At 64.7% G+C, this 55,530-nt stretch carries 52 protein-coding genes (2 of these 52 running past the window's edge); 26 read left to right on the top strand and 26 right to left on the bottom strand.

Annotated features, from left to right (window positions below):
* The 3 genes from WH367_RS17915 to WH367_RS17905 all read right to left on the bottom strand — a co-directional run.
* Positions 1–33, bottom strand: partial view of a hypothetical protein gene (locus WH367_RS17915; protein WP_021025064.1) — the beginning only. 267 nt of this gene lie to the left of the window's left edge; the window shows 33 of its 300 coding nt (coding positions 1–33); the start codon lies at positions 31–33; its stop codon lies off the left edge, out of view.
* Positions 34–150: 117 nt separating this feature from the next.
* On the bottom strand, positions 151–564 hold the full coding sequence (locus WH367_RS17910) for a hypothetical protein (RefSeq protein ID WP_148293011.1): 414 nt from the start codon (positions 562–564) through the stop codon (positions 151–153).
* Between the two features lie 432 nt (positions 565–996).
* Positions 997–3,189 (bottom strand): malate synthase G, encoded by a 2,193-nt coding sequence (locus WH367_RS17905; protein ID WP_339537088.1) that lies wholly within the window; start codon positions 3,187–3,189, stop codon positions 997–999.
* Positions 3,190–3,585: 396 nt separating this feature from the next.
* On the opposite strand from WH367_RS17905, the gene WH367_RS17900 reads away from it, so the two are divergent.
* Complete coding sequence (locus tag WH367_RS17900) at positions 3,586–3,945, top strand: hypothetical protein (protein ID WP_021025061.1); 360 nt, start codon at positions 3,586–3,588, stop codon at positions 3,943–3,945.
* Between the two features lie 330 nt (positions 3,946–4,275).
* Positions 4,276–4,635 (top strand): hypothetical protein, encoded by a 360-nt coding sequence (locus WH367_RS17895; protein ID WP_339537087.1) that lies wholly within the window; start codon positions 4,276–4,278, stop codon positions 4,633–4,635.
* An 83-nt stretch (positions 4,636–4,718) separates the two neighbouring features.
* On the opposite strand, the gene WH367_RS17890 is transcribed toward WH367_RS17895, so the two are convergent.
* On the bottom strand, positions 4,719–5,405 hold the full coding sequence (locus WH367_RS17890; protein WP_312990243.1) for a response regulator transcription factor: 687 nt from the start codon (positions 5,403–5,405) through the stop codon (positions 4,719–4,721).
* A gap of 96 nt (positions 5,406–5,501) precedes the next feature.
* Positions 5,502–6,752: a sensor histidine kinase gene (locus WH367_RS17885; RefSeq protein ID WP_021025058.1), complete on the bottom strand. Its 1,251-nt coding sequence runs from the start codon at positions 6,750–6,752 to the stop codon at positions 5,502–5,504.
* 168 nt (positions 6,753–6,920) lie between these two features.
* On the opposite strand from WH367_RS17885, the gene WH367_RS17880 reads away from it, so the two are divergent.
* From WH367_RS17880 to WH367_RS17845, 8 genes are all read left to right on the top strand, one after another.
* Positions 6,921–7,847, top strand: coding sequence for a LysR family transcriptional regulator (locus WH367_RS17880; protein ID WP_021025057.1), 927 nt, complete (start codon positions 6,921–6,923; stop codon positions 7,845–7,847).
* 4 nt (positions 7,848–7,851) lie between these two features.
* Entirely contained in the window at positions 7,852–8,298 is a 447-nt protein-coding gene (locus tag WH367_RS17875) for a DUF2214 family protein (RefSeq protein ID WP_021025056.1), read from the top strand.
* A 41-nt stretch (positions 8,299–8,339) separates the two neighbouring features.
* Positions 8,340–10,049, top strand: a complete 1,710-nt coding sequence (argS, locus tag WH367_RS17870) for an arginine--tRNA ligase (protein WP_339537086.1) — start codon at positions 8,340–8,342, stop codon at positions 10,047–10,049.
* Between the two features lie 26 nt (positions 10,050–10,075).
* Positions 10,076–10,780 (top strand): SPOR domain-containing protein, encoded by a 705-nt coding sequence (locus WH367_RS17865; RefSeq protein WP_021025054.1) that lies wholly within the window; start codon positions 10,076–10,078, stop codon positions 10,778–10,780.
* 56 nt (positions 10,781–10,836) lie between these two features.
* Positions 10,837–11,481, top strand: a complete 645-nt coding sequence (locus WH367_RS17860; RefSeq protein ID WP_021025053.1) for a thiol:disulfide interchange protein DsbA/DsbL — start codon at positions 10,837–10,839, stop codon at positions 11,479–11,481.
* 110 nt (positions 11,482–11,591) lie between these two features.
* Positions 11,592–12,260 (top strand): lipopolysaccharide transport periplasmic protein LptA, encoded by a 669-nt coding sequence (gene lptA / locus WH367_RS17855; RefSeq protein WP_021025052.1) that lies wholly within the window; start codon positions 11,592–11,594, stop codon positions 12,258–12,260.
* 23 nt (positions 12,261–12,283) lie between these two features.
* Complete coding sequence (gene lptB / locus WH367_RS17850; RefSeq protein ID WP_116926389.1) at positions 12,284–13,060, top strand: LPS export ABC transporter ATP-binding protein; 777 nt, start codon at positions 12,284–12,286, stop codon at positions 13,058–13,060.
* Positions 13,061–13,165: 105 nt separating this feature from the next.
* Positions 13,166–14,773, top strand: a complete 1,608-nt coding sequence (locus WH367_RS17845) for an RNA polymerase factor sigma-54 (RefSeq protein WP_339537085.1) — start codon at positions 13,166–13,168, stop codon at positions 14,771–14,773.
* 73 nt (positions 14,774–14,846) lie between these two features.
* On the opposite strand, the gene WH367_RS17840 is transcribed toward WH367_RS17845, so the two are convergent.
* Both WH367_RS17840 and WH367_RS17835 read right to left on the bottom strand, forming a co-directional pair.
* Positions 14,847–15,770 carry an aspartyl/asparaginyl beta-hydroxylase domain-containing protein gene (locus WH367_RS17840; RefSeq protein WP_339537084.1) on the bottom strand — a complete coding sequence of 308 codons (924 nt, stop codon included), beginning with the start codon at positions 15,768–15,770 and terminating at the stop codon, positions 14,847–14,849.
* 131 nt (positions 15,771–15,901) lie between these two features.
* A complete protein-coding gene (locus WH367_RS17835; protein ID WP_339537083.1) occupies positions 15,902–16,654 on the bottom strand; it encodes a hypothetical protein in 753 nt (250 codons plus the stop codon).
* Between the two features lie 197 nt (positions 16,655–16,851).
* Between WH367_RS17835 and WH367_RS17830 the strand changes: the two genes are divergently transcribed.
* The 4 genes from WH367_RS17830 to WH367_RS17815 all read left to right on the top strand — a co-directional run bounded on the left by WH367_RS17830 (position 16,852) and on the right by WH367_RS17815 (position 20,362).
* Positions 16,852–18,129: a THUMP domain-containing class I SAM-dependent RNA methyltransferase gene (locus WH367_RS17830; protein ID WP_312986201.1), complete on the top strand. Its 1,278-nt coding sequence runs from the start codon at positions 16,852–16,854 to the stop codon at positions 18,127–18,129.
* Positions 18,126–18,620, top strand: coding sequence for a putative toxin-antitoxin system toxin component, PIN family (locus WH367_RS17825; protein ID WP_339521111.1), 495 nt, complete (start codon positions 18,126–18,128; stop codon positions 18,618–18,620). Before WH367_RS17830 ends, WH367_RS17825 begins: the two co-directional genes overlap by 4 nt.
* Positions 18,621–18,840: 220 nt before the next feature.
* Positions 18,841–19,158 carry a DMT family transporter gene (locus tag WH367_RS17820; protein WP_027010449.1) on the top strand — a complete coding sequence of 106 codons (318 nt, stop codon included), beginning with the start codon at positions 18,841–18,843 and terminating at the stop codon, positions 19,156–19,158.
* A 73-nt stretch (positions 19,159–19,231) separates the two neighbouring features.
* Positions 19,232–20,362 carry a 3-deoxy-7-phosphoheptulonate synthase gene (locus tag WH367_RS17815; RefSeq protein ID WP_339537082.1) on the top strand — a complete coding sequence of 377 codons (1,131 nt, stop codon included), beginning with the start codon at positions 19,232–19,234 and terminating at the stop codon, positions 20,360–20,362.
* Between the two features lie 17 nt (positions 20,363–20,379).
* On the opposite strand, the gene WH367_RS17810 is transcribed toward WH367_RS17815, so the two are convergent.
* Both WH367_RS17810 and WH367_RS17805 read right to left on the bottom strand, forming a co-directional pair.
* Positions 20,380–20,712: a YnfA family protein gene (locus WH367_RS17810; protein WP_021025043.1), complete on the bottom strand. Its 333-nt coding sequence runs from the start codon at positions 20,710–20,712 to the stop codon at positions 20,380–20,382.
* Positions 20,712–21,110: a hypothetical protein gene (locus WH367_RS17805; protein WP_339537081.1), complete on the bottom strand. Its 399-nt coding sequence runs from the start codon at positions 21,108–21,110 to the stop codon at positions 20,712–20,714. Before WH367_RS17805 ends, WH367_RS17810 begins: the two co-directional genes overlap by 1 nt.
* 143 nt (positions 21,111–21,253) lie before the next feature.
* Here WH367_RS17805 and WH367_RS17800 point away from each other — a divergent pair, with 143 nt between their 5' ends.
* The 3 genes from WH367_RS17800 to WH367_RS17790 all read left to right on the top strand — a co-directional run bounded on the left by WH367_RS17800 (position 21,254) and on the right by WH367_RS17790 (position 23,601).
* Positions 21,254–22,036 carry an IclR family transcriptional regulator gene (locus tag WH367_RS17800; protein ID WP_116926261.1) on the top strand — a complete coding sequence of 261 codons (783 nt, stop codon included), beginning with the start codon at positions 21,254–21,256 and terminating at the stop codon, positions 22,034–22,036.
* 45 nt (positions 22,037–22,081) lie between these two features.
* A complete protein-coding gene (locus WH367_RS17795) occupies positions 22,082–23,197 on the top strand; it encodes a CaiB/BaiF CoA transferase family protein (RefSeq protein ID WP_339537080.1) in 1,116 nt (371 codons plus the stop codon).
* A 71-nt stretch (positions 23,198–23,268) separates the two neighbouring features.
* Positions 23,269–23,601 carry a hypothetical protein gene (locus WH367_RS17790; RefSeq protein ID WP_339537079.1) on the top strand — a complete coding sequence of 111 codons (333 nt, stop codon included), beginning with the start codon at positions 23,269–23,271 and terminating at the stop codon, positions 23,599–23,601.
* A gap of 10 nt (positions 23,602–23,611) precedes the next feature.
* On the opposite strand, the gene WH367_RS17785 is transcribed toward WH367_RS17790, so the two are convergent.
* The 7 genes from WH367_RS17785 to WH367_RS17755 all read right to left on the bottom strand — a co-directional run bounded on the left by WH367_RS17785 (position 23,612) and on the right by WH367_RS17755 (position 30,820).
* Positions 23,612–24,409 carry an enoyl-CoA hydratase/isomerase family protein gene (locus WH367_RS17785; RefSeq protein WP_339537078.1) on the bottom strand — a complete coding sequence of 266 codons (798 nt, stop codon included), beginning with the start codon at positions 24,407–24,409 and terminating at the stop codon, positions 23,612–23,614.
* Complete coding sequence (locus WH367_RS17780; RefSeq protein WP_339537077.1) at positions 24,406–25,209, bottom strand: SDR family oxidoreductase; 804 nt, start codon at positions 25,207–25,209, stop codon at positions 24,406–24,408. Before WH367_RS17780 ends, WH367_RS17785 begins: the two co-directional genes overlap by 4 nt.
* Complete coding sequence (locus tag WH367_RS17775) at positions 25,206–26,924, bottom strand: long-chain-fatty-acid--CoA ligase (protein ID WP_339537076.1); 1,719 nt, start codon at positions 26,922–26,924, stop codon at positions 25,206–25,208. The genes WH367_RS17780 and WH367_RS17775 overlap by 4 nt, the downstream gene beginning before the upstream one ends.
* Before the next feature lie 12 nt (positions 26,925–26,936).
* Positions 26,937–27,923 carry a Bug family tripartite tricarboxylate transporter substrate binding protein gene (locus WH367_RS17770; RefSeq protein WP_339537075.1) on the bottom strand — a complete coding sequence of 329 codons (987 nt, stop codon included), beginning with the start codon at positions 27,921–27,923 and terminating at the stop codon, positions 26,937–26,939.
* A 74-nt stretch (positions 27,924–27,997) separates the two neighbouring features.
* On the bottom strand, positions 27,998–28,774 hold the full coding sequence (locus WH367_RS17765) for a crotonase/enoyl-CoA hydratase family protein (RefSeq protein WP_339537074.1): 777 nt from the start codon (positions 28,772–28,774) through the stop codon (positions 27,998–28,000).
* Between the two features lie 35 nt (positions 28,775–28,809).
* Positions 28,810–29,577 carry an SDR family NAD(P)-dependent oxidoreductase gene (locus tag WH367_RS17760; protein ID WP_116926269.1) on the bottom strand — a complete coding sequence of 256 codons (768 nt, stop codon included), beginning with the start codon at positions 29,575–29,577 and terminating at the stop codon, positions 28,810–28,812.
* Between the two features lie 61 nt (positions 29,578–29,638).
* Positions 29,639–30,820: a thiolase family protein gene (locus WH367_RS17755; RefSeq protein ID WP_339537117.1), complete on the bottom strand. Its 1,182-nt coding sequence runs from the start codon at positions 30,818–30,820 to the stop codon at positions 29,639–29,641.
* 210 nt (positions 30,821–31,030) lie between these two features.
* On the opposite strand from WH367_RS17755, the gene WH367_RS17750 reads away from it, so the two are divergent.
* From WH367_RS17750 to WH367_RS17735, 4 genes are all read left to right on the top strand, one after another.
* Positions 31,031–32,608, top strand: a complete 1,578-nt coding sequence (locus tag WH367_RS17750) for an AMP-binding protein (RefSeq protein WP_339537073.1) — start codon at positions 31,031–31,033, stop codon at positions 32,606–32,608.
* A 41-nt stretch (positions 32,609–32,649) separates the two neighbouring features.
* Positions 32,650–33,792 carry an acyl-CoA dehydrogenase family protein gene (locus WH367_RS17745; protein WP_339537072.1) on the top strand — a complete coding sequence of 381 codons (1,143 nt, stop codon included), beginning with the start codon at positions 32,650–32,652 and terminating at the stop codon, positions 33,790–33,792.
* A gap of 68 nt (positions 33,793–33,860) precedes the next feature.
* On the top strand, positions 33,861–34,847 hold the full coding sequence (locus tag WH367_RS17740; protein WP_339521123.1) for a Bug family tripartite tricarboxylate transporter substrate binding protein: 987 nt from the start codon (positions 33,861–33,863) through the stop codon (positions 34,845–34,847).
* 80 nt (positions 34,848–34,927) lie between these two features.
* The gene (locus tag WH367_RS17735; protein WP_260718283.1) at positions 34,928–35,590 is read left to right on the top strand and encodes a response regulator; all 663 of its coding nucleotides are present in this window, start codon (positions 34,928–34,930) and stop codon (positions 35,588–35,590) included.
* Here WH367_RS17735 and WH367_RS17730 read toward each other — a convergent pair.
* The gene (locus tag WH367_RS17730; protein ID WP_339537071.1) at positions 35,576–38,236 is read right to left on the bottom strand and encodes a PAS-domain containing protein; all 2,661 of its coding nucleotides are present in this window, start codon (positions 38,234–38,236) and stop codon (positions 35,576–35,578) included. The two genes, WH367_RS17735 and WH367_RS17730, sit on opposite strands and share 15 nt — an antisense overlap.
* Before the next feature lie 316 nt (positions 38,237–38,552).
* On the opposite strand from WH367_RS17730, the gene WH367_RS17725 reads away from it, so the two are divergent.
* Complete coding sequence (locus WH367_RS17725) at positions 38,553–39,896, top strand: dicarboxylate/amino acid:cation symporter (protein ID WP_021025447.1); 1,344 nt, start codon at positions 38,553–38,555, stop codon at positions 39,894–39,896.
* A gap of 77 nt (positions 39,897–39,973) precedes the next feature.
* On the opposite strand, the gene WH367_RS17720 is transcribed toward WH367_RS17725, so the two are convergent.
* A complete protein-coding gene (locus WH367_RS17720) occupies positions 39,974–40,840 on the bottom strand; it encodes a hypothetical protein (RefSeq protein ID WP_339537070.1) in 867 nt (288 codons plus the stop codon).
* A gap of 69 nt (positions 40,841–40,909) precedes the next feature.
* Positions 40,910–42,631 (bottom strand): FMN-binding glutamate synthase family protein, encoded by a 1,722-nt coding sequence (locus tag WH367_RS17715; protein WP_339537069.1) that lies wholly within the window; start codon positions 42,629–42,631, stop codon positions 40,910–40,912.
* A gap of 216 nt (positions 42,632–42,847) precedes the next feature.
* On the opposite strand from WH367_RS17715, the gene WH367_RS17710 reads away from it, so the two are divergent.
* From WH367_RS17710 to WH367_RS17700, 3 genes are all read left to right on the top strand, one after another.
* A complete protein-coding gene (locus WH367_RS17710; protein WP_339521127.1) occupies positions 42,848–43,657 on the top strand; it encodes a UPF0149 family protein in 810 nt (269 codons plus the stop codon).
* A gap of 139 nt (positions 43,658–43,796) precedes the next feature.
* Positions 43,797–44,900 carry an SPFH and helix-turn-helix domain-containing protein gene (locus WH367_RS17705; RefSeq protein WP_339537068.1) on the top strand — a complete coding sequence of 368 codons (1,104 nt, stop codon included), beginning with the start codon at positions 43,797–43,799 and terminating at the stop codon, positions 44,898–44,900.
* A 164-nt stretch (positions 44,901–45,064) separates the two neighbouring features.
* Positions 45,065–46,150, top strand: a complete 1,086-nt coding sequence (locus WH367_RS17700) for a TFIIB-type zinc ribbon-containing protein (protein WP_339537116.1) — start codon at positions 45,065–45,067, stop codon at positions 46,148–46,150.
* Between the two features lie 46 nt (positions 46,151–46,196).
* On the opposite strand, the gene WH367_RS17695 is transcribed toward WH367_RS17700, so the two are convergent.
* From WH367_RS17695 to apaG, 6 genes are all read right to left on the bottom strand, one after another.
* On the bottom strand, positions 46,197–46,433 hold the full coding sequence (locus WH367_RS17695) for a glycine zipper domain-containing protein (RefSeq protein WP_027010612.1): 237 nt from the start codon (positions 46,431–46,433) through the stop codon (positions 46,197–46,199).
* A 132-nt stretch (positions 46,434–46,565) separates the two neighbouring features.
* The gene (locus WH367_RS17690) at positions 46,566–47,093 is read right to left on the bottom strand and encodes a CinA family protein (protein WP_312986221.1); all 528 of its coding nucleotides are present in this window, start codon (positions 47,091–47,093) and stop codon (positions 46,566–46,568) included.
* Positions 47,090–47,653, bottom strand: a complete 564-nt coding sequence (locus WH367_RS17685) for a phosphatidylglycerophosphatase A family protein (protein WP_445228128.1) — start codon at positions 47,651–47,653, stop codon at positions 47,090–47,092. The genes WH367_RS17690 and WH367_RS17685 overlap by 4 nt, the downstream gene beginning before the upstream one ends.
* Positions 47,654–47,710: 57 nt before the next feature.
* Complete coding sequence (gene thiL / locus WH367_RS17680; RefSeq protein ID WP_339537067.1) at positions 47,711–48,694, bottom strand: thiamine-phosphate kinase; 984 nt, start codon at positions 48,692–48,694, stop codon at positions 47,711–47,713.
* A 1-nt stretch (position 48,695) separates the two neighbouring features.
* Entirely contained in the window at positions 48,696–50,789 is a 2,094-nt protein-coding gene (locus tag WH367_RS17675; RefSeq protein WP_339537066.1) for a site-specific recombinase, read from the bottom strand.
* On the bottom strand, positions 50,789–51,199 hold the full coding sequence (gene apaG, locus WH367_RS17670; RefSeq protein WP_021025695.1) for a Co2+/Mg2+ efflux protein ApaG: 411 nt from the start codon (positions 51,197–51,199) through the stop codon (positions 50,789–50,791). The genes WH367_RS17675 and apaG overlap by 1 nt, the downstream gene beginning before the upstream one ends.
* A gap of 50 nt (positions 51,200–51,249) precedes the next feature.
* Between apaG and rpe the strand changes: the two genes are divergently transcribed.
* Positions 51,250–51,930, top strand: coding sequence for a ribulose-phosphate 3-epimerase (rpe, locus tag WH367_RS17665; protein WP_339537065.1), 681 nt, complete (start codon positions 51,250–51,252; stop codon positions 51,928–51,930).
* A gap of 92 nt (positions 51,931–52,022) precedes the next feature.
* Here the strand turns inward: rpe and WH367_RS17660 are convergent, their stop codons facing one another.
* Positions 52,023–55,530, bottom strand: partial view of a pilus assembly protein gene (locus WH367_RS17660; protein ID WP_339537064.1) — the 3' portion only. The gene runs 257 nt beyond the window's last position; 3,508 of the gene's 3,765 nt are visible here — the last part of the coding sequence; the start codon falls outside the window, past its right edge — the gene reads right to left on this strand; it ends in the stop codon at positions 52,023–52,025.

Here is a 55,530-nt window from a genome sequence, read left to right as displayed (position 1 = left end):
AACCGACACCAGAATTGCGAAAAACTTCTTCATAAAAATCTCCTCGTTACTGAAAGAATATGGTGCACATCCTTGTGATGCACCTCTGCAGTCAGCTCCCCTGTCGGAGAAACCGAACCGTTCATCGGCGTGCGGCCGCAGGGCGCCCTGCTACCGTCCGCCAATGTTCACTACGCTGCGCATGCCGGTGCCGGTGGCCTGGTTGACCACGGGGCCACCGACGGAAACCACCTGGCTGCCACTGCCAACACCGCCATTGCGCGACGCAATATTCAATTCGCTATAGGCCCCGAAACTGGCCATGTTCGCGACCACGCCATTGACCGAGGTCACCTGGTTGTTGCCGCGGATCTGGCGAATGTTCTTGTTTGACGAGATATTCATCACCGCCTGGGCCGCTGGGCCGGAGATATTGACGATGCCGCCATTGACCACCACCTGCTGGTTGTTTTGGGCGAATACCGAGGCGCTCAGCCCCAGGCCTGCGCACAGCAGCAGATGCCGCTGTTTTGCCAGTGCCTGGATGAATGCCTGCTTGGCGCCTGTAATGGATTGATGGCCCATGGTCAATAGCTCCTTGCCGATAGACGAAAACTTGCTAAGGCGTGTTTTTAACTGCAGTCCGGCACGGAGAAATGACGAGTTGAAACCGGGTGATTCATGAATATTTCATGACATAAGAAATATCTAGTAGCAATCAGATTTTGTTTTTTGAAACTGCCTATAGAAAACAAATATGCAGGTAACAAGTGGATTACATATGAGGCTATAAACTGAATCGATGCGTAGGCAATTTCTTTACAAAGATCTGCAAATTGGCAACTCGCTTTACTTTTGAGCTTTGTTTTTACGAATACGTAAAAAAGCCTGCTCCAACTGGGCAGGCTTAGAAGAGGATTAGCTGAGTTGCTATAAAAAAAGCAGCCACAGGGGCTGCTCTTGGTGTTTACCCTGGGGTACACCTTGGGCGCTGGCGCTGAGCGCCACAAGCTCTATTCAGGCACCGGCCTTGACCTTCAGGCGCCAGGCGTGCAGCAATGGCTCGGTGTAACCCGAGGGCTGTTCCTTGCCCTTGAACACCAGGTCCAGCGCGGCCTGGAAGGCGGCGCCCTGGGGGTTGGCCACCAGGCTCTTGTAAGCCGCATCGCCAGCATTCTGGCCATCGACCACCTTGGCCATGCGGGCGAAGCTGTCGCGCACCATCGCCTCGGTCACGATGCCGTGCTGCAGCCAGTTGGCGATGTGCTGGCTGGAGATGCGCAGGGTGGCGCGGTCTTCCATCAGGCCCACGTTGTGGATGTCGGGCACCTTGGAGCAGCCCACGCCCTGGTCGATCCAGCGCACCACATAGCCGAGGATGCCCTGGACGTTGTTGTCCACTTCCTGCTGCTTGTCGGCGTCGCTCCAGTTCGGGTTGGCGGCCACGGGCACCTGCAAGATGGCATTGAGCAGGTTGTCGCGCTCGGCATCGGCGCTGGTCTTTTCCAGCTCCTTTTGCACCTCGGCCACATTGACCTGGTGGTAATGCAGCGCATGCAGGGTGGCGCCGGTGGGCGAGGGCACCCAGGCGGTGTTGGCGCCGGCCTTGGGCTGGGCAATCTTCTGCTCGAGCATGGCCTTCATCAGGTCGGGCATGGCCCACATGCCCTTGCCGATCTGGGCGCGGCCGCGCAGGCCCATGGTCAGGCCCACCAGCACATTGCTCTTCTCATAGGCGGGCAGCCAGGCGCAGGTCTTCATGTCGGCCTTGCGCACCATGGGGCCGGCGTACATGGCGGTGTGCATTTCATCGCCGGTGCGGTCCAGGAAGCCGGTGTTGATGAAGGCCACGCGCGCAGGCGCTGCGGCAATCGCGGCCTTCAGGTTCACCGTGGTGCGGCGCTCCTCGTCCATGATGCCGAGCTTGACGGTGTTGGCGGGCAGCCCCAGCATCTGCTCGACGCGGCCAAACAGCTCGTTGGCAAAGGCCGCTTCGGCCGGGCCGTGCATCTTGGGCTTGACGATATAGACACTGCCGGTGCGGCTGTTGCGGATGCCCTGGGCGCCCTTGCCCTGCAGGTCGTGCATGGCAATCGCCGTGGTCACCACCGCGTCCATGATGCCTTCGGGGATCTCTTTCTGGTCCGCGCCCCAGAGGATGGCCGGGTTGGTCATCAGGTGGCCGACATTGCGCAGGAACATCAGCGAGCGGCCATGGAGCTTGAGGCGGTCGCCATTGGCGCCCGTGTACTCGCGGTCGGCGTTCAGACCCCGGGTCACCGTCTTGCCGCCCTTGTCGAAGGACTCGGTCAGGCTGCCCTTGAGAATGCCCAGCCAGTTGGCATAGCCGTTGACCTTGTCTTCGGCATCCACCGCCGCCACCGAGTCTTCCAGATCGAGAATCGTCGACAGCGCCGCTTCCACCACCACGTCGGAGACGCCGGCGGCATCGCTGCTGCCAATGGGCGTGGCCTTGTTGATGATGATGTCGATGTGGATGCCGTTGTTCTTCAGCAGCACCGATTGGGGTGCGGCGGCATCACCTTGGTAGCCGACAAACTTGGCGGCGTCCTTCAAGCCGGTCTTGCTGCCGTCCTTCAGGGAGACGGCCAACTGGCCGCCTTCAACAGCGTAGCCGGTGGCATCGGCATGCGAGCCTTGGGCCAGTGATGCGGCCTGGTCCAGGAACTGGCGGGCATAGGCCACGACCTTGGCACCGCGCACGGGGTTGTAGCCCTTGCCCTTTTCTGCGCCACCGTCTTCGCTGATGGCATCGGTGCCGTAGAGCGCGTCATACAGCGAACCCCAACGGGCGTTGGCGGCATTCAGTGCATAGCGGGCATTGAGAATGGGCACCACCAGCTGGGGGCCGGCTTGCACGGCCAGCTCGGAGTCCACGTTCTCGGTGCTGGCCTTCACGTCCTTGGGCTGCTCGACCAGGTAGCCGATCTGCGTCAGAAACTGGCGGTAGGCCGGCATGTCGGTGATCGGGCCGGGGTGGGCCTTGTGCCAGCTGTCCAGCTCGGCCTGCAGGCGGTCGCGCTCGGCCAGCAGGGCCGCGTTCTTGGGCGCCAGGTCAGAGACGATGGCATCAAAACCTTGCCAGAACGCAGCGGGCTCCACGCCCGTGCCTGGCAGCACCTGGGTGTTCACAAAGTCATACAGAACCTGGGCCACTTGCAGGCCGTGGACGGTGGTGCGTTCAGTCATGGTGTCTACCTTTCAATACTTAACAACTGCAGGTGCGCGGGAGCACCCATCAGCACACTTTATTCCATACCCACCATGGCAATCAATCCATTAAAAACACTTTGATATATGACTTTTATGGATGTAATCAACGGCTGCCAGCGCCTCGTTAGCTGGGCGTGGATGTGATGGTTTGAATGATCTGATCCAGCGTATTTATATATCAAGCCTCTGTCAGGGCTGCTGCCAGCGTAGGCGCTGGCTCGCTGCAGCGCCCTAGCACAGCTGTTGCCCAAAAGTAGCAAGCCATCAGAAAAAGCGCGCAAAGCTTGATGGAAATCAGAAATGATCAGATACAATCATTTTCATCAGGAGGCGGTAATTTTCCACGCGCCTTCGCTTTTCAGGAGTGTTTCCATGGCGAATTTGACCGACAGCTTGAATGATCTGATGTCTCTGGAAGGCGCTCTGTGCGCAGCGGTTGTCGACTACAACAGCGGCATGATGCTGGCCAGCGCCGGCACCGGCGTGGACATGGAGCTGGCAGCTGCCGGTAACACCGAAGTGGTGCGCGCCAAGATGAAGACCATCAAGGCCCTGGGCCTGAACGAGAACATCGACGACATCCTCATCACGCTGGGCAAGCAGTACCACATCATCCGTCCTTGCTCGCGCCTGGCCGGCATCTTTGTGTACTACGTGCTCGACAACAAGCGCGCCAACCTGGCGCTGGCACGCCGCAAGGTGACCGACGTCGAAAGCGCGATGACCATGTAAGGGTGGGCCGGGCCGCGCTAGGCCGCGCCAGCGCTGCTGAGCGGCCATGGTTGTTACCTGGCGTACCGCCATGGCGCCGTCGCGTCGCAAATAACATACGCTTTGTTACGAGTTGCGGGCCGCGCTGCTGCCCGCTGTTTTTGCAGGCGGGCACAAGCCAGCCCATGCGCGGCTGCTATCCAAATGTCAGATTCCTGCGCCGGGCGCACCTGCCTGGGTGACTGCCGCATGCAGAGAATGATTGCTCTGATCAGAAGTGACTTATTAGAATCATCTATACCTTAATAAGGTGGTAGTGCTTGATATAGATCACATGGATTGGAGATCGACATGGCAAATCTGAACGACAGCTTGAGCGACTTGATGACGATGGACGGCGCGCTGTGCGCTGCCGTGGTGGACTACAGCAGCGGCATGATGCTGGGCAGCATCGGCAGCGGTGTGGACATGGAGCTGGCAGCGGCCGGCAACACCGAAGTGGTGCGCGCCAAGATGAAGACGATGAAGGCCCTGGGCCTGAACGACAACATCGACGACATCCTTATCACCTTGGGCAAGCAGTACCACATCATCCGCCCATCGCAGAAGCTGGCCGGCATCTTCGTCTACTACGTGCTGGACAAGGCCCGCTCCAACCTGGCGCTGGCCCGCCGCAAGGTAGCCGATGTCGAGTCGAACATGAGCATGTAAATACGCGCGAAGCGGCGTTGGCCGCCACCGCACAACGGGCCCCGATGGGCCCGTTGGCTTTTGCAGCGCCCGTGCTGCGCAGGCTAGGCCGAGACCAGCGGCGCGCGGAACTGGTAGCCCACTTTTTGCTGCGATTGCAGCGGCACCGCCAGCGGCGTGGCCTTTTCGATGCGGCGGCGCAGGCGGTAGATGGTGGCGTGCAGGCTGTTGTCGGAGTCGCTGGCCGTCGGGTAGCCCAGCAGCTCACGGATCTGGTCGCGGCCTACGACGGCGCCCTGGGCTTTTAGAAAACACTGCATCAGCATCAGGTCGGTGGGGCTCAGGTCCACGCTCTGGCCATCGGGGGTCAGCAGCAGGCTGCGGTGGCTGTCGAGCTTCCAGGCCGTGGCGACCTGGGCGGTGGTCATGATGCGGCGGTGCACGGCGCGCACGGCCAGCTCCACCTGCTCGAAGGTCACCGGCTTGGTCAGGTACATGTCGGCGCCGGCATTGATGACCTCGGCAAACACTTCGGGGCCCAGCCGGCCCGAGACGATCAGCACGCCCGCCTGGTTGCGCTTGCGCAGAATGCGCAGCAGGTCGGTGCCGTTGACGCCGGGCAGCATCAGGTCCAGCACATAGAAGTCAAAACGGTAGGGCTCGATGTCGGCCAGCAGGTCGCTGCTGTCGTTGTAAACCTGTACCTGAACGCCCTGGTTGCGCAAGTGCTGGGCCAGAAATTCGCTGTATTCGGGGTCGTCGTCGACCAGGGCGAGCGTGGCGGGGAGCATGGTGGTTCCGTGAAATGGTGCAGTCGGTGAAAAGTCCTGAGAAGCGCGGTGCCAGCTTCTGCAGGGGCAAGCGGCCGGTGGCCATCGCCTGGCTGGCTAATCGTCCAGCCCTTGGGGCAACTCAATGCGCATGATGGTGCCGTTTGGCTGGCGCGGCAAGGCCTGCACGGTGCCCTGGTGCAACTGCACCACCGAGCGCACGATGAACAGACCCAGGCCCGCGCCCGCCCGGTGGCGGTGTTCGGTGCCGCGCGTGCCTTTCTCGAACAGGCGCGGGCGCAGGCTGTCGGGGATGCCCGGGCCTTCGTCGATCACCTCGATGATCAGCGCCAACGGGTCGTCCGAATCGGCCAGGCGCAGCAGCACCGGGCTGTCAGCCGGGGCGTAGTTGAGCGCATTGTTGAGCAGGTTGCGGATGGTCAGCCGCATCAGCGCCGGGTGCAGCTGCACCGTGCGCGCCTCGGCATCCCAGACCACCTGGATGCGCGGGCGGGCATCGGCAGCGATGTCGTGCAGCACCAGGTTGACGAGGGTCGGCAGGTCGGTATCGGACGAGGCGCCAGCGCGCCCGCCCACGGCAAGAATGGTGCCGGCCGCCAAGGTGTTGTCCAGGGTGCCGATGACCTGCTGGAGCACATGCTCGGCGCGCAGCAAGGCCTTGGTGGCCGGGGTGGTCTGGCTCAGCTGCAGCTCGGCAATGGCCGACATGGTGGCCTGCATCGCGGCCGAAGCGTTGTTGAGCGGCTGGCGGATCTCATGCGAGAGCAGCTGCAGCATTTCGCTGTGCTCGGTGAGCATGGCGGTGCGCCAGTCCAGCAAGGTGCGCAGCTTGAGCAGCTCGCTTTTCTCTTCGGTGCGCTCCAGATCGGTGGACGAGAGAGCGGCCAGCTGCGCGCGCAGGTCGTCGGTTTGCGCCGCGTTGGCGTATTCGGCGCTGCAGTCCTGCATCAGCATCAGCACGCCCTGGGCGGTTTTGTTGCCTGCCGGCCCGGGCCAGAGGTGGGGTGAGAGGCTGATGCGGCGCCAGGCGACATGGCCATGGGCATCGGTCTTGCGCGTGTCGAACTGCTGGCGCAGGCCCTGGGCGGCGGCCTGCAGCGCGTCGTGGTGCTGCTGGGCAAAGTCGGGCGGCAGCGCTTCGTCGAGCAGTTGGCCGACGATGCCGGTCGTGGGCACGCCAAACCATTCGCACCACTGCGGTGTGGCCAGGCGCAGGCGCTGGTCACGGCCCCAGTAGGCCATGGCAACGGGGCTGCTGCCAAACAGGCGCAGCAGCTGGGCGGGGGCGTACCAGAGGGCGTCGGCGCTGGAGGGGGTGCTGGTGGGCGGCGTTGAAGCTGGCGGCATAGGAGCGGGGGCGCAGGAAAAGAGCGGCTGTCAATGATGTCGCAGCGGGATGTGCGCTTTCATGCGCCCGCCAGGCCGGAGCCCCGATGATAATAGGCTGTGGCCCTGCCAGCGCGTCGCACAAGCGGCGGCCAGCGGGCTTTGCGTATTTTCTGTGTTCTGTCTGGTATGGATCGCCTCAAGCAGCTCGAATCATTTGTCGCCATCGCCTCGCGCGGCAGCCTCACGGCCGCTGCCAAGGCCGAAGGCGTGGCCCCGGCCATCATGGGCCGCCGGCTCGATGCGCTGGAGGAGCGCCTGGGTGTCAAGCTGCTGGTGCGCACCACCCGCAAGCTCACCCTGACCTACGAGGGCGCGGCCTTTCTGGAAGACTGCCAGCGCCTGCTGGCCGAGCTGGCCAGTGTCGAGGCCAGCGTCAGCGCCGGCGGCATCAAGGCCACAGGCCATCTGCGCGTGACCGCGCCGGCCGGCTTTGGGCGCCGCCATGTGGCGCCGCTGCTGCCGCTCTACCATGCGCGCCACCCCGACGTGACGATCTCGCTGAACCTGAGCGACCGCCTGGTCGACCTGGCCGGTGAGGGCTATGACTGCGCGATCCGCGTGGGCGACCTGCCCGATTCCTCGCTGGTCAGCGTGCGCGTGGCGGACAACCGGCGCCTGTGCGTGGCCACGCCCGAGTACCTGCGCCGCCGGGGCATTCCGCGCCACCCCAGCGAGCTGAGCCAGCATGACTGCCTGACCTTGTCGAGCGAGGCCTCGCAGACGCGGGGCTGGGCGTTTCGCATGCCGGCAGCCACTGGCGCCAGCGAGGTGGTCTACCTCAAGCCCGGCGGCCCGCTCGATTGCTCGGACGGCCAGGTGCTGCACGACTGGTGCCAGCAAGGCTGGGGCATTGCTTGGCGCAGCACCTGGGAGGTCGAGTCCGAGATTGCCGCCGGCCGCCTGGTCGAGGTGCTGGAGGACTTTGCCGCGCCGCCCAACGGCATCTATGTGATGTTCCAGCAGCGCAAGCACCTGCCGCTGCGGGTGCGGCTGTGGATCGATTTCGTCAAGCAGCACTACGAACGAGCCGATTTCTGGAAAAAGATGGAGTAACACGATGACTTTGGAAGCTGTTCTGGCCTGCCTGCACCTGCTGGCCTTGTTGACCATGGTGGTTTTTCTCTCCAGCGAGGCGGCGCTGTGCCGCGCCGAGTGGATGAATGGGGCCGTGGTGCAGCGCCTGGCGCGCCTCGATCTGATCTACGCCTTTGCCGCGCTGGCGGTGCTGGCCACCGGCCTGCTGCGCCTGTTTCTGGGCGCCAAGGGCGTGACCTGGTATGTCAGCCAGCCGCTGTTTCACCTGAAGATGACCTTGGTCGTCGTCGGCGTGGTGCTGTCGTTCAAGCCGACAGCCGTGTTCCGCCGCTGGTTACGGCAATTGCGCGACAATGGCGCTTTGCCCGGGGACGCCGAGGTGCGCGCCACGCGTAAATGGGTCATGTGGCAAGCCCATCTGATTCCCGTGATCGCCGCCGTCGCCGTGTTTTATGCCCGGGGCTGGTAAACCGGCCTGGCGCTGGTAACTGCTTCGTCTAAGTTTCAAATATGTTGCAAGTCAAAAAAGATTTGCTCGCAGTGCTTGCTGCCGAGCTCGAGAAATTGTCGCCTGGCGCAGGTAGCCGTGCGGCCTTTGAAACGCCCAAGGTGGCCGCCCACGGCGACTATGCCGTGACCGCCGCGATGCAGCTGGCCAAGCCGCTCAAGGCCAATCCCCGCGCACTGGGCGAGCAGCTCAAGGCCGCACTGGAGGCAGCGCCCGCCTTTGCGCAATGGGTGGAAGCGGTCGAGATCGCCGGTCCCGGCTTTTTGAACCTGCGCCTCAAGCCCGCTGCCAAGCAGCAGGTGGTGCAGGAAGTGCTGGCCCAGGGCGAGCGCTTTGGCATGCAGCCCCAGCGCGATGAAAAGATCATTGTCGAGTTTGTCTCGGCCAACCCCACCGGTCCGCTGCACGTGGGCCATGGCCGCCAGGCCGCGCTGGGCGATGCGATCTGCAACCTCTATGGCAGCCAGGGCTGGTCCGTGCACCGCGAGTTCTACTACAACGACGCGGGCGTGCAGATCGACACCTTGACCAAGAGCACCCAGCTGCGTGCCAAGGGCTTCAAGCCCGGTGACGACTGCTGGCCCACCGACAGCGAGAACCCGCTGGCCAAGAACTTCTACAACGGCGACTACATTGGCGATATTGCCCAGGCGTTCCTCGCCAAGCAGACCATCGAGGCCGATGACCGTGCGTTCACCGCCAATGGCGATGTCGAGGACTACGACAACATCCGCAACTTTGCGGTGGCCTACCTGCGCAACGAGCAGGACAAGGATCTGCAGGCCTTCAACCTCAAGTTTGACGAGTACTACCTCGAGTCGAGCCTGTACCAGAACGGCCATGTGGACGAGACCGTCAAGCGCCTGATCGCCAGCGGCCACACCTATGAGCAAGATGGCGCGTTGTGGCTGCGCACCACCGACTTTGGTGACGACAAGGACCGCGTGATGCGCAAGTCCGATGGCACCTACACCTACTTCCTGCCCGATGTGGCCTACCATACGCAAAAGTTCCTGCGCGGCTACGGCAAGGCCGTCAACATCCAGGGCACGGACCACCACGGCACCATCGCCCGCGTGCGCGCCGGTCTGCAGGCCGTCAATGTCGGCATCCCCCAGGGCTACCCCGACTATGTGCTGCACACCATGGTGCGCGTGGTGCGCGGTGGTGAAGAAGTCAAGATCAGCAAGCGCGCCGGCAGCTATGTCACCTTGCGCGACCTGATCGAGTGGACCAGCAAGGATGCGGTGCGCTTTTTCCTGCTCTCGCGCAAGCCCGATACCGAGTACACCTTCGACGTCGACCTGGCCGTGGCCCAGAACAACGACAACCCGGTGTTCTACGTGCAGTACGCCCATGCGCGCATCTGCTCGGTGCTGCGCGGCTGGCAGGAGCAGGGCGGCGCTGGCCTGCCTGCGCTGAGCGGCATCGACCTGGGCGCGCTGCAGGGCCCGCAGGCCCAGGCACTGATGCAGATGCTGGCCCAGTACCCCGAGATGCTGAGCAACGCCGCCGCTGGCAATGCGCCGCACGATGTTACGTTCTATCTGCGTGACCTGGCCTCGGCCTACCACAGCTACTATGATGCAGAGCGTATCTTGGTGGATGACGAAGCCACCAAACTGGCCCGTCTGGCACTCGTGGCAGCGGTCGCGCAGGTGCTGCGCAATGGCCTGGCCGTGCTGGGTGTGAGTGCACCAGAGCGCATGTGATTTTGCGAACAAAGGTAATAACTGCAATGCGACGACATCAACGTGGTGGAACCATCCTGGGCCTGATCCTGGGGCTGCTGGTGGGCGTGGGCGCGGCCTTGGCCGTGGCCGTGTACGTCACCAATGTGCCGGTGCCGTTTGTCAACAAAGGTGGCGTCAAGGGCGAGGCCAAGGACAAGGCCGAGGCGCAGCGCAACCAGAACTGGGACCCGAACTCGCCGCTCTATGGCAAGAACCCCGCGCGGGCACCAGCGGCTGTGGCGCCGGCCGCGCAGGGCGTGGTGGTGCCAGAGCCGCCGCGCACCGTGGCTGACAACGCCACCCCGCCGGTGGAAAACAAGCCCGCCAAGCCCGAGGTGGTGCTGCCCGATCCGGCCAAGCCTGCCGACAAGCCAGCAGACAAGACCCAGGTCGCCAAGCTCGATCCCAAGGCCGGCCAGGGCGCCGATCCGCTGGGCGATCTGGCCAAGTCGCGCAGTGCCGATGGCACCGACGGCTTCCAGTACTTTGTGCAGGCCGGCGCTTTTCGCAGCCAGTCCGATGGCGATGCACAACGCGCCAAGCTGGCGATGATGGGCTGGGAAGCGCGTGTGAGCGAGCGCGAAGTCAATGGCCGCACGGTATACCGGGTGCGCGTGGGCCCATTCAACAAGCGCGATGATGCCGATGGCCTCAAAGGCAAGCTCGATGGCGCCGGCGTGGATGCGCAAATCGTCCGCGTACAGCGTTGAACTTTTGGCGGTGCAGGACACTCCTAACCGCAACTTGTCACTGGAGTTAACAAAACATGAAACGTCGTGAGTTTTCCACTTTGGCGGCTTCCGCTACTGCCGCTTCCGCGCTGAGCCTGCCTTTCGCTACTGGCGCCAACGCACAGGCCAAGTTCAAGGAAGGCAAGGACTACCTGAAGCTGGCCAAGCCCGTCACCCCCGATGCGCCCGCTGGCAAGGTCGAGGTGATCGAGTTCTTCTGGTACAGCTGCCCCCACTGCAATGCCTTCGAGCCGCAGTTTGAAGCCTGGGCCAAGACTGCCCCCAAGAACCTGCAGATCCGCCGCGTGCCCGTGGCCTTCAACAACACCTTTGTGCCCCAGCAAAAGATCTACTTTGCGCTGGAGTCGATGGGCCTGATCCCTGACGTGCATGTCAAGGTTTTCCGTGCGATCCACGTGGAGCGCCAACGCCTGAACAAGGACGACGAGATCTTTGCCTGGATGGACAAGAACGGCGTGGACCTGGCCAAGTTCAAGGAAGCCTACAACTCCTTCAGCGTCGCAGGCCAGGTGCGCAAGGCCACCCAGCTGCAAGAGTCCTACGGCGTCGAAGGCGTTCCATCGCTGGGCGTGGCGGGCAAGTACTACACCGACGGCACCCGTGCCGGCTCGATGAGCAACGTGCTGCAAGTGGTAGAGTTCCTGGCGGCACAAGGCTGAGCGGCCTCCCCAACGCTTTAGACAAAGCCCGCACGCGCGGGCTTTTTTGTGCCAAAAACGGCCCAACGCTCCAGCATGGCTACAATGGGGCAGAGCAAGATTCATGCCTTATGAGACACCGTATTTTTAACACTTTGTTGGTGGCAGTGGCCCTGGCCGTGCCGCTGCTGTCGCACGCCGAGCGTGCAGACCGCACCAAGCCCATGAACATCGAGGCGGACGATGGCCGCCACGATGAACTCAAGCAGACCAGTGTCTTCACGGGCAATGTGGTGGTGACCAAGGGCACCATCATCATCCGTGGCGCGCAGCTGACCGTGAGCCAGGACCGCGACGGCTTCCAGCACGGCGTGGTCACCGCTGCGCCGGGCAAGCTCGCGTTCTTCCGCCAAAAGCGGGATTCCGCCCCTGGCGCGCCCGACGAGTTCGTCGAAGGCGAAGGCGAGGTCATCACCTATAACGGCCGCGACGACACCGTGCACTTTGAGCGCCGTGGCGAGCTGCGCCGCTACCGCGAGACCACGTTGACCGACCAGGTCAGTGGCCCGCTGATCGTCTACAACAACCTGAGCGACACCTTCACGGTCTCCGGCCAAAAGGGTGCCCAGGCGGCGGCCGATCCCAAGCCCGGCGCGCCCAAGAAGGACCGCGTGCGCGTGATCCTGACGCCCAAGGCCGACGGCAAGGCGGACGACAAGGCCAGCGCCCCGGCCAAGCCCGCTGCCGATGACAAGACGCCATTGCGCCCCAGCACCCAACTGAACGACGGAGCCAAGTAACCGTGGCAGAAAACTCGTCGACCATTTCCGTCAATGCCCGGGTCGCCAACAGCGACCACCGCAGCCAGCTGGAGGTCTTGCACCTGGAGAAGTCCTATGGCAGCCGCAAGGTGGTCAAGGATGTATCGCTGTCGGTGCGCAAGGGCGAAGTGGTGGGTTTGCTCGGCCCCAATGGCGCGGGCAAGACCACCTCGTTCTACATGATCGTGGGCCTGGTGCGCAGCGATGGCGGGGATATCCGCATCGATGGGCAGTCGGTGGCCAATATGCCGATCCACCAGCGCTCGCAGCTGGGCCTGTCCTACCTGCCGCAGGAAGCCTCGATCTTTCGCAAGCTCAGCGTGCAGGACAATGTGCGCGCCGTGCTGGAGCTGCAAAAGGATGAGCATGGCAAGCCGCTCTCGCGCGCCGAGGTCGAGCGCCAGCTCACCGCGCTGCTGCAGGAGCTGCGGGTCGAGCACCTGCGCGAGTCACCGTCGGTGGCGCTGTCCGGGGGCGAGCGCCGCCGCGTCGAGATCGCCCGTGCACTGGCCACCCAGCCCCGTTTTATCTTGCTCGACGAGCCCTTCGCCGGCATCGACCCCATCGCCGTGATCGAGATCCAGCGCATTGTCGCCTTCCTCAAGGAGCGCGGCATTGGCGTGCTGATCACCGACCACAATGTGCGCGAAACCCTGGGTATCTGTGACCATGCCTGCATCATCAGCGATGGCAAGGTGCTGGCCGCCGGGACGCCGCAAGAGATTGTGGAGAACGCAGAGGTCCGGAGGGTGTATCTGGGTGAACATTTCCGTATGTGACACCGCACGCCTTGGCGGGCGTGCCAGCCAAGCTACCGACCCGCGCTGCGGGCCCGGTAGGGCTGATCTGTTGCCAACTGCCGCAGCCGCTGCAAAGGCGCAGCCATGATGCCGTCGCTGTCGCTGCGCGTATCGCAGAACCTGACCCTAACGCCCCAGTTGCAGCAGTCGATTCGCCTGCTGCAGCTGTCCACGCAGGAGCTGACGCAGGAAGTCGAGCAGATGCTCGACGAAAACCCGTTTCTGGAGCGCGAGGGCGAAGAGGCCCCCGAGGCCGAAGCCGGTAAAGACGCCGCTGAATCTGCCGAGGCTGCAGAAGCAGCCGACAAGGCTGCCGATACTGCTGCCAGCGCCGACACCAGCAACAGCAGCGATTTCGAGCCCGGAACCTCCGACCAGCCGCTGGATTTTGCTGCGGGCAAGGAAACCGGCGTCGATGCCGAGGCCGCTGCCGGCGATTCGGCATCGGACTGGGAAGAGTGGGGCGGCGATCTGCCCGCCCGCTCCAGCGCAGGCGATGATGACGACGAGACGCCGATGTCCGACCGGCGCAGCGAGCACCTGAGCCTGCAGGATGTGCTGCACCGCCAGGCCTTGTCGCTGCGCCTGTGCCAGGAAGACCGGGCCGCGCTCTACTTTCTGATCGAATCGCTGAACGACGACGGCTACCTCGAAGAAACGCTGGCCGAGCTCGCGCAAAGCTTTGGCGATGCTTCGGACCCCGAGCGCTACGAGGCGCTGCTGCACCACCTGACCGTGGCGCTGCGCTTGCTGCAAAGCCTGGAGCCGATTGGTGTGGGCGCGCGCAACCTGTCCGAGTGCATGCAGCTGCAGATCAAGGCCCAGCAGCGCCTGTTGGATGAAGAGGGCTCGGACACGCCCGAGGCCGATGCGCTGGCGCTGGAGACTGCCTTGCTGGTCTGCCAGGAGTCCCTTGATCTGCTGGCGCGCCGTGATGTGCGCAAGCTGGTGCAGCTGACCGGTTGCAACGAGGCGGCGGTGCGCAGCGCGCTGGCGCTGATCGCCAAGCTCGAACCCCGCCCCGGCCGGCCCTATGCCGATGTGGACCGCAACACCATCATCCCCGATGTCATCGTGCGACCCAGCAATGAGCGCGGCCTGCCGGTGCCCGGTTTCAGCGTGCAGCTCAATGCCGAGGTGATGCCGCGCCTGCGCGTGCAGGATGTCTACGCCAATGCCTTGCGCAGCCACAAGGGCAGCGAAGGCCATGGCGCACTGCAGCAGCGGCTGCAGGAGGCGCGCTGGTTCATCAAGAACATCCAGCAGCGCTTTGACACCATCTTGCGCGTCTCGCAGGCCATCGTCGAGCGCCAGCGCAATTTCTTTGTGCATGGCGAGCTGGCGATGCGCCCCATGGTGCTGCGCGAGATTGCCGACGAGCTGGGCCTGCACGAATCCACCATCAGCCGCGTGACCACGGCCAAGTACATGGCCACGCCCCAGGGCACGTTTGAGCTCAAGTACTTCTTTGGCTCGGGCTTGGGCACCGAGACCGGCGGCAGCGCGTCGAGCACGGCCGTCAAGGCGCTGATCAAGCAGCTGCTCGACGAGGAAAGCGCGAAGAAGCCGCTGTCGGATGCAAAGATCGCCGATCTGCTGCAGGCCCAGGGCATTGAATGCGCGCGCCGCACGGTGGCCAAGTACCGCGAGGCCATGCGCATCCCGCCCGCCAGCTTGCGCAAGGCGCTGTAGCCAAAGTCTCAGCCACCATAAAAAAACCGCAGCTGCCTGGGCACTGCGGTTTTCGCTTGTGGAAGCTGCCGATTTACTTCGGCCACAGCCACCAGATGAACAAGGCCAGTACGGCCAGCATCAGGCCGAACTTGGTGAGCTTGTAGGCGGTCTTGTTCCAGGCCTTGAAGCGGCGGCGGTACTGGCCCATGTAGAACGAGATCTTGAAGATGCGGCTGATGAAGCCGCGCGGATCGCCTTCGTTGTTGGGCGAGCTGGCAGCAGCCACCACATGCGTGCCCAGCCAGCGGTTGAGCCACTGCGCAAAGCCATTGGTCATCGGGCGCTCGACATCGCAGAACAGCACGATGCGGTTGCCTTCGGAGCCGTTCTCGGCCCAGTGCATGAAGGTCTCGTCAAAGATCACGCCTTCGCCCTCGCGCCAGCTGTAGGGCGTGCCATCGACCTCGATCATGCAGCGGTCGTCATTGGGCGCCAGCACAGCGAGGTGGTAGCGCAGCGAGCCGGCATAGGGGTCGCGGTGCAGGTTGAGCTTAGCGCCGGGCGGCAGCTCGGCAAACATGGCGGCCTTGATGCCGGGGATGGCCTGCACCAGCGCCGTGGTCTTGGGGCAGAGCTCCATCGCAGACGGGTGGGCCTGGCCATACCACTTCAGGTAGAAGCGCTTCCAGCCGGTCTTGAAGAAGGAGTTGAAGCCCGCGTCGTCGTTGTTGGCCGCCGCCTTGATCTGCATGGCCTGGTGCAGGCCGATGGCCTCTTCGCGGATCTCGCGCCAGTGGGCCTGCAGCGGGGCCAGGTCGGGGAAGGTGCTGGTGGGCAGGTAGGGCGTGCGCGGTACCTTGCTGAACATCAGCATGAACACATTGAACGGCGCCGTAAAGGTGGAGTGGTCAAACAGCTGGCGCAGCAGCTTGTGCCGCACCTTGCCGCGCAGGTGCATGTAGAGGCCGCAGCCAAAGAAAAGCAGCACCAGGGCCAGAACGATGATTTTTGCCATAGACAGCGATTTTAGCGACTGCGCTGTGGCGGCTGTCTGCGCAAGCGCAAACTGGCGTGCGGCAAGGGCTGCCGGGCGGTTTGATGGCCTGCTGGCAGCAGGCCTATTGCAGCCGTCCCAGGGCCGCGCGCTTACTTGGGCTGGGCGGCGAACGCGGTTTTCAGGCGCTGCAGCATCTCGCGGTTGAGCTGGCGCTGCTGGCCGCTCCAGTGCGTCATCGCCTTGTTCAACTCGGCCTGCAGCGCATTGGCGGTCTGCCAGTCGCCCTGGCCTGCGGCCCAGATCGCGTACTCGGCCATCACATCAAAGCTGCCCGAGTGCTGGCGCGCAAAGTCAAAGCTCTTGCGCGCCATCGCCTGGTCGCCCAGCTGGGCATAGGACTTGGCCACCAGCAGGCCCACGGCCTCGGCGCGGAAATGCACATCGGCCTGGGCAATCACGCGCAGCTGCTGCAGCGCCTGCTGCGGATGGCCGGCCTGGTAGGCCGCTTGCGCAGCGCCCCAGCGGATATCGAGGTCGTTGGCAAACGGGCCCTTCATGCTGGCCTCGAAGTGGCCAAAGGCCTGTTCGGCCTGGCCATTGGCCAGCAGGGCCTGGGCCAGGCGGATCTGGTTCTGCGCGGTGGGGCTGTAGTCGTAGGCGGCCTGGGCTTCGCGCACTTCGCGGGTCGGGTCCAGCGCCTTGACGGCATTGCTCGCCAGGCTGCGGGCATGGCGCTGCAGGCGCGAATTGGGCAGGTAGATGGCAAAGAAATACACCACGCTGCCCAGGAAGGGGAAGGCCAGCAGCACAAACAGCCAGTAGTTGTTCTGGCCGCTGCGCACGGCGTGGACCGCAAAAAACAGCGCAATGATGACGTGTACGCCGGCTCCGAGGTAGGGCATCCGCATTCTCTCTGAGTGATGGAGGGGAAGGGCGGCTGCACCGAGGGCTGCGGCCCGCTCTGGGGCCAGACTATAGCAGCCAGCCACCCGTTACGCCTGCGCTATGGGCGCCGGGCTGGCGAATGCCACTGGCACAGTCCACATTCCCGTGCGCTTGGCAGACAATGGGGCAAGCGCGTATGCTTGCCCCCCTGCTTATGAACCAACTGCATTTGTTTTTGCCCTGCGCCGCCGGCGTCGAGGGCCTTTTGGCGGACGAAGTCCATGCCATCACCGGCGCCAGCGGCCAGGACCTCCTGGTGGCGCGCGGCGGCGTCATGCTGCGCGGCATGTGGCGCGATGCGCTGCTGCTGAACCTGCACAGCCGCCTGGCCCAGCGCGTGCTGGTCGAGCTCTCGCACAGCATGTACCGCAACGAGAACGACCTCTACCGCGCCGCCAGCGAGGTGGCCTGGGAGATCTGGTTCTCGCCCAAGGAGACCTTCAAGATCGAGGTCACCTCCCAGCACAGCCCGTTGACCAGCCTGAACTTTGCCGCGCTGCGCGTCAAGGATGCGATTGCCGACCGCTTCCGCGAGCGGCGCCACGGCGTGCGCCCCAGCGTGGAGACGCACCACCCCGATGTGCGCGTGCACCTGCACCTGACCACCGATGGCGCCACCATCTATATCGACACCTCGGGCGAGGCGCTGTTCAAGCGCGGCTGGCGCGAGGACAAGGGCGATGCGCCGCTCAAGGAAACGCTGGCCGCGGCGATGATTGCCGCGAGCGGCTGGGACCCGCACGGTGACGACCCGCAGCCGCTGTACGACCCCTGCTGCGGCAGCGGCACGGTGCTGATTGAAGCGGCCCAGATCGCGCGCAAGATCCCGGCCGGTATCCTGCGCCGCTTTGCGTTTGAAAAGCTGGTGCCCTTCCAGCGCCATGTCTGGGAGGCAATGCTGGACGAGGCTGAGCGCCAGATCCTGCCCCAGAGCCCCGTGGGCATCTATGGCTCGGACATCTCGTTCCGCATGGTCGATTTTGCCCAGCGCAATGCCGAGCGCGCCGGTGTGGCCGAGACCATCGAGCTGCGCGGCGGCGATGCGTTGCAGCGCATGCCCCCCTGCGAGCAGCCCGGCATGATGCTGCTCAACCCGCCGTACGGCGAGCGTATCGCGGCGGCGGGCTCTGCCGGCCGCAATGCGGCCGAGCGCATGGGCCATGTCGAGCGCGCAGGGCGCGAGACGGCGCAGACCGAAGATGGCGGCGAGTTCTTCACCCAGCTGGCCAGCCACTGGAAAAAGAACTACAGCGGCTGGAGCGCCTGGATGCTGACGCCTGACCTGAAACTGCCCGGCAAGATGCGCCTCAAGGAATCGCGCCGCACCCCCATGTGGAATGGCCCCATCGAGTGCCGCTTGTTCCGCTTTGACATGATCAAGGGGGCGCTCAAGCCCCGGGGAGAGCAGCCCGCGCCAGGCGGTCAACCATGAAGGTGGTGCTCAAGTGGCCATCGTGCAATGAAGGCTACACCGGACCACTGCCCCGGCCGGTGGTGCTGGACACCAATGTGGTGCTCGACATGCTGATCTTTGATGACCCGCATATCCCGCCGATCCGCACGCTGGTGGCGCAGGGCGCGCTGCGCTGGATTGCCGACGAGGCCCAGCGCATCGAGCTCGAACGCGTGCTGCACTACAGCCAGATCGCTCCGCGCGTGAGCTTCTACGGCAAGACGCCCGAGGGGGTGATGGCCGCCTTCGATGCCGCTGTGCAGTATGTCGATGCCGCGCCCAAGATCCGCTTTAGCTGCACCGACCCGGACGACCAGCATTTTCTGGACCTGGCCAGCCAGCACCAGGCCTTGCTGGTGAGCAAGGACAAGGCGGTGCTCAAGCAGCGCAAAAGGGTGGCCACCTACTATGGCGCCACCGTGGGCAACCTGCTGCAGATGGAGCCTGCCGAGGCCCAAGCGCTGGCCTGAGCGCCCGCGCCAGCACAGGGCGGACGCGGCTTCAACTGTTGCGCCCCAACCACCCATGGCCTGGCGGGCGATGCGCGGCCTGTGCGGCCCGTCTGGGCGCGCATCGCTATCATGGGACCCATTGCGCAGGGACGGCCCTGCATGGCGCTGCAGCAGCGGCGCGCACCTCCGCCAGGACGGCCTGGCCATTCCAATATTCCGTTTGTTCAAGGAGTTCGATATGGCCTGGGTGTATTTGCTGGTTGCCGGTGTGCTGGAGGTGGTGTGGGCGTTCACGATGAAGCAGTCCCATGGTTTTACTAACATCAAATACAGCGCGATCACGCTGGTGGCGATGATCGCCAGCTTTGGCCTGCTGTCGGTCGCGATGCGCAGCCTGCCGCTGGGCACGGCCTACACCATCTGGACGGGCATTGGCGCCGTGGGTGCCTTTATCGTGGGCATCACCGTGCTGGGCGAGGCGCTGACGCCGATGCGTGTGGTAGCGGCATTGCTGATCGTCAGCGGTCTGGTACTGATGAAGCTGTCCTCTTCCTAATGGCCTGCGGGCGGCTGCAGCGGGGATGCCTTAGGCCTGTGAACGTGTTTGCAGGCCCTGCGACAATAGCGGGATGACCGATTCTTCTACCGCTGCAGGCACCGTGCCTCGCAAGTCCCCGTCCCGGCTTTCCACGGTTGACAAGACCCGCATCGATGACACCCGCATCAAGGTGGTGCGGCCGCTGATCACGCCCGCCTTGCTCGAGGAGTGGCTGCCGATCACCGACGAGGCCTACCAACTGGTGGAATCGAGCCGCGCGGCCATCTCCAAGATCCTGCACGGCCAGGACGACCGCCTGGTCGTCGTGGTGGGCCCTTGCTCCATCCACGACCATGACCTGGCAATGGACTATGCCCGCCAGCTCAAGGTGCAGGCCGAGGCTTTGAAGGACGACCTGCTGGTGGTGATGCGCGTGTATTTTGAGAAGCCGCGCACGACGGTGGGCTGGAAGGGCTATATCAACGACCCGCACCTCGATGGCAGCTTTGCCGTCAATGAGGGGCTGGAGCTGGCGCGCCGCCTGCTGCTCGATATTCTGGCGCTGGGCCTGCCAGCCGGCACCGAGTTTCTGGACCTGCTGTCGCCGCAGTTCATCAGCGACCTGGTCAGCTGGGGCGCCATTGGCGCGCGCACCACCGAGAGCCAGAGCCACCGCCAGCTGGCCAGCGGACTGTCCTGCCCGGTGGGCTTCAAGAACGGCACCGATGGCGGCGTCAAGGTGGCGAGCGACGCGATTTTGGCGGCGCAGTCCGAGCATGCCTTCATGGGCATGACCAAGATGGGCCAGAGCGCCATCTTCGAGACCCGGGGCAACCAGGACTGCCACATCATCCTGCGCGGCGGCAAGCAGCCCAACTACAGCGCGGCCGATGTGCAGGCCGCCTGCGAGGTGCTGGCCAAGGCCGGCCTGCACGAGCAGGTGATGATCGACCTGTCGCATGCCAACAGCAGCAAGCAGCACCGCCGCCAGATCGAGGTGGCCGCCGATGTGGCCCAGCAGGTGGCAGGGGGCGACCGCCGCATCACCGGCGTGATGATCGAGAGCCATGTCCACGAAGGCCGCCAGGACATCGTCGAAGGCCAGCCGCTGGCCTATGGCGTCTCGCTCACCGATGCCTGCATCAGCATGGAGCAGACCGTGCCGGTGCTGGCCCAGCTGGCGCAAGCGGTGCAGGCGCGCCGCGCTGCCAACCAAGGCTAAAACAAGGCAGGCGCAGGTTAACGCTGCGCCGCGCCCAGCATGATCACGCCCATGCCGGCCAGGCACAGCAGCACGCCGGCGATGTCCCAGCTGCTTGGGCGGATGCCGTCGACCAGCCACAGCCAGGCAATCGCCGTCGTCACATAGACCCCGCCATACGCGGCATAGACCCGGCCCGATGCGGTCGGGTGCAGGCTCAGCAGCCAGACAAAGGCCAGCAGCGCCAGGGCCGCTGGCAGCAGCACCCAGGCCGGCGCCTTGTCCTTGAGCCAGAGATAGGGCAGGTAGCAGCCCACAATCTCGGCAATCGCCGTCAGCACAAACAAGGCGGTGGTGGTCAGCAGGGACATCAAGGGGCTTTCTCAAACAGAGGCAGGCGGGCGGCCAGTTCAGCGTCGTACTGCGCCAGTTGCTGCAGCTGGGCAAAGGCCGGCGCTGCAGCGGGCACGATGCTGTTGCCGCAGACCTGGCTATAGCCATCCAGAAACGAGGACGCCAGCTCGGCGCTGTGCAACCAGGTATCGGCGCAGGCCAGCAGCGCCGCGCATGCGGCCTCGCTGCGCCCCAGCTGGGCAATCGCCCAGAGCGCGGCCTGGCTTTCGACCTCGTCCAGATCGGCATGGTCTTGCACCAGCAGATCCAGCGCCCGCTGCTGCTCAGCGGCAGACAGCTGCTGCTCGGCCAGCAGGCGGCCGATTTCGGCAATGGCGGGTACGCGCGAGGGCATGCCGTATTGGTTCAGGCTCATCGGTGGGAGTGTTGCAGATAACCGCCACGTAGGCGGCTGGGGGCAGCAAGCGGGCATGCAAGCTGCCCATCGCGGATCAATCCCGATTAGAATTTCATAAATTGAGACATTAGTCTCGTAATAAGTAACTTATATACTGAAATATGAATTCTGAAGCGGATGGAAAACTGGTCAGCGCCTTGGTGCGCGGCGTCAGTATTTTGCAGTGCTTTAACAACAAGCAGCAAGAACTCAGTGGCAAAGAGCTGATGGACCTGACGGGTTTGCCCAAACCGACCTTGTTCCGCCTGACCGAGACGCTGTGCGAGCTGGGCCTGCTGCGCTATTCGGAGCGCCTGTCCAAATACGTGCTGGGCATTGGCGTGCTGAACCTGGCCTCGCCGCTGCTCTCGCGCATGACGGTGCGCCAGTTTGCCCGCCCGCAGATGCAGGAGCTGGCCAACTACATGGGCGGCCAGATCCAGCTGGCCGTCGGCGAAGGCCGGCGCCTGGTGCTGGCCGAGCTGGCCAATGGCATGGACAACAAGGTCTTCACGCCCGAGATCGGCGTGGCCGTGTCCTTGGTGCGCACTGCTACTGGCCGCGCCTACCTGCTGGGCCAGAGCGAGGCCGAGCGCCAGGCCTATCTGGACGAGTTGGATGGCCGCGCGCCTGAGCGTGCTGCGCTGCTGCGCGAGCGCCTGGACGATGCGCGCCAGGACCTGGCCCTGCACGGCTTTTGCCGCAGCCATGGTGACCTGCACCGCGAGATTCTGTCGATCGCCGTGCCGCTGTCGCAGCCCATCGATGGCGAGCGCTGGGTGTTTGGCGCCTCCGTCCCCACCTACAACCCCAAGAGCCGCGAGCTGGAGACCGACATCGGCCCGCGCCTGGTGACCCTGGTGCGCTCGCTCGAAGGGCTGATTGGTACTTCCAGCCTGTCCTGATCCGAGCGGGCAGCGCATCGCAAAAAACAACCACAGGAGACAAGCATGAAAGTATTGGACGGCATCAAGGTGCTGGAGATTGGCGGCCTGGGACCAGGCCCGTTTTGCGCGATGCACCTGGCCGACCTGGGCGCCGATGTGATCTCCATCGTGCGCGAGGAAAAGGGCGCAGCCCCCACCGGCAACCTGCTCAACCGGGGCAAGCGCTCGGTGTTTGCCGATCTCAAGAGCGCCGAGGGCAAGGCTCTGGTGCTGGCCCTGGTGCAGGAGGCCGATGTGCTGATCGAAGGCATGCGCCCCGGCGTGATGGAGCGCCTGGGCTTGGGCCCGGCCGAATGCCAGGCGCTGAACCCGAAGCTGGTCTATGGCCGCATGACCGGCTGGGGCCAGACCGGCCCGCTGGCCCCGCGCGCCGGCCATGACAACAACTACGCAGCGGTCTCGGGTGCGCTCTGGGGCTGCAGCCCGGCCGATGCGCGGCCCGTGTCGTCGTTTGCGATGGTGGGCGATATCGGCGGCGGCGCGCTCTACCTGATGACCGGCCTGCTCGCTGGTGTGATCCAGGCGCGCAGCAGCGGCAAGGGCTGCGTGGTGGATGCCGCGATTGTCGATGGCGCCGCCCATATGCTGAACCTGGCGCTCAGCGCCCGCCAGCGCGGCATCGTGGCCGATGTGCGCGGCCAGAGTATCCACGACAGCGCACCGTTCTACGAGACCTATGTCTGCGCCGATGGCGAGCACATCACCATTGGCAGCATCGAGCCGCAGTTCTATGCGCTGCTGCTGCAGACCCTGGGCCTGGCCGATGACCCGGACTTTGCAGCGCCTCAGTCGCAATGGGACAAGGCGCTGTGGCCGCGCCGCCGTGCACGCCTGCAGGCGCTGTTTATCACCGAGTCGCGCGCGCACTGGCAGCAGGTGTTCGAGGGCAGCGATGTCTGCTTTGGCGCTGTATTGAGCCCCTTGGAGGCCGCTGGCCACCCGCATATGCAGGCGCGTGGCGTCTACCACGAGCAAGGCGGCGTGTTGCAGGCAGCGCCCGCACCGCGCTTTGACGGCCAGGCCTATGACACGCCGGCGATGTGCGCCGCAGGCGCGCATACCGAGGCCGTACTGGCGCAGGTCACGGCAGGAGATGCGAGCGCTGCCTGGCGCCGCTGAGCGCGCCGGGGTGCGACAATGCTGCCCTGCCTGGGCAGCGCCTGACCGGGCTCAGATCAAGGGAGTTGCCAATGGGCATCGTGGTTTTTTACCTGTGCAACATGGCCGAGGAGGCCGAGGGCGGGCCGCCTGACTGGCAGCCGCAGTGCCTGGCCTATAGCGACAAGCAGATGAGCGAGGCACTGGCGCAATGCCAGCGCCTGCGTGCCGACCCGCGCCATGCGCATGTGGTGATGTCGTCCGAGCTGCGCGACATGGTCGGGCAAATAGGGGTGGCCGCCGTCGAAGACGGCCGCACGCCCGATGGCGAGCACTATGACTGGAGCAAGGCCGGGCGGGCAGGGATGAGCCGCCGCAATGCGATGGAGCCGCCCAAAACGCGCGGCAGCGCCAGCAACGAATAAGCCGGATTTTTCAGCTTCGCGCAGGCCACTGGAAAGGGGCAGGCTGCTTGTTCAAAAAGGCCTGCACGGCCTCGCGGTGCTGGGCCGTGCCCATCGCCAGCGCCTGGGCGTTCGCCTCTTGCTCCAGCAGCGCCGGCAAGTCGCTCGCCGCCATCGCCAGCGAGCGTTTGATCAAGCTCAGCGCCACCGGCGATGCGCCCACAAAGCTGTGCGCAATCGCCTGGGCACGCGACTGCAGCTGCTCGGGGGCGACCAGCTCGCTGGCAATGCCCAGCTGCAAGGCCTCTTGCGCCGAGACCTCGCGGCCCGAGAGCATCAGCTCCCGCGCACGCTGCACACCAACAACGCGCGGCAAGGTGTAGAACGCCGCGCAGTCGGGCACGACACCAACGCGGATAAAGGACATCGCAAAACGCGCCCGGTCGGACGCAATGATGAAGTCCGCCGCCAAGGCCAGGCTAAAGCCCGCGCCATAGGCGGCACCGTCCACCGCCGCAATCACCGGCTTGTCCAGCAGCATCAGGTCCTTGAGCCAGTGGTGCAGGCTGGACAGCCGCGCGCGCCAGCCGGCATTGTCCAGGCCCGATGCCGCAATATTGCCCAGGTCACCGCCCGAGCAGAAATGGTCGCCCACGCCGGTCAGCACCAGCGCGCGCAGGCTGGCATCGGTCTGCACCAGGCGCACCACCTCGGCCATCTCCTCGCGCATCTGCGGATCAAAGGCATTGCGCTTGGCCGGGTAGTTAAAGCGCAGCGTGGCCACGCCATCCTGGCGCTCAAAAATGATGCGTTCGTAGTGGCGGCTCATGCGGCGCTCCGAGGCACGTAGGAGGCACGCATATCGCGCCCACCGCGCAGTGCGGCGCCGCCATCGACGGGGATGATGGCGCCGGTCACATAGCTGGCCAGCTCGGACGACAGGAACAGGGCCATGTGGGCGACGTCATCGGTGCTGCCCATGCGCAGCAGCGGCACCGTAGAGACAGCGCGCTCGAGCGCATCGGCGGTGGGCGCCAGGCGGCGTATGCCTTCGGTATCGCCGATGGGGCCGGGCGAGATGCTGTTGACGCGGATGCCGTCCTCGCCCCATTCCAGCGCCAGCACCTTGGTCATCATGTCGATGCCGGCCTTGGCCGCGCAGGCATGGACCTGGTACATGGTCGGGTTGACGCCTTGCGGTGCCGAGATGTTGATGACGCTGGCGCCGGGCTTGCGCAGCATCGGGTAGGCCAGGCGCAGCACATGGAAGCTGCCATTGAGGTCGATGTCGACAACGGTCTTGAAGCCATTGGGCGACAGGTCCTTGGCCGGCGCAATGAAGTTGCCCGCCGCGCCCGAGACCAGCACATCGATGGGGCCAAAACGGGCATGGGCCTGCTCCAGCGCGGCCTGCACGGCAGCCGGGTCGCGCACATCGGCGCTCAGGCCCAGGGCCTGCGCGCCCAGCGCCTCCAGCTCGGCGGCGGCCTGGGCCACCTTGTCGGCCGAGCGGCTCATGACCACGACATGCGCGCCCGCACGGGCGAAGGCCTTGGCAATGCCCAGGTTGATGCCACTGCTGCCGCCGGCGACAAACACATGCTGGTGGCGAAAGGAGAAAGAGCTCATGGGTGTTCCGTATACAAAGAAAGGGAGGGGGCAGCGGCTTGCTGCGCCGCCTCCTGCAGTGCGCGCCACTGGATCTTGCCGGTGGCGGATTTGGGCAGCGCGGCGAGAAAGTCCACCGCGCGCGGCACCTTGTAGGCGGCCATTTGCGCGCGGCTCCAGCCGATGATCTCGTCCGCCGAGGCCTGCGCGCCGGGCCGCAGCACCACCAGGGCCTTGACCGATTCGCCGCGCCTGGCATCGGGCACGGCGATCACGCAGGCCTCCAGCACGGCCGGGTGGCTGTAGAGCATGTTCTCGACCTCGGCGGGCCAGACCTTGTAGCCATTGGCATTGATCATGCGTTTCAAGCGGTCGCGCATGAAGTAGTAGCCATCCGCGTCCACCGAGGCCAGGTCGCCGGTGCGAAAGTAGCGACGGCCATGGCGCTCGAAAAAGGCCTCGCGGTTGGCCTCGTCATTGCGCCAGTAGCCCTGCATCACCTGCGCGCCGCTGGAGACCAGCTCGCCCACCTCGCCAGCTGGCAGCTCTTCCAGCGTTTCGGGGTCGACGATCATCGAATGCACGCCCTGGGTGGGCACGCCCAGGCACTGGCGCTTGGTGTGGCCTGGCGGGTTGGCGTGCAAGAAGGCGGCGGTCTCGGTCAGGCCATAGCCTTCGCTGTAATGCAGGCCATAGCGCTCGGCCAGCATCTGCGAGACGGCCTCGGGCATAGCCGCGCCGCCACCGGCCAGCATGGCCAGGCTCGACAGGTCCAGCCCATGGGCAGCGGCCTGGCTGAACAGGTCGATCACCATGCTGGGCGGCGCGGTCCAGGCGGTGACCTGGTGGCGCTCGATCAGCCGGGCAGCCAGCAGCGCATCCCAGCGCGGCATCATCACCACGGTGCCGCCCACGGCAATGGGCATGTTCATGCCGTACTGCGTGCCCAGCATGTGGAACATCGGCGCGACCGACAGAAACACCAGGTCGTCATTGAAGCCGCGCCACAGACGCGAACCAGTGAGCGACGCCAGCACCGAATGGTGGCTGTGCATGCAGCCCTTGGGGTGGCCGGTGGTGCCCGAGGTGTAGGGGATGGTGGCCAGCATGCCCGCCTGCGCCACACGCGGGCCAGGCGCCAGCTGCAGCGCCAGTGCTGCGGCAAAGCCATGGTAGGGGCCGGCGGGCAGCGGCAGACGCGGCGCGGTCACCACCTCGGGCAGGGCATCGGGCGGCGGCGTGGTGGGCAGCGCATCGCTGTAGGCATGCACGACCACCGCATCGAGCAGGCCTTCGTCCACACAGGGCTGGGCGCTGGCCAGCAGCTCCTGGGCGACGATGGCCAGGCGCGCGCCGCTGTTGTCTGCGTAGTAGCGCAGCTCGGTGGCGGTGGTCATTGCGCTCACCGGCACCACTACGCCACCGGCGCGGTAGATGGCATAGCAGGCGATGACGAACTGCGGGCAGTTCTGGCTTTGCAGCAGCACGCGCTGGTCCGGTGCCAGCTGCAGGCACTGCTGCAAGAAGCCGGCCAGCGCCTCCACCTGGCCCAGCAGCTGGGCATAGCTGGTGCTGGCGCCCGCGTAGATGATGGCGGCCTTGTCAGGGTAGCGCTGGGCCGAGGCGCTCAGATTGTCGTCCAGCGTGATGCGGGGCACGCGCAGATCGCGCGAGACCCCTTTGGGCCAGTAGAAGGGCAGCGCAGGGCGCGGGGAGGCGGTGGAGGTGTCAGGCATCGGCAGCTCGCCTCAATCCAGCTGCAGCTGCTGGCTTTGGATCAGCGCGCCCCAGGTCTGCTGGTCATCGGCCACCAGCTTGGCAAAACCGGCTTGCGGCATGCCGCCCGGGCGGCCGCCCAGCTCGCGGTAGCGGCGCATGATGTCGGGGTCCTGCAAGACGGCCTGCAGGTTGTCGGCCAGCTTTTTCTGCACCTCGGGCGGGGTCTTGGCGGGCACGAAGAAGCCCATCCAACCGACCTGGTTGAAGTTGCGCATGCCCAGCTCGGTCATCGTCGGCACCTCAGGCAGATCGGGCTCGCGCTGGTCGCCAGTCACAGCCAAGGGGCGCAGCTTGCCGTCCTTGATATGGACCAGGGAGGCGGTCATGTTGTCGAACATGAACTGGGTCTCGCCGGTCACGATCGCCATGGTGCCGGGGGCCGATCCCTTGTAGGGGATGTGGACCACGTCGGTGCCCGTGCGCTCCTTGAAGAGCTCGCCCATCAGGTGCGTGGTCTGGCCCACACCGGCGGACGAGAACGACAGCTTGCCCGGCTGCGCCTTGGCCGCCGCCACCAGCGCATCCAGGCTCTGGATCGGCGACTTGGCGGGCACGACCAGCACGTTGGCAAACGAGATCATGTCGGTCAGCGGGGCAAAGTCGCCGGGCTTGTAGCTGAGCTTTTTATAGGCCGTGTAGTTGATGGCATTGGAGCCGCTGTTGCCCACCAGCACGGTGTAGCCATCGGGCTGGGCGCGCGCGACCAGGCTGGCGCCCAGGCTGCCCCCGGCGCCCGGCTTGTTGTCGACGATCACCGACTGGCCCAGGCGCTGGCCCAGCTTTTGCGCCAGCAGGCGCGCCGGGATATCGGTCGACCCGCCTGCGGCGCCGGGCACGATCAAGGTGATGGTGCGTGTGGGCCAGGGGGCCTCGGCATGGACGCTGAGCGCGCTGGCGAGCAGCGCCAGGGCCGCCAAGGCCCGCAGGGGCTGGCGTGGATGGCTGGTACGTGGCATGGTTTTGTCTCCTGCTGCGCGCTTCTGTGGCGCGTCTAGGGCTGTGCAACTACGAGTTCCGGGCTGGACGGGGTTCAGGCACCTTTCCAGACCGGTGGGCGTTTTTCCGCAAAGGCGGCTGCGCCTTCGCGCGCGTCCTGCGAGCTGAAGACCGGTGCGGTGATGACGGCCTGGCGGTCGAACATCTCCGCCAGCGGCCATTCGCCCGACTGGCTGGCCACCTGCTTGCTCGCAGCGACGGCCAGCGGGCCACTGGCGGCAATGGCCTGCGCCAGTGCCAGCGCGGCATCGAGTGCGCCGCCGGGCTCGGTCAGGCGGTTGACCAGGCCCAGCTGGGCAAAGCGCTCGGCGCCAAACATATCGCCGGTCAGAATGCATTCCATCGCCACGTGGTAGGGTAGGCGTTTGGGCAGGCGCAGCAGGCCGCCGGCCGATGCAGCCAGGCCGCGCTTGACTTCGGGCAGGCCAAATTGGGCATCGCGCGCGGCGACGATCAGGTCGCAGGCGAGGGCCACCTCAAAGCCACCGGCCAGTGCATAGCCTTCGACCGCCGCGATCAGCGGCTTGGCCGGCGGCCGCATGGTGAGCCCGCAAAAGCCGCGCCCCGGCAGGCTGGGGCGCTTGCCCTGCAAAAAGCCCTTGAGGTCCATGCCGGCGCAAAAGCTGCCGCCGGCGCCGGTGATGATGCCCACCCGCAGTTCTGGCTGGCTGTCCAGCGCATCGAGCGCGCTGGCCATCGCCTCTGCCATCTCCAGGGTGGCGGCATTGCGCGCCTGGGGGCGGTTGAGCTGCATGATGAGCACCGGGCCACGGGTTTCGACCAGGAGTTCTGCGGTTTCAGAGCCAGACATGGGAGCCTTTCAAAGGGTGCTGCAGGGCAGGGGGGTCAGCGCGGTTGCATGCGGATCGCGCCATCTAATCGGATGGTTTCGCCGTTCAGCATCGGGTTCTCCAGAATGTGCAGCGCCGTCATCGCGTACTCGGGCGGGCGGCCCAGGCGGGCCGGGTTGGGGACCGAGGCGGCCAGCGACTGGCGCACGTTCTCGGGCAGCTTGGCGAGGATGGGGGTGTCGAACAGGCCAGGGGCAATGGTGCAGACGCGGATCATCTTGGAGGCCAGGTCGCGGGCGGCGACGATGGTCATGCCGATGACGGCGGCCTTGGACGAGGCATAGGGAATCTGGCCGATCTGGCCTTCGTAGCCCGCGACCGACGCGGTCAGCACGCAGGCGCCGCGCTCGCCTTCGACCGGCTCGTTCTGCGCCATGGCCACGGCCGACAGGCGCAAGGTGTTGAAGGTGCCGATCTGGTTGATGCGGATGATGTTCGTGTACTTTTCCAGCGAGCCGGGGCTGCCGTCCTTCTCGATCAGGCGCACCGGACCGCCAATGCCGGCGCAATGCACCAGCGCACGGAACTGGCCCCAGGCCTGGGCGGCAGACACCGCCTTTTGCATCTGCTCGGCATCGGCCACATCGGCCTTGATGAATTGGAGCTGGCCGCCGTACTGCTTTTCCATCGCCGCGCCGCGCTCTTCGTTCAGGTCCACCGCCACCACGTTCAGGCCGCGCTCCAAGAGGGCCACGGCGCTGGCTTCGCCCAGCCCCGATACGCCGCCGGTCACGAGGGCGGTCATTCCTTTAGTCAATTGCATCTCAAAAATCCTTGTCAGTTCAAACGTTCAATCCGATGGAGCCCGGAGGGCCTTGAGGCGCTTAACGCAGCACCTCAATAATCGTGGCGTTGGCCATGCCTCCAGCCTCGCACATCGACTGCAGGCCATAGCGCTGGCCGCTGTCTTCGAGCGCATGCAGCATCGTGGTCATCAGCCGGATGCCCGATGCGCCCAGCGGGTGGCCCAGCGCAATGGCGCCGCCGCGCGGGTTCAGGCGCTCGCCATCGGCGCCCAGCTCCTTTTGCCAGGCCAGCGGCACCGAGGCAAAGGCCTCGTTGATCTCGTAGTGCGCAATGTCGGCCAGCTGCATGCGCGCCTTGGCCAGCACGCGCTGGGTCGCAGGGATGGGGGCGGTCAGCATGTAAAGCGGGTCGTCGCCTACGACATCGAAGGCCACAAAGCGGGCGCGTGGGCGCAGGCCCAGTTGCAAGGCGCGCTCCTCGCTCATGATCAGCATGGCGCTGGCGCCATCGGTCATCTGCGAGGCATTGCCGGCGGTGGTGCTCCACTGGATCTGCGGGAAGCGGGCCGAGAGTTCCTCGTTCTCGAACACGGCCTTGAGCCCGGCGAGCTTCTCGGGCGTGGTGCTGGCGCGGATGGTTTCATCGGCGCTGACGAGGCCCAGCGAGCTGCGGATGGGCACGATCTCGCGTGCAAACGCGCCGCTGCTTTGCGCGGCATGGGCGCGCTGGTGCGAGCGGGCGGCATAGGCATCCAGGTCGCTGCGCGACAGGCCCCATTTGGCGGCCACCAGATCGGCCGAAACCCCCTGGCCCACGAGGCCCGGTGCATAGCGCTCGTCAAAGCGCGCGCCGGTGGTGTTCTTGCCCATGCGCGAGCTGCCCATCGGCACCCGGCTCATCGATTCGACACCGCAGGCGATGACGATGTCCTGCGTGCCCGACATGATGGCCTGCGCCGCAAAGTGCACCGCCTGCTGGCTGGAGCCGCACTTGCGGTCGATGGTGGTCGAGGGCACATGTGCGGGCAGACCAGCGGCCAGCCAGGCCAGGCGCCCGGGTGTGCCGGCCTGCTCGCCAGCCTGGCTGACGCAGCCGCAGATCACGTCATCGACGGTCGCGGGATCGAGCTGGTTGCGGGCCACCAGCTGCTCCAGCACCTGCGAGAGCAGGTCGACCGGGTGGAGTTCGGCCAGGGCGCCATCGGGCTTGGCCCGGGCCATGGGGCTGCGGATGGCATCGACTATGACGGGTGTTTTCATCATTTAATGAGACTTGTGGATCATTAAATTAATAATAGGTTTCAAAAAACCGAATACCTACTGGTATTTACCCGCAGTAAATTTCCGAGTAAACGCCAGATACTGTCCGTGAAATCTCGAAATTCGAGACGACTGATTCAAAATTAGAGTAAAGATGTAACACAGGTGATTGCGTGCAGCGCTCTCCTGTGCACCACGGAGACCGAGGAGATGCACAACTTCTTCAGCTGGGCCCAGGCCCAGCCCGAGCGGGTGGTTTTGACGCAGGCCGACACTGGCCGGCGCTACACCGCAGGCGAGATAGCGCAGGGCGCAGAGCGGATGGCGCAGTGGCTGGCGCAGCAGGGGTTGCAGGCCGAAGAGACCATCGCGGTGCTGCTGGAGAACCGCTATGAGATCGTGCAGCTGGTGCTGGCCGCGCGGCTGGCCGGCCTGTATGCCGCCGTCATCAGCACGCACCTGACCGCTGCCGAGGTGGCCTATATCGCCCAGGACAGCGGCGCCCGGATGCTGCTGGTCTCCAGCAAGACCTGGCCGACCGCGCAAGAGGCGGTGCAGGGCCTGGCGCTGGCCTGCTATTCGGTCGATGGCGATACACCCGGTGTGGCGCCCCTGGCCGATGCGCTGGCCGCCGTGCCCCAGGGCGCGCAGATCGACCTGGCCACGCGCCCACTGGGCCGCGATCTGCTGTATTCCAGCGGCACCACCGGCCGGCCCAAGGGCATCAAGAAGCCCTTGCTCGCAGCGGCCTATCGGCAGCAGCGCGACCCCGAGGTCGCCGCCTGGATGCGCAGCATGCGGTTTGATGAAGACGCCGTCTACCTCTCGCCCGCGCCGCTCTACCATGCAGCGCCCCTGCGCTACAGCCTGCGCACCCTGGATGTCGGCGGCTCGGCCATCATCATGAGCCGCTTTGACCCCGAGCAGGCGCTGGCGTTGATCGAGCGCTACCAGGTCAGCCACAGCCAATGGGTGCCGACGATGCTGGGGCGCCTGCTCAAGCTGCCCGATGAGGTCAAGCGCCGCTACCGGCTGGACAGCCACCGCGTGGCGATCCATGCGGCAGCGCCCTGCCCGGTGGCCGTCAAGCAGGGCATGCTGGACTGGTGGGGCGATATCTTGCTGGAGTACTACGCCGGCTCCGAAGGCTGCGGCACCACCTTGATCGATTCGGCCCAGTGGCGGGAACGGCCGGGCTCGGTCGGCCGGGCCATCAGCGGCCAGCTGCATATTGTTGGTGACGACGGCCAGGAGCTGGGTGTTGGCGAAGTGGGCCGCGTGTATTTCTCGGGCGGTGGCGCTTTCCAGTACCTCAATGACGAGCGCAAGACGCGCGAGGCCATCGATGTGCGCGGCTGGGCCACCTATGGCGACATCGGCCATGTCGATGCCGAAGGCTTTCTGTTCCTGAGCGACCGGCGCGCCGATCTGATTTTGTCGGGCGGGGTCAACCTCTACCCGCAGGAGATCGAGAACGCGCTGGCCCGGCATGCCGCCGTGGAAGAGGTGGCCGTCGTCGGCGTGCCCGATGAGGACTTTGGCGAGCAGACCCTGGCCGTCGTGGTGCTCAAGCCCGGCTTTGCGCCCGACGAGGCCATGGCACGCGCGATTGTCGACCAGGCCGCTGGCAGCCTGTCCAAGGTCAAGCGGCCCCAGCGCCTGGTGTTCGAGCCCAGCCTGCCCCGGCTGGAGACGGGAAAGCTGCTGCGCCGCGTGCTCAAGGACCGTTTCAAGGAGGCGCCGCAGGCGGGTTTTGGCCTGCGCAGTAGCAGCGGCGCCCAGGGCTGATGCCCCTCATTCATTTTTCTTCATTTCACCCTTTGACCACCATGCAAGACCTGACCCAACGCAGCGTGTTCCGCGAAGACCATGTGCAGTTCCGTGATGCCGTCCGCCATTTCTTTGACAAGGAGATCGTGCCCTTCCATGCGCAGTGGGAGCGCGATGGCATTGTGCCCAAGGAGGTCTGGCGCAAGGCCGGCCGCGAGGGCCTCTTGAACACCATGCTGCCCGAGCCCTATGGCAGCGGTGGCGACTTTGGCCATGCTGCGGTGCTGATCGAAGAGATTGCCCGCACGGGTGCCAGCGGCCTGGGCTTTCCGCTGCACTCGGACATCGTTGCGCCCTATATCCATGCCTATGGCAATACCGCGCAAAAGGACCGCTGGCTGCCCAAGATGGCGGCCGGCGAGATGATCGGCGCGATTGCGATGACCGAGCCCGGCGCGGGCAGCGACCTCAAATCGGTGCGCACCACGGCCAAGCGTGACGGCGACCACTATGTGATCAATGGCGCCAAGACCTTTATCACCAATGGCATCAATGCCGAGATCGTCGTGGTGGTCTGCAAGACGGCGCCCGATCTGGGGGCCAAGGGCGTGTCGCTGATCGTGGTGGAAGACGGCACCCCGGGCTTTGCCAAGGGCCGCAAGCTCGAGAAGATTGGCCTCATGGCGCAGGACACCTCGGAGCTGTTCTTTGACAACGTGCGCGTGCCGGTGGACAACCTGCTGGGCGAAGAGAATATGGGCTTCAAGTACCTGATGCACGAGCTGGCGCAGGAGCGCCTGGTGGTGGCGGTGCGCGCTGCGATGTCGATCGAGGCTTTTTTGCAGAAGACCGTGGACTACACCCGTGAGCGCAAGGCCTTTGGCCAGACGGTGTTCGAGTTCCAGAACACCCGCTTCAAGCTGGCCGAAGCCAAGGCCCAGGCGACGATGCTGCGCGTGTTTGTCGATGACTGCATGCGCCTGCACCTGACGCGCGAGCTGACACCGGACCGCGCGGCCATGGTCAAGCTCAATGCGACGGCGCTGCAAAACAAGCTGCTTGACGAATTTTTGCAGCTGCACGGCGGCTACGGCTACATGACCGAGTACCAGGTCGGCCGGGCCTGGACCGATGCCCGCATTGGCCGCATCTACGGCGGCAGCGACGAGATCATGAAGGAAATCATTGCCCGAACGCTTTGACCATGACCAGCGCCCCGAGCACGCCACAGAGCGCGCCAGCGGCATAACCAGCAACAAGGAGACAAACCATGCAAAACCGCCGCTCGGCCCTGGGCCGTGTGCTCACCACTGCCGCCTGCGCTGCCCTGGTGCTTGCCACCGGCAGCGCCCTGGCCGCCGACAACTACCCCAGCAAGCCCATCCGCCTGGTGGTGCCCTACCCGGCAGGGGGCGGCACCGACATCATTGCCCGCCTGATGGGCACCCAGCTGTCGCAGCGCTGGGGCCAGCCGGTGATTGTGGACAACAAGCCCGGTGCCAGCGGCATGATGGGCAACGACCTGGTGGCCAAGGCGCCCGGCGATGGCTACACGGTGCTGCTGGGCATCACCGCACTGGTGCAGATTCCCGCGCTGTACAAAAAGGTGCCCTACCAGCTGAGCGACCTGGCCCCCGTGTCGCAGGCGGTCAAGTCGGCCGACCTGGTGTTTGTGCCGCGCAGCTCGGGCATCACCAGCCTGCAGCAGTTTGTCGCCAAGGCCAAGGCCCAACCCGGCAAGCTCAACTTCGGCTCCTACGGCAATGCCACCTCGTCGCACCTGCATGGCGAGCAGCTCAAGCTCAAGGCCGGCATCGACATGGTGCACATCCCCTACCAGGGCTCGGGCCCGGAGATGGCGGCCATGCTGGGCGGCCAGCTGGAGTCGGCCTTTATCGATGCGGCCGCTGCCTACCCACATATCAAATCGGACAAGGTCAGCATCCTGGCGGTGACCGGCGCGCCGCGCCACCCCGCGCTGCCCGATGTGCCGACGATGGCCGAGGCCGGCTACAGCGGCTTTGAGGCCAATGGCTGGTTTGGCTACTTTGTACCCGCCAGCACCCCGCAGCCGATTGTGGACAAGCTGGGCAATGAGCTGGCTGCCATCGTCAAGATGCCCGAGATCAGCAAGCGCCTGCTGGACATGGGCCTGATCCCTGTGGGCTCGACGCCGGCGGAGTTCAAGCCACTGCTCGCCCGCGATGCGGCGCACTGGAAATCGATTGTCGATGCGGCGAAGATCTCGATGGATTGACGCGAAAACACAGCGCTTTGGCGGGACTTAGGGCGGGCTGTGGCGTACCCGCGCAATCAACCCATGGCAGACTATCGCCTATGTCCCCTCCCGCCTTGCTTGTTGCCGATGACCACCCCCTGTTTCGCGCTGCCGTGGTGCAGGTGATCCGGGGGCGTTTTGGCGCCTTCGAGGTGCTCGAAGCCTCCAGTGCCAGCTCGCTCAGCGCAGCGCTGGCGGCGCACCCGGGCATTGAGCTGGTGCTGCTCGATCTGACGATGCCGGGCACGCATGGCTTTTCGGCGCTGCTGCATGTGCGCGGCGCCTACCCGCAGTTGCCGGTGGTGGTCATCTCCTCCAACGACCACCCGCGCATCATCCGCCGCGCCCAGCAGTTTGGCGCCTCGGGCTTTATCTCCAAGGCCGCCGCCGCCGACGCGATCACCGCAGCGATCGAGGCGGTGCTGGAGGGCGATACCGTCTTTCCCTCGATGGCCGCCGAGCTGTCGCAGGAGGATGCCGAGCTGGCCGCCCGCATGGCGCAGCTGACACCGCACCAGTTCAAGACCCTGCTGTACCTCGCCGATGGCCTGCTCAACAAGCAGATTGCGCAGGAGATGGGCGTGACCGAGCACACGGTCAAGGTGCATGTGACCGCGATCCTGAAAAAGCTCGGCTGCCACAGCCGCACCCAGGTTGCCGTGCTGGTGCGCAACCTGGAGGCCGATGGCGGCCTGCCCACGGACGACTCAGCGCTGGCGTAGCAGCAGCTGGCCGACCAGCGCACGCAGCGCCGCCGGCCGCGCGGGCTGCGTCAGCACCCCCCAACCCAGCGCAATGGCCTGCTGGCTGGCGGCATCTTGGCTGTCCGCATCCGTGCTGAGCCAGACGACGCCCGGCGCCTTGGGCCCGCAGGCCTGCAAGGCACGGACTGCTGCTGGCGTTGCATACGCGGCATCCACCACCAGCAAGGCAGGCCACCCGTCTTGGCTGCGTTGGGCCTGTGCCAAGGCAGCCTCGGCATCGGCCTGCGGCACCACCTGGCAGCCCCAGCGCTGCAGCAGCGGGGCGGCGCCGTGGATGGCGGCCGGGCCAATGCACCAGGCGCTGGCGCCTTGCAGCGGTGCGGCGTTGGCGACCGCAGGTGCTGCCTCCGGGGGCTCGCGCGCGGGCTCCGGGGCCAAGGCGGTTTCGCTCAGCGGCACCTCGACCCAGAAGACCGAGCCCCGGCCCAGCGCCGAGCGCAGCCCAATCGGGTGCTGCATCAGGCGCCCCAGGCGCTCGACAATGGCCAGGCCCAGGCCGGCGCCCCGCTCATGCTGGCGGCCGGTTTCCAGCCGGCGGAACTCTTCAAAGATCTCGCGGTGCAGGCTCTCGGGGATGCCCGGGCCCTGGTCATGCACCTCGATACGCAAATGCTGGCCGACGCGGCGGCAGCCCAGCACAATGCGGCCCTGGCGCGTGTAGCGGATGGCGTTGGAGAGAAAGTTCTGCACGATGCGGCGCAGCAGCGCCTCGTCGCTGTGCACCACCGCGCGGCAGGGAACGACCTGCAGCTGCAGGCCATGGCCCTGGGCCAGCACGCCCAGGCTGCTGCCCAGCTGGGCCAGCATGGGCTGCAGCGCAAAGTCGCGGCGGTTCACCTCAAGCTGGCCCGATTCCATGCGTGCAATATCGAGCAGGCTGTTCAGGATGTCGTCCTGCGAAGCCAGCGCGCCTTCGACATCGCTGGCCAGCTGCAAGGCCTTGTCGCCCTGCACATGCTGGCGCAGCAGCGATGCAAACACGCGCGCAGCGTTCAGCGGCTGCAGCAGGTCATGCACGGCGGCAGCGACAAACTTGGACTTGTAGCGGTTGGCCTGCTCGGCCTCGCGCTTGGCCTGGGCCAGGTCTTCGGTGCGGTCGGCGATGCGCTTTTCCAGCGCATCGGCCAGCGAGCGCAGCTCGCGCGCGGCGTTCTTGTAGCTGGTGATGTCGGCATAGCTGGTCACAAAGCCGCCATCGGGCAGGGGGTTGCCCCGGATCTCCAGCACCGTGCCGTCGGCCTTTTCGCTCTCGCGCGCATGGGGCTTGCCGCTGCGCAAAAACTGCATGCGCCGCTCGATGGCCTCGTCGATGGGCCCGGTGCCCAGCAGGCCCCGGCGCGCGTTGTAGCGGTACAGCTCCTCGACCGGCATGCCCACTTTCAACAGGCCCGCCGGCAGCCGGAACAGCTCCATGTAGCGCGAGTTCCAGGCGACCAGGTTCAGCGCGGCATCGATCACCACCACGCCCTGGGGCAGGTGTTCCAGGCTCTGGCTGTGGCCGGCATCGGCCTGGTGGGCAGCGGCCACGATGCCATCTTGCGCGCTGCGCAGCTCTTGGGCGTGTTGCTTGAGCAGCGCTTCGAGCTCTTCGCGGCTGCGCTGGCGCAAGGCCGATAAGCGCTGGCGCTGGCGCGCATAGAGCAGCAGCAGCGACAGCGCCAGCCAACTGCCGCCCGCCGCCCCTGCGGCCCACCAGGCAGAGGCCAGGCTGTTGTCCACATCGTGCAGGATATGCAGCTGCCAGCTGGTTTCGGGCAAGGTCACCGTTTGCCAGAGTTTGCGGCCCACAGCCGGGTCCTGCCACTGCACGAGCGCGCCGCCTTCGTCCAGCGGCTGCTCCTGCGCATAGCGCATGGGCTTGAGCGGCTGGCTGCGGTACTGCTGGGTGCGGTCCATCTCCTGCTGCGCAAGGGCATCGATGGGTTTGAGCTTGCGGTAGCGCCAGTCCTCGTTGCTGGCCAGAAAAACGACGCCGTTGGTATCGCTGGCCAGCACGATGTCGGGGTTCTGGATCCATTCGCGCTCGAGCTCCAGCAGCACGATCTTGATCGCGATCAGGCCCAGCACCCGGTGCTGGCCACCGGCATCGCTGCTGATGGCGCGCGAGAGGAAGTAACCGGCCTCGCCGGTGGTCACACCGATGCCGTAGAAGCTGCCCTTGTCCTGCGCCAGCGCCAGTTGCACATAGGGGCGAAAGCTGTAGTCCTCGCCCACATTGCTGGACGGCGTGCGCCAGTTGCTGGCGGCCAGGGCCACGCCCTGAGCATCGATCAAGGTGAGGGTGGAGGCCAGGCTGGCGCCGTTGGCCTGCTCCAGCTTGCGGTTGAGGCGTACCACCTGCTCGGGGCTTTGCGGGTGGGTGAGCGCCTCGCGCAGCTCGGCATCGAGCGCCAGCACATCGGGCAGCACCCGGTAGCGGTCCAGGCGCTGGCTGAGCGCCTGCGCATACAGGACGAGCTGGCGGTGGGCCTGCAGGTTTTCCTCGGCCAGGCTGTGCTGCAGCATCCAGTGCCAGGCGCCCGCGGCAGCAGCGGCCGTGCTCAGCAGCACGGCGCAGAAGGTCCACAGGGATCGCAGGGAGCGGCGGGGAATCATAAGTGGCATGTAACTGAGGCGGGGTTCTCTGCAGAGCCCTCGCCCATTGGAATGGACGCGGATCGGGATGAGCCGCAAGGCGTCTTTCGCAGTCAATAGCGAGCTATTGACAAGGAAGACAACGCAGCGGATCGCCCGAGCCCGCGGTCAGGCCAAGGCAGGGAGTTCTGCAGAGAATCCCTAGGTAGTTTCCCTGGGTTTGGGTTTTCCGTAGCTCTGGGAAGGCAGCGCCTAATACTAATGTCTAATGGGCAATCTGTAAGGGCTGGGATACAAACGCGCCTCAGCGCACCGAGTTGGTGCCGAGAATCTTTGGAGCCCCACCATGCAGATCGATACCACCGCCAGCCAGGCGCCTGTACAGGCACCGCCTTTTTACCGGACTTTGTACTTCCAGGTGATTATCGGCATCACCATCGGTGTCTTGTTGGGGCATTTCGAGCCCCAATATGGTGCGGCGATGAAGCCCTTTGGCGATGCCTTCATCAAGCTGATCAAGATGATCATCGCGCCGGTGATTTTCCTGACCATCGTGACCGGCATTGCGAACATGACGCACCTGAGCACCGTGGGCCGTGTGTTCGGCAAGGCCATGGTGTACTTCCTGACCTTCTCGACCCTGGCGCTGATCGTGGGCCTGATCGTGGCCAATGTGATGCAGCCGGGCGCCGGCATGCACATCAATGTGGCCGATCTGGACCAGAAGGAAGTCAGCTCCTACGTGGCCAAGTCGCATGACATGACCCTGACCGGCTTTGTCATGGACATCATCCCCAAGACCCTGATCAGCCCCTTTGTCGGCGACAACATTTTGCAAGTGCTGCTGGTGGCGGTGCTGTTTGGCGTATCGCTGGCGATGGTTGGTGACAGCGGCAAGCCCGTGCTCAACCTGCTCGAATCGCTGACCAAGCCCGTCTTCAAGCTGGTCAACATCGTGATGAAGCTCGCCCCCATCGGCGCCTTTGGTGCGATGGCGTTCACGATCGGCAAGTTCGGTCTCGGCTCGCTGTTGAACCTGGCCGAGCTGGTCGCGACCTTCTACATCACCTCGCTGCTTTTTGTGCTGGTGATTCTGGGTGCCGTGGCCCGTGCCTGCGGTTTCTCGGTGCTCAAGCTGATCCGCTACCTCAAGGATGAGCTGCTGCTGGTGCTGGGTACCTCGTCGTCCGAATCGGCCCTGCCATCGCTGATGCACAAGATGGAAAAGGCCGGTTGCAGCAAGTCGGTGGTGGGCCTGGTGGTGCCTACCGGATACTCGTTCAACCTCGATGGCACCAACATCTACATGACCCTGGCGGCGCTGTTCATCGCTCAGGCGACCGACACCCACCTGACCCTGGGACACCAGATTGCGCTGCTGCTGGTGGCGATGCTGAGCTCCAAGGGCGCTGCGGGCGTGACCGGCGCGGGCTTCATCACGCTGGCTGCCACCCTGGCCGTGGTGCCGGAAGTGCCCGTGGCCGGCATGGCGCTGATCCTGGGTGTGGACCGTTTCATGTCCGAATGCCGCTCGCTGACCAACTTTATCGGCAATGCCGTTGCCACCGTCGTGGTCTCGCGCTGGGAAAACGCGCTGGACTACACCAAGCTCAACGCGGTGCTGAACAACGAGCCGGTGCTGGAGAATGCGCCCGTGCAGGTGCCCGTGGTGGATACCGCCAAGGGCTGATCAACACCCCGCTCCAAAAGGAATGGCCTGCAGATGCAGGCCATTTTTTTGTCGGTGAAATGCCTTAAAGCAGATTCTCAGGGCAGCGGGCGCAGCAGGCCATACATCGCCCGCAAGCGCAAGGTATCGCGCCCCAGCTTGCGCTGGTTGGGCAGCTTGCCGACCCAGCGCATCTGCTGCACGGTGCGCTCCAGCGCGGCGCGCACCGCAGGATCGGTCTGTGCCAGCCAGGCATGCCAATCGGCACGCGCGGCCTCCAGGGTGCCGGCATTGTCCAGGAACAGCGCGGTGGAATGCGCATAGCACAGCGCATCCTTGACGATGCACAGCGCAGGCGGCAAGGTCGCCAGCGGGTCGTCCTCAAAGTCGATATAGCCAATGACGCCATCGGGGCAGCGCACCATGTTGCGGGCAAAGGCCTGGCTCAGGCAGGTGCCGCTGGCATGCACGCGCTGCAGCGCGGCAAGGCCTTGCTGCCACAGCGCCAAGGTGCTGGCGGGGGCTTGGCGTGCGGCGGCCTCGATCTCGTCGCTGAGCGACGGCGTATCGCCGCCGGGCAGGCCCAGGTGGCGCATCAGAAAGCCCTCGGGCGCATCGGCCAGCACGAGCGGCACGCGCAGGCCGCGTGCATGCAGGTCGCGCAGGCGCCGCACCTCGGTCGCAATGGCGGCTTGCCCGCCGGGGTTGACCACGGGCTGCAGCACCGGCACATCCAGCAGGCGCGAGAGCAGGCCCAAGGTCCGGTAGCGCCAGGCCGCTATCGCCGGGCCGGCTTTTTTGAGCCAGACCGATTCGCCCGGCAGCTCATAGCGCACCACATTGAAGGCCTGGCTGGCCAGATGCTGCTGCAAAAACGCGGCATAGTCCGGGCGCTCGGCGGGCAAGGTGCCGGGCGGGGCGCCAGCGTGGGCAGGGGGCTGTAAGGGGGAAGCGGTATCGGTCATGCGCAAGCGGGGCGCACGCCGCAGCGGCCACTCCAGCAACAGTGAAAACCTTGCATTATCGCTGCCCGCTCAAGAGGCCTCGGCCGCCTGGGGCACCATGTCCTGGTGGTCGGCCGGTGCCGAGGGTTTGACATGGGGTTGCGCCTGCGGCTGGAAACTCTCGGCGCTGGCCAGCGGCCAGTAGGTGCGAAAGACGTCGTGCTGGTGCGCCAGGTCGTCCAGCAGCGCGCCGGGCCGCACCTGCAGCAGCAGGTTGGACAGCAGGCGCACCTCGGTGTCGCTGATGCGGCGCACGATATGGTGGGCATTGAGCTCGCAAGGGTGCTGGAGGCCGGCGGCCTGCACCAGCTCCTGCAGCGCATGCAAGGTGCTTTTGTGGAACTGGGCCACACGCGTGGCCTTGTCGGGCACGACCAGGGCCTGCTGGCGCACGCCATCTTGCGTGGTGACGCCGGTGGGGCAGTTGCCGGTGTGGCAGGTCTGCGCCTGGATGCAGCCCAGCGCCATCATGAAGCCCCGGCCGGCATTGCACCAGTCGGCGCCCAGCGCCATCATGCGGGTGATGTCAAAGGCGGTGATGACCTTGCCGGCGGCGCCCAGTTTGATGCGATCGCGCAGATTCACGCCGATCAAGGTGTTGTGCACCAAGAGCAGGCCTTCTTGCAGCGGCACGCCGACATGGTCGGTGAACTCGACCGGCGCTGCGCCAGTGCCGCCTTCGGCACCGTCGACGACGATGAAGTCCGGCGTGATGCCGGTCTTGAGCATGGCCTTGACGATGGCAAACCATTCCCAGGGGTGGCCCAGGCAGAACTTGAAGCCGGTGGGCTTGCCGCCCGAGAGCGTGCGCAGCCGGGCGATGAAATGCATCATCTCCTCGGGCGTGGAGAAGGCGCTGTGCCGGGCCGGCGAGATGCAGTCGATGCCCACCGGAATGCCGCGCGCCGCCGCGATCTCGGGGGTGACCTTGGCGCCGGGCAGCACACCGCCATGGCCGGGCTTGGCGCCCTGGCTGAGCTTGAGCTCGATCATCTTGACCTGGGGCTGGGTGGCGTTGGCGACGTAGCGCTCTTCGCTGAAGCTGCCGTCGTCATTGCGGCAGCCGAAATAGCCCGAGGCCACCTCCCAGATCAGGTCGCCGCCGTGCACGCGGTGGTGCTGGCTGATCGAGCCTTCGCCGGTGTCATGGGCAAAGCCGCCAATCTGCGCGCCCTTGTTCAGCGCCAGGATGGCATTGGCCGACAGCGCGCCAAAGCTCATTGCCGAGATGTTGAAGACGCTGGCATGGTAGGGCTGGGTGCAGGGCGCCACCGACTGCGACGGCGCATCGGGCGAGCCGCCGATCCAGACGCGGAAGTTATGGCCGTCCAGCCGCGTGGGCGCCATCGAGTGGTTGACCCATTCATAGCCGCGTGCGCCCACATCCATCAAAGTGCCAAAAGGGCGGTTGTCCGGGTCACCCTTGGCGCGCTGGTAGACCAGCGAGCGCTGGGCACGCGAGAAGGGCAGGGCCTCGGTGTCGCTTTCGATGAAGTACTGGCGCATTTCCGGGCGGATGAACTCCAGAAAAAAGCGCATATGGCCGATGACCGGGTAGTTGCGCAGGATGGCGTGGCGCGTCTGGCGCCGGTCGCGCAGGCCCAGCAGCGTGAGCGCGGCGCCGGCCAGCACGGCCAGCCACCACCAGGCGCTGGCCTGCAGCACCAGCGCGATGATGCCGACGACCAGCAAGAGCATGCACAGCGCCATCACGGTGTAGCGGACGGGGAAAATCTTGTTGAGCTGGTTCATGGGGCGTGGGGTGCAGGTCAGACCGCCCAAAAGCGCGCGCAAATCCCGGGCTGCAGCACAGGCGCCTGGCTGGCGCTACACTGCAGGCCCTGCCTGGCGCAGCGGCCGTCTGCCATTGCAATGTTGTTACAAAACCAGACCCATCATAGGGGGCGCTGGTGGCATTGCAAGCGTGCAGGGGTTTGTGCTGTGCGGCCCCCTATTGAGAGAGCTCCGATGACCCAGCCCCAGATCCCCGATGGATTGAATGACGACCAGTTGACCGAGATCGACCAGATCCTGGAAGACATGCGCACGCGCGCCGAAGAGATTCCGCAGTGGGAATTTGCCGACGGCGCGCTCACCGCACTGGTCTGCACGCGCCGCGCGGTGCCGGTCGAAGAGTTTCTGCCGATGCTGGTGGGCGATGGCGAGCTGCTGGAGCGCGATGCGGACGGCAAGCTGCCGCAGCTGCCGGCCTTCCAGGACCGGGCCCAGCAGGACCGTTTTCTGGAGCTCTGGCAGATCCGCTGGAACGAGGTGACTGCCCAGCTCGACGCCGATGTCAAGAGCCTCGAAGACGACGACACCTTCCAGCCCGATGCCATGGACATGCGCGGCGCCATTGCCAGCCTGCCCGAGGAAGAGCGCCAGGAGCTGGACGGCCAGGAGATCCCCTCGTTCGGCCAGGTCTGGGCGCTGGGCTTCATGTTCGTCGTGGAAAACTGGGCCGACGAGTGGACCGCACCGCGCGACAAGGAAGCCGCCCGCTGGCTGAACGATGCGCTCGAATCGGTGGTGGCCCTGACCGAGGACGACACCGGCACCCCCACGGTCTGCATGTACGACGAAAACGGCCCGGCCAGCACCAGCCAGGAGCGCGTGGAGACCTTTGGCGAGGCGATCTGGGCGGTGTATGACCTGCGCCAGATCTGGAAGAGCATGGGCCCGCGCCAGGCCACCATCGTCAAGGGCGAGGTGCCCGGCCGCAACGACCCCTGCTCTTGCGGCAGCGGCAAGAAGTTCAAGAAATGTTGCGGCGCCTGATAGCAGGCGTTCACCATCCGCTCTGAGAACAGCCGCTTTTGCGGCTGTTTTGCCGTCAGGCCGCTCAGGGTCATCGCCATGGACGGGCAGTGGCTCTAGAATGGCTTGGTTTTCATCCTCTTTTGGCCAAGGATCACCGATGAACCTCATGAACATCATCACCAAGCAACTGATCGAGATCATCGAGTGGACCGATGACTCGCGCGATACCTTGTCGTACCGCTGGCCCGATGAGGACAAGGAAATCAAGAACGGCGCCCAGCTGATCGTGCGCGAATCGCAGCAGGTGCAGTTTGTCTCCGAAGGCCAGTTTGCCGACCTGTTCGGCCCCGGCCGCCACCAGCTGACGACGCAGAACATCCCGATTCTGTCGACCCTGCGTGGCTGGAAGTATGGCTTCAATTCGCCCTTTAAGTGCGATGTCTACTACATCAACACGCGCCTCTTTACCGGCAACAAATGGGGCACCTCCAACCCGGTGATGATGCGCGACAAGGACTTTGGTGTCGTGCGCCTGCGCGCCTTCGGCACCTATGACTTCCGCATCGTGCAGCCGGCCAAGTTCCTCAAGGAAGTGGCGGGTACGGACCAGAATTTCCGCCTCGACGAGTTTGCCGACACGATGCGCTCGCGCATCGTCAGCATCTTCAGCGAAGCGCTGGCCAAGGCCCAGGTGCCTGTGCTCGATGTGGCCCAGCGCTACACCGAGATGGGCGATGCGCTGCTGCAGCTGATCAACCCGGCCGTCAGCGAAAAATACGGCCTGGAGATCACCAGCTTCCTGCTGGAAAACGTCTCGGTGCCGCCCGAGGTGGAGCAGGCGATCGACAAGCGCTCGTCGATGAGCGCGATCGGCAACCTCAACGACTATGTGAAGTACCAGATGGGCCAGGCCATGGCCAATGGCGGCGAAGGCGCGGCCGCGGCCACCATCCCCGCGACGATGGCGATGGGCTTTGGCATGGCGCAGGAGATGATGAAGGGCATGCAGCAGCCGTCCGGTGGCGCTGCCAGCGACCCCTTCTCGCCCGCTGCCGCACAGGCGGCGCAAGCGGCACCCGCTGCTGCTGCGGCCGCCGGCGCAGGCCTGCAGGTGCTGACCCCCGAGCAGGCCGCGCAGGCGCTGGGCGTGACGGTGCAGGATGTCGTGACCGAGCTGGAGTCGGGCGCGCTCAAGGGCCGCAAGATTGGCAGCGCCTGGCGCATCTCGCAGGAATCGCTGAACGAATTCCTGCGCGGATAAATTTGCGCTGATTGCACATGCACCGCTGCCTTGGCCGGTGCATGCGCGTTGGTGTGGCCCCGTTTTGAGAGCCTGTGGCGCAGACCTGCTGTGCGCCAACGCTGAGTTTGACCGTGAATTCACCCACTCCCGCCACTGACCCCTTTGCGCCGCCACCGACCTCGATGGTGGCCAAGCATGTCTGCCCCGAATGCGGTGGCAATCTGGAATGGAATGCCAAGGCGCAGTCGCTCAAGTGCCCCTACTGCGGCACGGTGGTGCCCTGGACCGAGGAGCAGCAGCAACAGCTGGGGGGTGAGATCGTCGAGCAGGACCTGGCCGCCGCGCTGGCCAACCCCGCCAGCGGACGCGGCTGGGGCGAGGCACGGCGCGAGTACCAGTGCCAGAACTGCCGCGCGATTTCGGTGTTTGTCGATGGGCGGGTGGCGTCGCGCTGCGATTTCTGCGGCTCACCCGCGATCCAGGCACATGAAGAACGCAACGACGCGATCACGCCCCAAAGCCTGCTGCCGTTCAAGGTGAGCGACGGCCAGGTGCGCGACCTGATCCGCAAATGGTATGGCAGCCGCTGGTTTGCGCCCAACAAGTTCAAGAACGCGGCGCTGACCGATACCCTCAAAGGCATCTACCTGCCGTACTGGACCTTTGACGCCCATGTGCAGGCCCAGTGGCGGGCGGACGCCGGCTTTTACTACTACACCACCGAGCAGTACCGCGATGCCAATGGCAATATCAGCACGCGCCAGGTACGCCATGTGCGCTGGGAGCCGGCCTCGGGCAGCCTGCAGCATTTCTTTGACGATGAACTGGTTGCTGGCACGGTTGGGGTGCACCAGGGGCTGCTGCAGAAGGTGGAGCCTTTCCCGACCCGGACGGATCTGAAACCCTATTCGCCCGAGTTTGTGCGCGGCTGGACCGTCGAGCGCTACCAGGTCGACCTGAACCGGGCCGCCACGATCAACAAAGGGGATATGGACCAGCAGGTGCAGGCGCTGTGTGCGCGCCAGATTCCGGGCGACACTTACCGCAACCTGCAGGTGCAGCGCCAGTACCAGGGCCGCAGCTTCAAGCATGTGCTGGTGCCCGTATGGCTGGTGGGCTATACCTATGGCAGCAAGAGCTACCAGATTCTTGCCAATGGCTACACCGGCCAGTTGGCCGGTGAGCAACCCTATAGCTGGGTAAAAATTCTGTTCACCGCACTGGCGATACTCTTGGTACTGGTGCTACTGATGGCAGCCAGCCGTTAAGAGGGCAGGATGCAGGGGGTGGGACACCCCCCTTGGTGTTCAGCGCTTAGCGACGGCGGCGGTTGCCATCCATGTTGTCGCCGACCTGGTTGCCAAAATAGGCACCGGCTGCTGCACCACCAATGGTGCCCAGGGTCGAGCCGAACACGGCATCACCCAGCACACCACCGGCCACGGCGCCCACGCCGGTACCGATCTGGGCATTGGTGGGGTTGCTGGAGCAAGCGGTCAGGCCGCTCAGCGCCAGCACGATGGAAGCGGTGGTGATTGCAAGTCGTTTCATTAGGGTTCTCCTCTTGGTCGCATCGGCTGTCAGTCGGAAGAGTGCTGCAAACCGGATTGCCATGGTTGAAGTGTGGCGCAGCGCAAGCGCTTGCCGCATCGGCCAAGGCTAAGTTTGGGTGTGGGACAGCGCTTACTGCGCCGGGGCAGCCTGCACCAGCGCCAGCAGGCGGCGCAGCGCATGCTGCACGGTGGCTTGGCGCACTGCGTGGCGGTCGCCGTCAAAGCGCTGCACTTCACTGTGCAGCTGCCCGGCCACCTGCCAGCCAAACCAGACGGTGCCAACGGGCTTGCTGGCGCTGCCGCCATCGGGCCCGGCCACGCCGGTCACCGCCACGCTGACCTGGGCCTGGGACTGCGCAATGGCGCCCTGGGCCATCGCGCGGGCGACCGGCTCGCTGACAGCGCCATGGGCGGCGATCAGCGCAGCGGGCACATCGAGCATCGCGGATTTGGCGCGGTTGGAGTAGGTGACAAAGCCGCAATCGAGCCACTGGCTGGAGCCGGGCCGCTCGGTGCAGGCGCCGGCAATCAGGCCGCCGGTGCAGCTCTCGGCCGTGGCCATCATCCAGCCCCGGTGGCTCAGGTGCTGGGCCAGCTGGGCCACGGTTTCCGGGATGGGCAGCCCATCTTTGGTCAGCAAGGCAGCGGTGGCGTTCATAGCAGATGTCTCCCGATGGCGATGACAAGCAAGGTGCAGAAAGCGGCGACCAGATCGTCCCAGATGATGCCCCAACCGCCGCCCCAGCCAAAGCCTTTGAAGCAACGATCCGCCCAGCGCACCGGCTGGGGTTTGACGGCGTCGAAAAAGCGGAACAGCACAAAAGCGGTCAACTGGCCCCAGAAGCCCGTGGGCATGACCAGCCACAAGATGAGCCAGAAGGCGATGATCTCATCCCAGACAATGGCGCCCGGATCAGCCACGCCGAGGTGGCGTGCGGTGGCCGTGCAGGCCCACCAGCCGAGCACCAGCGATGCGCCAATCACCCAGCCAATCGCCGCTGGCGTCAGCCACAGCTGCAGCACCAGGTAGGCCACCCAGGCCCACAAGGTGCCCACCGTTCCCGGTGCCACCGGGCTCAGGCCCGAGCCAAAGCCCAGCGCCATCCAGTGCAGGGGATTGCGCAGCATGAAGGACCAGTTGGCGCGGCGGGGCGCCGCAACGGGGCCTGCTGCGCCGGGCGCGGAAGGGGAAAAGGGCGAGTCGCTCATGCCCGCCATCATAAGCCTGCGGCAAGGGGCTGTGCAGCACCAGCCAGCGCCGGGCCACCAGACCCGTCAGGCCTTGAAATGGTCAAACGAGGCCCAGTGCTGCGCTAGTGGCTGGCCTTGCGCATCGTGCACACGCAGGCCTGCTGCGGCGGTGATGCGGCCAACGCACTGCACGGGGGTTTGCGCGGCCAGGCTGGCCTGCTGCACGGCATCACGCCGGTCTGCGGCGGCCGTAAAGCACAGCTCGTAGTCATCGCCGCCCGCCAGGCAGCATTGCAGTTGCAGGTCGATGGGCAGGTTGAGTGCAGCGCCCGGTGCGCCTGCGGTCGCTGCCATGCACGCCAGCACCCGGTCCGCCTGCAGCTCGGCACCCACGCCGCTGGCTTGCAGGATATGGCCCAGGTCGCCCACCAGGCCATCGCTCAAGTCCAGCGCGCTGCTGGCAATGCCGCGCAGCGCGGTGCCCAGGGCCACGCGGGGGCTGGGGCTTTCGAGCCGCTGGCGGGCTGCGGCCAGCGCAGCGGCGGGCAGCTGCACCTGGCCGAGCAAGGCCTCCAGCGCCAGGCGGGCATCGCCCAACTGGCCGCTGACGTAGATGTCGTCGCCGGGCTGGGCGCCGCTGCGCAGCAGCGCCTGGCCGGCCGGCACCTCGCCAAACACGGTGATGCAGATGTTCAGCGGGCCCTGGGTGGTGTCACCACCCACCAGCTCGCAACCATGGGCATCGGCCAAGGCAAACATGCCTTCCGAGAAGGCTTGCAGCCAAGGCCCATCGACAGCGGGCAGGGCCAGCGCCAGCGTAAAGGCCAGCGGCTGGGCGCCCGTGGCAGCCAGGTCGCTGAGGTTGACGGCCAGCGCCTTGTGGCCCAGCGTGCGCGGGTCCACATCGGCAAAGAAGTGGCGGCCCTGCACCAGCATATCGCTGGAGATGGCCAGCTGCATGCCGGGCCGGGGCGCGAGCAAGGCGCAGTCGTCACCGACGCCAAGCACGGCCCGCTGCACCGGCCGTTGGAAGTACTGCGCAATCAGTTCGAACTCGCCCTGTGCCATCTCAGCGCCCTCCCGGGCTGGCGTTGCGGCTCAAACGCAGCGGCAGCAAAAAGCTCAGCGGCCGGGTCAGCACCCGCTTGAGCAGCGCCTTGTAGATGTGCGAGCGCTCGACATTGCTGACGTTTTGCGCGCGCAGGGCCAGGCGGAACGCCAGGTAGAAGCTCACCAGAATGTTGAAGCCGCCCAGCAAGGGCAGGGCCGCCACGCAGAGCCAGAAGCCGTGGAAGTGCAGCACCTCAAAGCCCATACTGGTCGCGGCTGCGGCGATCTGGCCGGCAGCGAGGGTCACGTGGCGGATATCGATGGGCAGGCCAAAGAACTGTGCCACCACCGGAATCAGCCCCAGCATGAAGCCCAGCGAGATGTTGGACGCAAAGCCGGAGATATGGCGGCGCATGAAGCCCGCCCAGCGCGCAGCGCGCGCCTTGCCCAAAAAGCCGGTGATGCGCGGGTTGTAGCGGATGGCCGAATCCATGTGGTGCAGCACGAACCAGTTCTCGGTCCAGCCGGCGATGATGCTGGAGGAGAACAGCAGCACGCCGGTAAACGCGGCATAGAACACCGAGGGGCCCAGCAGGGTCAATGACTTCAGCGTCTGCTCGGCCTCGTGCTGGTCGATAAAGGGCGAGCCGGTGGCACGCGCCCAGCCCCAGGTGAGCAGCAGCACCATCGGGAAGACGGTGAACACATTGCCCAGCACGGCAGCCACCTGGGAGCGCACCAGGTAGCTGACCTCGTCGACAAAGGACGCAATGCCGGCCTCGGTATCGCCTGACTCCTTGAGCTTGGCGGCCATCGCCGGTGCCGTCATCGCAGGCTGCTTGGTGGCGACGGTGAAGTGCAGCAGCTGGATCAGCACAAAGCTGATCGCGTAGTTGAAGCCGGCGATGAAGCCGCCCCAGAACGCGGAGATGGCCACCGCATGCAGCGCGAACTTGATCAAGGTGGTGAAGGCCATCACCAGGCCGCCGCCCGCGGCCTTGCGCGCCATCTGCGCGTACTCGCGCTTGTCGCGGGTGATGTAGTGCTCACCGGTCTCGGCGCTGCGCTCGGCCACCTTGGAGGCCAGCAGCGACGAGTTGGACGAGATCAGCGCGCGGATGCTCTGGCGCTCCAGGCCCACGGCCACCAGGTGGGCCAGCAGCTTGGCGGTGATGACCTTGGGGTTGGCCGACAGCAGGCAGTCGAGCAGCTCGCGCACGCGCAAGATGCGCATGCGCAGCTGGCGCAGCCGGAACACGACGCCGACCGAGACGCCATTGTCTTCAAAGTGTTCGTAGATCGAGGCCACGGCGGTGCGGCATTCGTCCAGGCTGCGGCGTACATTCTCTTCGGCCTCCAGCACATCGGCGGCCTTGGGGCTGGGGTGCAGCATCGCACGGCGCAGCTCTTCGACGCCGCTGATCAGGCTGTAGAAGGGCTGGGTGTTCTTGGCGCTGCCGCTCATGCGCAGGCGCAGCTCCGGCGCAAAGCCGGCCGCCAGAATCTGGCCGGCGCAATAGGTGAGGGCATTGAGCACCAGGTGCTGCCAGGGCGAGAGGCGGTTGCCGTAGTGCTCCAGCCCGGCAATGCTGCCGGCATCGACATCGCTTTGCGCGATCTGCGTGGGGACGACCATCACCTCCAGCGACACAAAGCCGGGCGACAGCAGCTGGGCGATGCGCTCGAGCAAGGGCTTGTCCATGGCCTTGAGCCACTGGGCATCGAAAGGCGTGTGCAGGACCATCGAGAACAGCACGGTGGCGTCGATCGTCTCGGGCGTGGAGGGCAGCAGCTTCCAGCGCAGACGCTCGGCCAGCTCATTGAAGAAGGCGGTGCGGGGTGCAAAGCCAAAATCGGCCAGCAGCGCTGTGAGATCCACCGTCTGCAGTTGCACGGCCCACCAGCGCTGCACTTTGTCCCGCAGCGCGGCATCGCCATCGATGGCGTCCAGCAGCTGGCTCACGCGGGCCACGGCCGCGTCGACCGAGTTTTGCTGGCCGCGAATCCAGGCGGCGATCTCGATGATCCAGAGGTTGCGCTCGGCCAGCGGTGCATCAGGGTCGAGCGCTGCGAGCAGCTGCGCCAGCGGATCTGGTTTCTTCTTGCGGAACATCAATGCAGCACTCGTCCTTGCGCCAGGTCATCGTCTTGGGCGGGGTACTGCGTCGCGTCGAGCGTGAAGCGCGGGATCGGGCAGTCAAAGGTCTGGGCCTCATCGCTGATGCACAGGTAGCTGCCTTCCATGCTGCCCTGCGGGGTGGCCAGGCGGCACTGGCTCTGGTACTCAAAGGATTCGCCGGGCGCGAGCAGCGGTTGGTGGCCCACCACCCCCAGGCCTTTGACCTCCTGGACCAAGCCGGTGGCGTCCTTGATGATCCAGTGCCGCGCGATCAGCTGCGCGGGAACCTCACCACTGTTACGAATGATGATGCTATAGACAAAGTGGAATACGCCGGCCTCGGGCAGGGACTGCTCAGGCAGGTACTGTGGTGTCACCGACACCTCAAACTGGAACTTTGGCATGTGAAACTGGATTGAAGTCAGGTAGAAATACTAACTGCGACAATAGAGGGATGAGCTCCACCTACCGAATTGCCCCCTCAATCCTGTCTGCAGACTTTGCCCGCCTGGGCGAGGAAGTGCGCAACGTACTGGCCGCTGGCGCGGACTGGATACATTTTGACGTGATGGACAACCATTACGTGCCCAATCTGACCTTCGGGCCGATGATTTGCGCGGCCTTGAAGCCCCATGCGATCAAGCCTGACGGTACGCCGGCACCTATCGATGTGCACCTGATGGTGCAGCCGGTGGACGAGCTGGCCGCCGCCTTTGCCCAGGCAGGCGCCGACTATATCAGCTTCCACCCCGATGCTTCGGCCCATGTGCACCGAAGCATCCAGGCCATCAAGGCGCAGGGCTGCAAGGCTGGTCTGGTGTTCAACCCGGCGATGCCACTGGACGTGCTGGACTGGGTGATCGAGGACATCGACCTGGTCTTGCTGATGAGCGTCAACCCCGGCTTTGGCGGCCAGAGCTTCATCGACTCGACCCTGCGCAAGATCGAAGCAACGCGCAAGCGCATCAACGCCAGCGGCAAGGACATCCGCCTGGAAGTCGACGGCGGCATCAAGGAAACCAATATCCGCCGCGTGGCGGATGCGGGTGCCGACACCTTTGTGGCGGGCAGCGCGATTTTTGGCAAGCCTGATTACAAGGGGGTGATTGAGCAGATGCGGGGGGCGTTGGGGTGATGGTTTTGCCCTGAGGCTGGGCGATAAAAAAGGCTCCGGCAATGGATTGCTGGAGCCTTTCTGGTATTTACGGCACAGTCCGTGCCAAGCGGCTAGTTGACTGCCTTGATTTCGCGCCAGTTGATCAAGCGCACGCCCAGCGCACCCGGTGTATTGAGCTTCAGCTCGGTGGTCTGGCCGGTTGCATCCCCGATCAAGCCGCGCAACACGCCATCCACCTTGAACAGCACGTTGTCCGTGGGTGAGCTGTTCAGCGCTACAAATTCCACAATGCCGCCGGAGTTATCGGGGTTCTTCAACACCGAGAAACCACGTGCATAGTCTACGGCGTAGGCTCGGCCCTGTCCCGCCGGACTGCAGGCATCGCCGCTTGTCAGCGTAGCGGTAAACAGCGCCACACCATCCGCAGCGGTGGGGGTCACGACAATACGCCACGCAATATTGTTGGTCAGACCCAAGTCATAGTACCAACCGCGAGAGTCGGAAGGGAGTGTCACTGCGGTAGTCAGCGACGCTACCTGCGTCAGTTCGGCGCGTGTCAAAGCACTGGTGGGCGCAGGCGCAAATGCGGTGTTGTCGCCATCCAGAACCGCATAGAAGCTCTGGCGTTGGCTCAGGGCAATGTCCTGGCCATCCAGCAATTTTCCGGTACCAAACAAGATGGTGCGAGCGCGTGTATTGGGATGAATTTCAGGAATAGGCGCCACCGTAATGGGCTGGGCGCCGGTATCTGGCGATTCTGTTTGGAACAGGACGATAGGAGTGTCATATGCCCCAGTGGTCTTGCTCAGGTCAAAACGCCAGAGCTTGCCATTCAAATCACCCACATAGACCGCATCTGCTCGGCCATTGGTGTAGTCATTGATAAAGGCAGAGGCTTGAGCCAAGCCAGGTGCGGCCACGCCCGTGCTGATGGTTTCCAGCAATGCGCCAGTGGCAGGGTTGACGAGGAACAGATAGCCCTGGTTGTCATCGTTGTTGTAGCCCGAGGTCAGGATGAGCGTCCAGCCGTATTTGGCAGTCTTGACCATGATGGGCGCGCCATAGCTGTAACCCAGATGGGAGAAACCTGTGGTGGTATTGCTGATCTCCCACAGTACTTTGCCGGCAGCGCCCGTCTCGGTGCTCATGTCCGATGGGCTGGTGATATCGATGGCGTAAAAGCCTTTTCCACCCTTGCCTAGGCCTCCGACCACAATCGTTTTCCAGGTGTTATCGGACAAGGTTGAGCCGTCGGTGCCCTTGAAGTCCAGGTCAAATACTTGGGGCGTGGCATCGACATAGTAGCGATGCGCATAGGCAGGGTTGCCAATGGCCGCCAGGCCATCGCTGTTTGCTTGTGTGGACGTCGTGCCATCAGGACCGTAGAAAGTCTGTCCGGGAATATAGGCAAACACTTCTTTGCCTGCGTTGGCGCCGGTCGTGCTCCCGTTCAGCGCGTGGAGCATGCCATCATTAGCGCCGAACAGCACCAACGGTGTGCGGGAAGCCTGTGCAGTCTTGTATGCGGCGTATCCGACGTTATAGGCCTCGGTATACGGCATCTTGGGTGCCGTGGACAGCACGATCTTGGAGTTGACAATATCCCCCAGCGGACTCATCCGCATGCGGTAGGCATTCGTTCCGCCTGAGGTGCCCACTTCGTTGCTCTTGTCGCCACGCAGGTAATTCAGGTAGTTGCCGGAGTCATCGCCCGTGACATAGCTGGTATCCAAGGCTGACTTGAGCGTGCTGGACAAGCTCGCGGTTCTAAAGGGAACGCCGCGCGGACTGGTGACATGGTTCTTGTCCCAGGTGATCACGACGCGTCCGGTGTTCCAACCCGTTCCGGCAAATTGCGTCTGCAGGCTGGTGTCAGTCGACCAGAGGTCGGTCAGGGATGAACCAGAACTGGTGAAGGCCAAGGTAGCCGCCTTCACGGTACCCGTCCAGTACTCGCTGCCATAGCTGGCAGAGTATGAGGTGGTGCCTGAGGCCGAAATCACATTAGACGTGGGTGTGACTGCCGTGGTGTAGGCATTCACCGAAGCTGCAATGCTGTTGAATGCATCGGTCAAGCCCTGCACCATTTGGCCTGCATTACCTGCCAGGAAGTAATTTTTTGGCCGCAAACGCGTCCTCTTGTAGGAGCTACTGAAGTTGCCACTTGGATACATGGTAATGGACTCACCAGAGGACCAGCTTGACTCTGTCAAGTTAGGTGTAGCAGTTGTGTCAAACCCCTCCGGCACCTTGAATCCGCCGTATTTAGCGGCCAGCCAATAGGGGTTTCTATCCTGAGCGTACTGGCCCTCCATCACATCCATCCAATAGGTTTCGATGGTTTGTTTGCCGGGCATTGAGGTGTCGGTTCTGATATCGTTAACGTGGTTGCCATAAGCCAGACCCGCGATGAATTCTGAACCTGGGCTGGAGCCCCAACGTCTATTGCGAGTCTTCACATCGCCGCCCTCAGCATCTTCGACCAGACCAGTCCAATCCCAGGATTTGTTGAAGCTATCTGCTGCAACGAGGGCGGGCACGGTACGTGCTATGGAATTTGGGATACCATTGTTTTGCGGGGTTGCCACGTCATAATGGGTGTTGCTGTCGCCAATGCCAAGAATAAAGTTCTTTTGGCAAGAGTAGATAATAGGATCCGTCCAGTTGGTGTCTGCGGGGAAGTTGTCCTTTTGCGAAAGTGTGGCGCCGCTGGTCCATTCCGGCACATTGCCTTTGTTCTGGTAATAACGTACAGCTGCGTAGTACATTTCACTGACGTTGTCATAGGACATATAGCCCTTGGAGTAATTGCCGAACTGGTTCAGGTAGTTCATGACGCCGCTATTGCTGACGCCACTAGCCGTTGCCAATGCCGAGTCTGGGTTGGCCTCCATGATGCCGGTAGATCCGTTCCACTCCTTCGTGGTATTGTTTTCTGGCGTCGTAGACATTGCCACCGGTTTGGTAGGGCCAATGAAGCCCATCTTTGCGCGTAGAACGCCACCTTGGCGACTCCCGCCACCTTGGTTCAGATAGCCAAAGGCGCTGTAGCGGATTTTGTCCGAGTATTTTTGCATCAGCCCTTCTGGCTTGTAGCTGCTGCCGTATCTGACACAGTTGCTTTCCAGGCCGCCACTGGCTGTCGTGTTGTCGCAGACCTTGACACGGATTTTTACGTAATAAGTGGCGCTGCTGCTGGTCGTGCCGTCACCATAATGTTTTAAATTGCTTGGCGAACTGCTTTGATAATTGGTTCCACTGGCAGTGGAGAAAACCATATCAATGCCTTTTGCCCAAATGCGGGTGTTGAATCTGGTGCCTCCAACGGGGGTTACTTTGGTGACGTCGGATGTACTTAATTTATTGCCAGTTGCAAGGTCCGTTCCGCGGTAGGGGTAATTTCCTGCGGCCGACCCTTGTGACGAACCCCAGGCCTTCTGCAGAATGGTCAGGGAGGAGGTGTCGGTAGCTCGGTAGCCCCCTGTGAGTGCCCAGCGAAACGGGTCAATCGTCTGCATGCTCACCCAGTTCATGAAGTTGCCACTCCATTTGCTGGAGCAGGTATGGCTATTGGCTTTGCCTGCAGGTTGAAAATAGCTTGAATCGGGGTCGGTTTTA

The sequence above is a fragment of the Comamonas sp. MYb21 genome (assembly GCF_037479395.1).
Classification (GTDB): Bacteria; Pseudomonadota; Gammaproteobacteria; order Burkholderiales; family Burkholderiaceae_C; genus Comamonas.
The sequence above is the reverse complement of the archived record's forward strand: the minus strand, read 5'-3'. Positions and strand labels throughout refer to the sequence as shown.

Excerpts from the sequence above, each read along its gene's own strand:
- WH367_RS17835 (WP_339537083.1), bottom strand. The coding sequence starts at position 16,654 with ATGCCCTACCTCGGAGCCGGCGTACACGTCATCATTGCGCTGTTTTTT.
- WH367_RS17750 (WP_339537073.1), top strand. The coding sequence starts at position 31,031 with ATGCACAACTTCTTCAGCTGGGCCCAGGCCCAGCCCGAGCGGGTGGTT.
- WH367_RS17820 (WP_027010449.1), top strand. The coding sequence starts at position 18,841 with ATGGCCTGGGTGTATTTGCTGGTTGCCGGTGTGCTGGAGGTGGTGTGG.
- WH367_RS17770 (WP_339537075.1), bottom strand. The coding sequence starts at position 27,923 with ATGCCACGTACCAGCCATCCACGCCAGCCCCTGCGGGCCTTGGCGGCC.
- WH367_RS17725 (WP_021025447.1), top strand. The coding sequence starts at position 38,553 with ATGCAGATCGATACCACCGCCAGCCAGGCGCCTGTACAGGCACCGCCT.
- WH367_RS17700 (WP_339537116.1), top strand. The coding sequence starts at position 45,065 with ATGGTGGCCAAGCATGTCTGCCCCGAATGCGGTGGCAATCTGGAATGG.
- WH367_RS17690 (WP_312986221.1), bottom strand. The coding sequence starts at position 47,093 with ATGAACGCCACCGCTGCCTTGCTGACCAAAGATGGGCTGCCCATCCCG.
- WH367_RS17730 (WP_339537071.1), bottom strand. The coding sequence starts at position 38,236 with ATGCCACTTATGATTCCCCGCCGCTCCCTGCGATCCCTGTGGACCTTC.
- WH367_RS17715 (WP_339537069.1), bottom strand. The coding sequence starts at position 42,631 with ATGAACCAGCTCAACAAGATTTTCCCCGTCCGCTACACCGTGATGGCG.
- WH367_RS17790 (WP_339537079.1), top strand. The coding sequence starts at position 23,269 with ATGGGCATCGTGGTTTTTTACCTGTGCAACATGGCCGAGGAGGCCGAG.
- WH367_RS17890 (WP_312990243.1), bottom strand. The coding sequence starts at position 5,405 with ATGCTCCCCGCCACGCTCGCCCTGGTCGACGACGACCCCGAATACAGC.
- WH367_RS17865 (WP_021025054.1), top strand. The coding sequence starts at position 10,076 with ATGCGACGACATCAACGTGGTGGAACCATCCTGGGCCTGATCCTGGGG.
- WH367_RS17795 (WP_339537080.1), top strand. The coding sequence starts at position 22,082 with ATGAAAGTATTGGACGGCATCAAGGTGCTGGAGATTGGCGGCCTGGGA.
- WH367_RS17800 (WP_116926261.1), top strand. The coding sequence starts at position 21,254 with ATGAATTCTGAAGCGGATGGAAAACTGGTCAGCGCCTTGGTGCGCGGC.
- WH367_RS17780 (WP_339537077.1), bottom strand. The coding sequence starts at position 25,209 with ATGAGCTCTTTCTCCTTTCGCCACCAGCATGTGTTTGTCGCCGGCGGC.
- WH367_RS17860 (WP_021025053.1), top strand. The coding sequence starts at position 10,837 with ATGAAACGTCGTGAGTTTTCCACTTTGGCGGCTTCCGCTACTGCCGCT.
- WH367_RS17895 (WP_339537087.1), top strand. The coding sequence starts at position 4,276 with ATGGCAAATCTGAACGACAGCTTGAGCGACTTGATGACGATGGACGGC.
- WH367_RS17765 (WP_339537074.1), bottom strand. The coding sequence starts at position 28,774 with ATGTCTGGCTCTGAAACCGCAGAACTCCTGGTCGAAACCCGTGGCCCG.
- WH367_RS17710 (WP_339521127.1), top strand. The coding sequence starts at position 42,848 with ATGACCCAGCCCCAGATCCCCGATGGATTGAATGACGACCAGTTGACC.
- WH367_RS17880 (WP_021025057.1), top strand. The coding sequence starts at position 6,921 with ATGGATCGCCTCAAGCAGCTCGAATCATTTGTCGCCATCGCCTCGCGC.
- WH367_RS17775 (WP_339537076.1), bottom strand. The coding sequence starts at position 26,924 with ATGCCTGACACCTCCACCGCCTCCCCGCGCCCTGCGCTGCCCTTCTAC.
- WH367_RS17785 (WP_339537078.1), bottom strand. The coding sequence starts at position 24,409 with ATGAGCCGCCACTACGAACGCATCATTTTTGAGCGCCAGGATGGCGTG.
- WH367_RS17885 (WP_021025058.1), bottom strand. The coding sequence starts at position 6,752 with ATGCCGCCAGCTTCAACGCCGCCCACCAGCACCCCCTCCAGCGCCGAC.
- WH367_RS17720 (WP_339537070.1), bottom strand. The coding sequence starts at position 40,840 with ATGACCGATACCGCTTCCCCCTTACAGCCCCCTGCCCACGCTGGCGCC.
- WH367_RS17830 (WP_312986201.1), top strand. The coding sequence starts at position 16,852 with ATGAACCAACTGCATTTGTTTTTGCCCTGCGCCGCCGGCGTCGAGGGC.
- WH367_RS17760 (WP_116926269.1), bottom strand. The coding sequence starts at position 29,577 with ATGCAATTGACTAAAGGAATGACCGCCCTCGTGACCGGCGGCGTATCG.
- WH367_RS17745 (WP_339537072.1), top strand. The coding sequence starts at position 32,650 with ATGCAAGACCTGACCCAACGCAGCGTGTTCCGCGAAGACCATGTGCAG.
- apaG (WP_021025695.1), bottom strand. The coding sequence starts at position 51,199 with ATGCCAAAGTTCCAGTTTGAGGTGTCGGTGACACCACAGTACCTGCCT.
- WH367_RS17910 (WP_148293011.1), bottom strand. The coding sequence starts at position 564 with ATGGGCCATCAATCCATTACAGGCGCCAAGCAGGCATTCATCCAGGCA.
- WH367_RS17815 (WP_339537082.1), top strand. The coding sequence starts at position 19,232 with ATGACCGATTCTTCTACCGCTGCAGGCACCGTGCCTCGCAAGTCCCCG.
- WH367_RS17875 (WP_021025056.1), top strand. The coding sequence starts at position 7,852 with ATGACTTTGGAAGCTGTTCTGGCCTGCCTGCACCTGCTGGCCTTGTTG.
- WH367_RS17735 (WP_260718283.1), top strand. The coding sequence starts at position 34,928 with ATGTCCCCTCCCGCCTTGCTTGTTGCCGATGACCACCCCCTGTTTCGC.
- WH367_RS17845 (WP_339537085.1), top strand. The coding sequence starts at position 13,166 with ATGATGCCGTCGCTGTCGCTGCGCGTATCGCAGAACCTGACCCTAACG.
- WH367_RS17675 (WP_339537066.1), bottom strand. The coding sequence starts at position 50,789 with ATGTTCCGCAAGAAGAAACCAGATCCGCTGGCGCAGCTGCTCGCAGCG.
- WH367_RS17840 (WP_339537084.1), bottom strand. The coding sequence starts at position 15,770 with ATGGCAAAAATCATCGTTCTGGCCCTGGTGCTGCTTTTCTTTGGCTGC.
- WH367_RS17695 (WP_027010612.1), bottom strand. The coding sequence starts at position 46,433 with ATGAAACGACTTGCAATCACCACCGCTTCCATCGTGCTGGCGCTGAGC.
- WH367_RS17685 (WP_445228128.1), bottom strand. The coding sequence starts at position 47,653 with ATGGCGGGCATGAGCGACTCGCCCTTTTCCCCTTCCGCGCCCGGCGCA.
- WH367_RS17900 (WP_021025061.1), top strand. The coding sequence starts at position 3,586 with ATGGCGAATTTGACCGACAGCTTGAATGATCTGATGTCTCTGGAAGGC.
- WH367_RS17825 (WP_339521111.1), top strand. The coding sequence starts at position 18,126 with ATGAAGGTGGTGCTCAAGTGGCCATCGTGCAATGAAGGCTACACCGGA.
- WH367_RS17705 (WP_339537068.1), top strand. The coding sequence starts at position 43,797 with ATGAACCTCATGAACATCATCACCAAGCAACTGATCGAGATCATCGAG.
- WH367_RS17805 (WP_339537081.1), bottom strand. The coding sequence starts at position 21,110 with ATGAGCCTGAACCAATACGGCATGCCCTCGCGCGTACCCGCCATTGCC.
- WH367_RS17755 (WP_339537117.1), bottom strand. The coding sequence starts at position 30,820 with ATGAAAACACCCGTCATAGTCGATGCCATCCGCAGCCCCATGGCCCGG.
- WH367_RS17740 (WP_339521123.1), top strand. The coding sequence starts at position 33,861 with ATGCAAAACCGCCGCTCGGCCCTGGGCCGTGTGCTCACCACTGCCGCC.
- rpe (WP_339537065.1), top strand. The coding sequence starts at position 51,250 with ATGAGCTCCACCTACCGAATTGCCCCCTCAATCCTGTCTGCAGACTTT.
- WH367_RS17905 (WP_339537088.1), bottom strand. The coding sequence starts at position 3,189 with ATGACTGAACGCACCACCGTCCACGGCCTGCAAGTGGCCCAGGTTCTG.
- WH367_RS17810 (WP_021025043.1), bottom strand. The coding sequence starts at position 20,712 with ATGTCCCTGCTGACCACCACCGCCTTGTTTGTGCTGACGGCGATTGCC.
- argS (WP_339537086.1), top strand. The coding sequence starts at position 8,340 with ATGTTGCAAGTCAAAAAAGATTTGCTCGCAGTGCTTGCTGCCGAGCTC.
- thiL (WP_339537067.1), bottom strand. The coding sequence starts at position 48,694 with ATGGCACAGGGCGAGTTCGAACTGATTGCGCAGTACTTCCAACGGCCG.
- lptA (WP_021025052.1), top strand. The coding sequence starts at position 11,592 with ATGAGACACCGTATTTTTAACACTTTGTTGGTGGCAGTGGCCCTGGCC.